Origin of the sequence: Thermus scotoductus DSM 8553 (assembly GCF_000381045.1) — a bacterium.
GTDB classification, from domain to species: Bacteria; Deinococcota; Deinococci; order Deinococcales; family Thermaceae; genus Thermus; species Thermus scotoductus.
Genome location: NZ_KB905730.1, coordinates 1 through 55,208, shown reverse-complemented (window position 1 = coordinate 55,208; position 55,208 = coordinate 1). Strand labels below are relative to the sequence as shown.

The following is a 55,208-nucleotide window of genomic DNA, read 5'->3' as shown; positions in this document are numbered from 1 at the left end:
GCAAGGAGCGCTGGGAACAGAAACCGGTTCATGCCCCTACTCTACACGCTGCAAAGTGGGGGTTTTCTTAACCTTGGCCTAAGGTTTCCGCCACCCGCTCTGCCAGCTTCTCCAGAAAGCCAAAGAACATGGGGCCGTAATGGGCCAGCTCGTCCCCATCCGTGGCCACCACCGGGAAGTCAAAGCCCCTCTCCCTGGCCAGGGCCCTCGCCTTCTCCAAGGGGTTCTTCCCCCAGGGCTTGGGCTCGTAGAGGAAGAGGTCCGGGGCTCTTTGCCTCACCTCCTCCAGGTCCGGGGCGAAGTAGGCCTGGGGCACATCCAGGAAGATGGGCTTAAGGCCCAGGTGCAAAAGGGCCTGGGCGATGTAGCTCCCCCGGCCCACGGTGATGGGCCCGCCCAGGTCCATCTCAAAGTAGACCCTAAGGGCGAAGCGGTCCTTAAGGGCGGCGTAGCGTTGGGCGAGCTCGTGGGCGAGGGCAGTAGCCCTTTCCTCCAGGTCCAAAAGGTGCCCAAGGGTGGATAGGTTCTCCAGGATCCCGTAGGGGCTTGTGGGCAGGGGGACGGCGTAGACGGGAAAACCTTCCTCCTTGAGCCTAAGGGCCTGTTCCCGTTGCACCCCGGTGGAAAGAAGCACCAGGTCCGGCTTTAGGCTCCGAAGAAGCTCGGTGCGGGTCTTGGTGTAAGAGGCCAGAACCGGCAAGGAAAGCACCTCCGCCGGGCGGTGGCAGAAGGCGCTCCGGCCCACCAGGCGGTCCCCAAGCCCCAGGGCGAAGAGGGCATCGGTGAGGTTGGGGGCCAGGCTTACAATGCGCTCAAATCGGTCGGGAAGCTCCACGGGGCCCAGGAGCTCGTGAAAGAGCTTCATCGCCTAAGGTCCAGGGAACGGGCGTGAGCCTCGAGGCCCTCAGCCCGGGCAAGAAGCGCCCCTTTCTGAGCCAGGTCCCTCACCGCATTCTCGCTTAGGCCCATCACGGGGATCACCTTCAAGAAGTCCCGCACCGCCAACCCCCCCTGGAAGCGGGCGGTGCCCGAGGTGGGCATCACGTGGCTGGGCCCGGCGATGTAGTCCCCCAAGGCCTCGGGGCTTCCCTCCCCCAGGAAGACTCCCCCGGCGTTTTGCACCTTTCCCAGCCAGGGCAGGGGATCCGCCAGGGCCAGGCAAAGGTGCTCCGGGGCGTAGAGGTTGGCGAGGGCAAAGGCCTCCTCGAGGTCCCGGGTAAGAACAAGCCCTCCCCTTTCCAAGGCCTTCCTGGCCACCTCGGCCCGGGGCAGGTCTTGGAGCTGCCGGGAAAGCTCCACCTCCACCCTCTCCAGGAGGGCCCGGTCGGGAGAGAGGAGCCAGGGCTCGGAGTCGGGGCCATGCTCCGCCTGGGCCAAGAGGTCAGCGGCGAGAAGCCTAGGAGAGGCGGAACCGTCGGCGATGATGAGGGTTTCCGTGGGTCCCGCCAGACCATCCAGCCCCACGGTGCCGAACACCTGCCGCTTGGCCGCCACCACGTAGGCGTTGCCCGGCCCCACGATCTTGTCCACCCGGGGAACCCGCTGGGTGCCGTAGGCCAGGGCGGCGATGGCCTGGGCCCCACCCATGGCGAAAAGCCGGTCCGCCCCTGCCACCCAGGCGGCAGCCAGCACCCCAGGGTGGACCCTTGGGGGACTGGCCACGATCACCTCCGCCACCCCGGCCACCTTGGCCGGCACCACGCTCATGAGGAGGCTGGAAAGAAGGGGGGCGCTCCCCCCGGGGACGTACACCCCCACCCGGGAAAGGGGGCGGACCATCTGGCCCAGAAGGCCGCTGGCATCCGCCTTCAAAAATCCCCCCTTGGCCTCTTCCCGATAGAAGGCCTCTATGCGCTCCTTGGCCGTCTCCAGGGCGTCCCTGAGTTCCTCGTCCAGATCCTCGTAGGCCTGACGCCAGGCCCTTTTGGGGATCTCCTCCACGGGGTGGCCGTCCAGATCCAGGCTGAAGCGGTCCAGGGCCGCATCCCCTTCCTCCCGTACCGCGGCCAGGATACCCCGCACGATTTCCTCCACCGTGGGGTCAAAGGAAAGGCCCCGACGGGCGAAGCGCTCCCGCACCTCCTCCGCGCGGTAAATCATGCCTCCACTATACCCAGCGGCGGCGCCTCTTGGGCTCCGCCTCCACGCCCTCTAAGACCGCCTCAAACACGTGGTCCCCCACCTGTTGGGCCATCCTCACGGGAACCCCCCCCTCCAGCTCCACCAGGGAGAGGCCCGGGCGGAGGCGGAGGTGACGGCGTACCCTGCCCTCCACCTCGAGGTCCGCAAGCCTCTCCACATACACCCGCCCTCCCGGCATGGCAAACCGGACCACCTCCCCGGGGGCCAAATCCAGCCGGGGCAGCGCCAGGATCAGGGAAAGAGGGTCATGGTAGGGGGAGAGAAGGGGAAAGGCCACGCTCTCCTTGCCCTGGGTGACCAGCACCACTCCTTCCTCCTCCAGCCTCTCCACGGTGAAGACCCGGCTCTCCCGCCCCTCCACCCGCTCGGCGAAGTACAGGGAGAAGCCCTCGGCGTCCGTTTCCGTCTGCCAGCGCTGGCGGGTCTTGGGCAGGGGCAGGTTCACCTCGGCGGTGAGGGTGGCCTTCATGCCTCCTTCCGGCTGAGGGCGAACCTCCAACCTTCCCTCCCCCGCCTCCTCCCCGGCGAAGAAGTAACGGTACACGTAAACGGCGGGGTGCACGGTCATGGCCTTAGCGTACCTTGATGACCAGGGGCGGACCCGGCACCTCCAGGAGGTAGTCCACGGGATCGCGGCCCGGTACCCGGATGCGCAGGCGGTAGACCCCCTCCTGGTCAAACTCCGCCTTACCTGGGGCCACGAGGAGGACCCTTCCGGGAACCATCTGGGAGCCCTGGGGCACCTCCAGGAGCACCACCTCCGCCCTTTCCGTGGGCGGCTCGGTGCGGAACTCCATCACGTAGCCCCCTCCGGAAGGGGAGGAAGGGCGAAGGAACAAAAGGGCCAGACCCAAAAGCACCACGGCGCCCAGAAGCCCCAAAAGCAAGGTCCGCCTTCTGGGCCGCGGAGGTTCCACCACGGTAAAGGGAGGCTCCTCGGGCTCCTCGATGCGGATGACCCGGGGCCGGCTTGGGGTCTTGCCCTCGGGGGGCGTGGTTTCCTTGGTTGGAGACACCTCCTGGCCATTTGAGGCTTCGGAAACCGGGTCTACGCTCAGCACCTTCCGCGAGGCGGAAGGGAGCCTGGGCTCCTCCTCGGGCTTGGAGGAGGCATCCTGGAGGGGCCGATCTTCCTGTCCAGGGGTCTCCGGGGTCAGGGCCTCGGTCTCCTGTACACCATGGGCATGGGCGGGCTCAGAGAAAAGAACCTCCAGGGGGTCCTCCTTGGCCTCAATCCTTTCCAAGGTTTCTCTTAAGGGAAACTCGGGATAGCGCTCCCCGGCCAAGGCTCGAGCCAAAGCGGCAAGGGCCTTCTCCGGCTCCCCGGAAAGCTCCTTAAGCCCCACCCCGGCCAGCCACACCCGCTTGCCCTTCACCAGGCAAAGCTCGGGGATGGGGGCATGGGACACCCCCTGGGCCTTCAAGGACGCCAGAATACGGGCCATCTCCCTTACCCAATGCTCCAGGCGCTCCAGATCCGCCACCCCCAGGTACTGGCTTAAGGGAACCGCCCCGATGGGCCACTCCAGCACCCAGGCCTCCGGCGTTTCCTCCAAAAAGGGAAGTACCCCCTCCCCCAAAGCCGGTACCCCCTGAGCCCCCTTGAGCACCATCACCGGCATCCCGGTGTGGGTATCCTGGCCTTCGTAAACGACCACGGAAGCAATCCGGACAAGAATGCGCCGCAGCCAATAGTTGCCCAAAACCTCCATCCCTACAAGTATAGCCACTTTAACCTGCGCCAGCCCTTGAGCCAAGCCATCACTCTCCCGAGGCACCAGCAATCCCGGGATAACCCACCCGGCCCTGGGCCCTGACAAGGGCCGCCCTTTACCTGGCTTTGCCCTCCCTCCCGGCTATATAATCTCCCAAAGGTAGGGCCCTTAGGCCGGAAAGGAGCGGGGATGGAGTTCAAGATCACGCTGACCACGGAGGAGATCGTTCGGGGCTTGAAGCATTACCGCCGCATCGCCAAGCAGGACGTTCTCCGGGCGCCGGAAACACCGAATCCGGAGGTCTTCCGCCGCCATGCGGAAGCCCGGCGCGAGGTCTACGCCAAGCTGGCCGAGGTGGCGGAGGCCGAGGGGCCGGAGGCCGTGGTGCGGTACGCCCTGGAGCTCTACAAATCCCTGCCCTTTGTCACCGGCACCCCGGAGGACCAGTACCCCGAGATCAAGGGCCAGGAAAACGCTTTAGAGAACTTCTTCCTCATGATTGGCTTGGACCCCAAGACCCGGCGGGAGGCCCGGAAGGCCCGGAAACCCCTGCAATGACCCTGGAACTATTACAAGCTCAGGCCAGGGCCTGCACCGCCTGCCGCCTGGCGGAAGGCCGCACCCAGGTGGTCTTCGGGGAAGGGAACCCTGACGCCCAGCTGATGATCGTGGGGGAAGGGCCGGGCGAGGAAGAGGACAAGACAGGGCGCCCTTTCGTGGGGAAAGCGGGGCAGCTTCTCAACCGGATCCTCGAGGCCGCCGGCATCCCCCGGGAATCCGTTTACATCACCAACATCGTCAAGTGCCGCCCCCCGGGAAACCGCGCCCCCCTTCCCGACGAGGCCAAGGTCTGCACGGACAAGTGGCTCCTCAAGCAGATCGAGCTCATCGCCCCCCAGATCATCGTCCCCTTGGGAGCGGTGGCAGCGGAGTTCTTCCTCGGGGAGAAGGTTTCCATCACCAAGGTGCGGGGACAGTGGTTTGAGTGGCACGGGATCCGGGTCTTTCCCATGTTCCACCCCGCCTACCTCCTGCGAAACCCGAGCCGTACCCCGGGAAGCCCCAAGCACCTCACCTGGCTGGACATCCAGGAGGTGAAGCGGGCCCTGGATGCCCTTCCCCCCAAGGAACGCCGCCAGGTGAAGACGGTGAGCCAGGAGCCCCTCTTCTAGGCCCGGCTCCAGGGGGTGTAGAGGACGGGCAAGGGGCTCACAAAGGGCTCGGCGTAGTCCACCCCCAGGTAGTTGCCGAAGTAGCGGCGCATGGCCTTCCTGGCCTCCACCCCCTTGGGCCCCACGGTCTCGCTCACCCCCTCCCCGGAAAACTGGCTCTTGTAGGCCAGAACCGCCTGCTCCCACTGATCTATGAAAGCGGAGATCTTCACCAGGAAGCTCGGGGTAAAGGGATGGTTTCCAGGGTAGAAGAAAAGCCGCTCCACCCGGTGGGGCTCCCCCTCTAGGGGGGCTTTCCTGAGGCCTGCCAGATGCACCGCCGCCACCGCCAGGCGGCTTGTCGCGGTGTGGTCGGGGTGGCGGTCGGCCTCGAGGGGAGCGAGGACGATGCGGGGCCTAAGCTGCCTCAAGGCCTGGGCAAGCTTAAGGCGTTGCTCCAGGACATCCCCAAGGCCCCCATCCGGCAGGCCCAGGTTGCCCCTATAGTCCAGACCCAGGATACGGCTTGCCTCCTCCACCTCCTTGGCCCTCTCCTCCGGCGTACCCTTGGAGCCCATCTCGCCCCGGGTGAGGTCCAAAATCCCCGTGCTGAGCCCCTCGGCCTTGGCCCGGGCCAGGGTTCCCCCGCATCCCAGCTCCCCGTCATCGGGATGAGGGGCAAGGACCAGGAGGTCAAGCACGGCCTCCCTCCTTTTCCCCCAGGCGCCTTTCCGTTCCCGCCTGGAGACGCTTCAAGTTTTCCCGGTGGGTCCAGAAGATGAGAAGGGCCATGAGGCCCACGGTGACCACCTCCCAAAGGGGGCGGGAAAGGGCCAGGGCCAAAACCATGGCCGCCACCCCCCCGGTCATGCTCCCCGCGGACACGTACCGGGTGAGGAGCATCACCGACACCCCGATGGGGAAGGTCCACAGGGCCAGGATGGGATCCAGAAAGAGGAGGGTGCCGAAGCTGGTGGCCACCCCCTTTCCCCCCCTAAACCCCAAAAACAGGGAGTAGTTGTGGCCCAGCACCGCCGCCAAAGCCACCCCGCCCAAAAGGGGTCCCTCTATCCCCACCGCCCGCGCGATCAAGACGGCCACCCCACCCTTGAAGACATCAAAGAAGGCCACCATCAAGGCGGGCCCAGGCCCCAAGGCCCTGAGGACATTGGTGGCCCCGATGTTGCCCGAACCCACCTTGCGGATGTCCACCCCGTAGGTTCTGGCCACCAGAACCCCGGCGGGAATGGAGCCGAAGAGGTAGGCCACCACCAGAGCCAGAAGCGCCGACCCCATAGGGGGGATTTTAACTGCTCGCCGAGGTGTAGCTCCTTAGGGCGAAGCGGAAAAACCCCCGGGCGAGGAGGAACAGGAAAAGAGCCAGGCCCGAGGCGAGAAGGGGAACCTCTCCCCTTCCTAGGGCGGCCTGGGCGGGCACGGTGGTGAGGAAGGCCACGGGTACCACGAAGGTGAAGAAAACCCGGTACAAGGCCGGGTAGGCCCCCACGGGAAACCGGCCCGCCTCCAGTAGCCCCCTAAGGACCTCGGTGACGTTGTAGATCTTCACGAACCAGATGCTGGTGGTGGCCAGGAGGAACCAGAGGCTATAGAGCATCAAGGCCCCCAGCACCCAGTACCCGGCGAAGGCCAGATAGTCCCAGGGTCCAAGCCCCAGGCGCATCCCTGCATAGAAAAGAAGGCCGAGCCCCAGGAGAAAATCCCCCAGGCCCCAAGGGGAAAAGACCCTCAAGGAAAGCCAGAACTGGGAATCCAAGGGCTTCAGAAGGACAAAGTCCAGGGTGCCCTGCTGCACGTGTTCCACGATCTTGTTGAGGTTTGGGGCCAAAAGGGTGCCCCCCAGGCCCTGAAGGAGGGTGAAGGCCGCCAGGACCAAAAGCGCCTCCTCCCAGGCCCACCCTCCGGGCCGGTACCCTCCTTGGTAGAGGAGCACCAGACCGAACAGGGCCCCAAGAAGGGTCAGGGCCGAGGAGAGAAGGCCCAGGAGGAAGTTGAGCCGGTACTCCATCTCCGCCGCCAGGCTGAGGCGAAGGAAAAGCAGGAAAACCCTCAGGTACCGCACAGGGAACATTAGACCACAGGGTAGACTATAGGGGTGTCGGCGGAACCCATCATCCTTGCCCAGGACCTCACCAAGCACTACCGGGTGGCCCTGAAGGAGGAAAGCCTCCTCGCCACCCTGCGCCACTTTCTCCTGCGCCATTACCGCACGGTGAAGGCGGTGGAAGGGGTGAGCTTTCAAATCGCAAGGGGCGAGGTGGTAGGCTTTCTGGGCCCCAACGGGGCGGGTAAGACCACCACCTTGAAGATGCTCACCGGCCTGATCCACCCCACCCGGGGTAAGGCGGTGGTGGCGGGACACATTCCCTGGCGGCGGGAAAAGGCCTTCTTGAAAAAGATCACCCTGGTGATGGGCAACAAGCAGCAGCTCATCTGGGACCTGCCCGCCCTGGACACCTTCCGCCTCAACGCCGCCATCTACGATATCCCCGAAGGGGAGTTCCGGAAGCGGGTTTCGGAGCTTTCGGAAATGCTTTCCCTAACGAATAAGCTCCACCAGCCCGTGCGCAAGCTCTCCCTGGGGGAAAGGATGAAGGCCGAGCTTCTGGCGGCCCTCCTCCACCGCCCGGAGGTGCTCTTTCTGGACGAGCCCACCCTGGGCCTGGACGTGAACGCCCAGGTGGCGGTGCGGGAGTTCATCCGGGAGTACAACCGGCGCTACGGGGCCACGGTTCTCCTCACCAGCCATTACATGGCGGACATCGCCGCCCTGGCGGAACGGGTCTTGGTGATCCACCAGGGAAGGCTCCTCTACGATGGACCCCTGGCAGGGCTTCTGGAACGCTTCGCCCCCTACCGGGAGGTGGGGCTCACCCTGGCCTACCCCCTGCCCAGGGAAGCCTTCCTGGCCTTCGGGGAGGTCAGAGACCTCGAGGGCCTAAAGGCCCGGCTTCTGGTGCCCCGGGAGAGGCTTACGGAAAGGGTGGCGGAGATCCTTAAAAGCCTTCCCGTGGAGGACCTAGAGGTGCGGGAGCCCCCTTTGGAAGAGGTCATCGCCCGGGTGTACAAGATCGCCCCTTCGGGGCTGAGCGAAACCCCCGCCCTGGAGGAGGCATGAGGAAAGCCAAAACCCTCCTCGCCGTCTACCTGGCCTACATGCTGGAGTACCGGGCGGAGCTCTTCCTCTGGGCCCTGGCCGGGGCCTTGCCCCTGATCCTCCTCGGGGTCTGGACCGAGGCAGCCAGGGGCGGGGAGTTTGCCCTGTCCCCGGGGGAGTTTGCCCGTTACTTCCTCATGGTCTTCCTGGTGCGCCAGGCCACGGTGGTCTGGGTGGTGTGGGAGTTTGAGCGGGATGTGGTGGAAGGGCGGCTTTCCTTCCGGCTCTTAAGGCCCCTGGACCCCTTTTTTGACCACCTGGCGGCCCACGTGGCCGAGCGCCTGGCCCGGTTGCCCTTCGTGGTGCTCCTCACCCTCCTCTTCTTCTGGCTCTTCCCCGAGGCCCGCTTTGTGCCTGAACCTGGCCCCTTCCTCCTGGGGTTCCTTTTCACCCTTTTGGCCTTTTTGCTCCGCTACCTGATGCAGTACACCACCGCCATGCTCACCTTCTTCACGGAGCGGGCGGTTTCGGTGGAAGAGGTCTTCTTCCTCCTCTACCTCTTCCTCTCCGGCACCATCGCCCCCCTCGAGGTCTTCCCCGAGCCCCTAAGGACCCTAGCCCTCCTCACCCCCTTCCCCTACCTGGTCTACCTGCCCGCAGCCCTTTTGGCCGGGCAAAAGGTGGATCTGTTCCCGGGGGTTTGGGTGATGCTCTTCTGGGGCGTAGCCTTTCTTCTCCTCTGGCGGCTCTTGTGGCGCATGGGGCTAAGGCACTACTCGGGCCAAGGAGCATAATGAGGGTATGGCCACCCGCTACCGCTTCCGCGTGGAGGAGTTTGAGCGGGCCTTCCGGGATGTGCCCCGGGTGGAGCTCCTAAGGGGAGAGGTCTACCAGATGAGCCCGATTGGACCCAAGCACTTTCTTGCGGCGATGCGCCTGGATCACAGCCTGAAGGAGGCCCTCCAAGGCAAGGCCTTGGTGGCGGTGCAGTCCCCCCTTCATCTTTCAGAGGATTCCGAGCCAGAACCCGATCTCCTGGTGCTTCAACCCCCCTTGGAACGCTACGAGGGCCGGCTCCCCCGCCCTGAGGATGTTCTTCTGCTCGTGGAGGTAGCCGACACCTCCTTGGAGTTTGACCGGGAGGTTAAGCTTCCCCTTTACGCCGAAGCAGGAATCCCCGAGGTATGGCTTGTGAACCTAAAGGAGAACCTCCTCGAGGTCTACCGGGAGCCCCGTGAGGGACGCTACCGGTCCATCCGCCTCCTCTCCCCCTCCGAGCCCGTAAGCCCCTTGGCCTTCCCCGAGATTAGCCTGCCTTGGGCGCCGTCTCCTTGAGGCTCGGGTAAAGGAGGGCGTAGGCGTAGCCATCGGTGAGGGCTTTCAGGGAGGCCTCGAGGATGTTCTCGCTGGCCCCCACGGTGCCGAAGCGCTCCTCCCCCCGCTTCATCTCGATCATCACCCGCACCCCGGAGTTGGTCCCCGACTCCTGGCCGGAGAGGATGCGCACCTTGTAGTCGGTGAGCTCCACATCGGAAAGCTCGGGGTAAAACTGGAGCACGGCCTTGCGGAAGGCCCTGTCCAGGGCGGAAACCGGCCCCGAGGGGCTTTCCGCTGCGGTGTGCTGCAGGCTTTCCCCCACCCGAACCCGCACCGTGGCCTCGGCCCAGGCGGTATCCAGGCCGCTTCCGTGGAGGAAGACGGAAAACCCCTCCACGCTGAAGGGCAGGCTCCCCCCCTTCAGGCGGTGGGCCAGGAGGTAGAAGCTGGCCTCCGCCCCCTCGAAGGCGTAGCCCTCGTACTCCAGGGCCTTGACCTCGTCCAACAAGCGCTTGGCCTCCTCCTTGGAAAGATCCACCCCCAGCTCCTGCAGCTTGGCCAGGAGGTTGGAACGGCCCGCCACATCGGACACCAGGAAGCGGCGGCTATTCCCCACCCACTCCGGAGGAATGTGCTCGTAGGTGCGGGGGTTCTTCAAGACCGCGGAGACGTGGACCCCCGCCTTGTGCGCGAAGGCTGACTCTCCCACGTAGGGAGCCCGGCGGTTGGGGGTCTGGTTGGCCCTCTCGTCCACGAAGTGGGAAAGCTCCTTAAGCCCCTTTAACCTTTCCGGTGGAATGGCGGGGATGCCGTACTTGAAGACCAAGGTGGGAAGGAAGCTGGTCAGGTTCAGGTTGCCGCAGCGCTCCCCGTAGCCGTTGATGGTGCCTTGGGCGTGGGTGGCCCCTGCCCGCACCGCCGCCAGGGCGTTGGCCACCGCCAGCTCGGCGTCGTTGTGGGGGTGGATGCCGATCCGCAGGTGGGGAAAGCGCTCCACCACCGCCTTGGTGATGGCGTAGACCTCCTCGGGCAGGGTGCCCCCGTTGGTGTCGCAAAGGACCAGGGTGTCCGCACCGCCTTGGGCCGCCGCCTCCAGGGTGGCCAGGGCGTAGCCGGGGTCCTCCTTGTACCCGTCAAAGAAGTGCTCGGCGTCGTAGACCACCCGCTTCCCCCGCCGGACGAAGAAGGCCACGGTGTCCTGGATCATGCGGAGGTTTTCCTCCAAAGTGGTTTCCAGAGCCTCGAGGACATGCAGGGTCCAGCTCTTGCCGAAGAGGACCACCACCGGGGTTTCCGCCTCCAACAGGGCCAGAACCGAAGGGTCCTCCTCCGGCAAAAGCCCCTTCCTACGGGTGGCCCCGAAGGCGGAAAGCTTGGCCTCCCCCAGGTCCACCCCCTTCATGCGCTGGAAAAACTCGGCGTCCTTGGGATTGGACCCCGGCCAACCTCCCTCGATGAGGTGTACGCCGAAGGCCGCCAGGCGTTTGGCGATGGCCACCTTATCGTCCACGGAAAGGCTGATGCCTTCCCCCTGTGTCCCGTCCCTGAGGGTGGTGTCTAAGATCTCCACCATCTCTTCATCCCCTTGGGCAGCCTTATGCCCTTCCTCGCTAAACCGAGCCCCCCTTCCTGGAACCCCCACCCTGGGGTGACCAGGGTGGGGTGGGACTAGACTCCCCGCTGGACCTCCTCGATGGAGGGTGGATGGCGGGTGGCACGGCCGCTCGCCAGCTTGCCGGCGGCGTCCAGGAAGGCCAGGGCCGAGGCCTCAATGATGTCGGGGGATACCCCCACCCCCACCGCCTGGAGCTCCCCCAGGCGGAGCCTCACCGTCACCTGGCCCAGGGCCTCGGTGGAACCCGTGATGGCCTCCACCCGGTAGAGCTCCAGCTCGGGCCTGAGGCCAATGGCGTCCTGAATGGCCTTGTACACGGCATCCACGGGCCCATCCCCGGTGTGCGTGGCCACCCTTTCCCCATCCGGGGTCCTCACCTTCACCGTGGCCGTGGGCAGAAGTCCCGAGCCCGAGAAGAACTGCACGTGCTCTAGGGCGAAGAACTGGGAAGCGGGCTCCCGTTCGCTTTCCACCAGGGCCTGAAGCTCCTCGGCAGACAAAGGTCCCTTCTTCTCGGCGATCTCCTTGAAGCGGGAGAAGAGCACCTTAAGCTGCTCCTCGGAGAGGTCCAGGTATCCCAGGTCCTCGAGGGCCTTCTTGAAGGCAGCCCTTCCCGAGTGCTTGCCCAGCACGATCACGGCGGGGCGCCTGCCGATGAGCTCGGCGTCCATGATCTCGTAGGTGGAGCGGTGCTTTAAGACCCCATCCTGGTGGATCCCCGACTCGTGGGCGAAGGCGTTATCCCCCACGATGGCCTTGTTGGGGGGCAGGGGCATGCCGGTGTAGCGCTCCACCAGGCGGGAAACCCGGTAGATCTCCCGGGTGTTGATCTGGGTCTTGGCCTTGTACCAGTCCCGGCGCACGTAAAGGGCCATGACCACCTCCTCCAAGGAGGTGTTGCCCGCCCGCTCCCCGATGCCGTTGATGGTGCACTCCACCTGCCCCGCCCCGTTCTCTATGCCCGCCAGGGCGTTGGCGGTGGCCAGGCCCAGGTCGTCGTGGGTGTGGGTGGAGATGATCACATCCCTACCCCGCACCACCTCGTCCCGGATGCGCCGTATCAGGGCCCCATACTCCCCGGGCGTACCGTACCCAGTGGTGTCGGGAATGTTGATGGTGGTGGCCCCGGCCTCAATGGCCACCTCGTAGAGGCGCTTCACGAAGTCCCAGTCCGCCCGCATCACGTCCTGGGCGGAAAACTCCACGTCGTCCACGTACCTCCTGGCGTAGCGGACCATCTTGTCCGCCATCTCCAAGACCTCCTCCTCGGTTTTCTTCAGCATGTACTCGAGGTGGATCTTGGAAGCCGAGGTGAAGACGTGGATACGGGGTTTTTCCGCCTTCTCCAGGGCCTTGGCCGCCTGGTCGATGTCCAGGGTGTGGGTGCGGGCCAAGGCGGCGATGATGGGGCCCCTTACCTCCTCAGCGATCCGGCTTACCGCCTCAAACTCCAAGGGCCCGGATACGGGGAAGCCCGCCTCGATGATGTCCACGTTGAGTCGGGCCAAGGCGTGGGCGATCTCCAGCTTCTGGTCCAGGGAAAGGGCTACCCCTGGGCTCTGCTCCCCATCCCTAAGCGTGGTGTCAAAGATGCGGATGTGCCTTTCCATCTTCTCCCTCCCTAAAACGCACTAGGCCCCCCAGATTGGGGGGCCCTTGGTACCCACCTAGCCTACCTCCTCCAATACCCTTGCCCGCAGGAAGGGCATCATGGCCCGAAGCCTCGCCCCCACCTCCTCGATGGGGTGCTCCTTCCAGCGCTTGCGGTTCGCCTCTAAGACCGGCTGGCCCACCTGGTTTTCCAGCATCCACTCCCGGGCGAACTCCCCGGACTGGATCTGCCGGAGGATCTCCCGCATGCGCTTCTTGGTTTCCTCCACCGGCACCGAAACCTCGCCCCGGGTGTAATCCCCGTACTCGGCGGTATTGGAGATGGAGTAGCGCATCCCGGCGAAGCCCGCCTCGTAGATGAGGTCCACAATGAGCTTCACCTCGTGCACGGTTTCAAAGTAGGCCATTTCCGGAGGGTAGCCCGCCTCCACCAGGGTTTCAAACCCCGCCTGGATGAGCCGGGTAAGCCCCCCGCACAGCACCGCCTGCTCCCCGAAGAGGTCGGTTTCCGTCTCGTCCTTGAAGGTGGTGGGGATGACCCCAGCCCGGGCCGCCCCTATGGCCTTGGCGTAGGCCAAGGCGGTGGGGAAGGCCGAACCCGAAGCATCCTGGTGCACGGCCACCAGAGCCGGCACCCCACTTCCCTTCACGTACTCGCTCCGCACCAGGTGGCCAGGGCCCTTGGGGGCCACCATCCAGACGTCCAGATCCCTCCTGGGCTTGATCTGGCCGAAGTGGATGTTGAAGCCGTGGGCGAAGGCTAGGGCCGCTCCCTCCTTAAGGTTGGGCTCGATCTCCTCCCGGTAAACCCGGCCCTGGGTCTCGTCGGGAAGGAGGACCATGACGATGTCCGCCTCCCGTACCGCCTCGGCCACGGGAAGGACCCTGAGGCCCATAGCCTCCGCCTTGGCGGCGCTTTTAGACCCCGGCCTAAGGCCCACCCGCACATCCACCCCCGAGTCCTTGAGGTTAAGGGCATGGGCGTGCCCCTGGGAGCCAAAGCCCAAGACCGCCACCTTCTTGCCTTGGATGAAGCCTAGGTCCGCGTCGTGCTCGTAGTAGATCTTCATACCGCCTCCCGTTTTTCCCTGACCTTAAGGGTGCGCTCCCCTCGGCTCATGGCCACCGCTCCGGTGCGCATGACCTCGAGGATCCCATAAGGCCTAAGGGCCTCGATGAAGGAGTCTATCTTCTTGGAGTCCCCGGTGAGCTCCAGGATCAGGCTCTTCTGGGCCACATCCACCACCCGAGCCCGGAAGGCTTCCTGGATGTCCTTCACCGCCAATCTTTCCTCCACCCCAGCCACGTGGACCTTCACCAGGCAAAGCTCCCGCTCCACATGGGGCTCGGAGTGGTCGGTCACCTTCAAAACCTCGATCAGGCGGTTTAGCTGTTTTTCCACCTGCTCCAGGGTGTGGTCGTCCCCCGAGACCACTAGGCTGATGCGGGAAAGCCCCGGCACATGGGTGGTCCCCACCGCCAGGCTCTCCAGGTTGAAGCCCCGGCGGGCGAAAAGGCCCGTGATGCGGCTCAAGACCCGGGGGTGGTCCTGCACCAACACAGAGATCACGTGCCTCACGCCTCCACCTCCTCCTTGTCCGCGGGGTGCTCGAGGATCATGTCCTCCGCCGCTCCCCCGGCCGGAATCATGGGGAAGACCCCTTCCTCGTGGTAGACCTTAAACTCGGCCACCACGGGCCCATCGGCGGAAAGCACGGCCTCCACCCCTTCCATCAGATCCTCCTTGCGCTCCACCCTGACCCCCTTGATGCCGTAGGCCTCCGCCAGGCGGGCGAAGTCGGGGTTGGAGTCAGCCAGGTACACCTCGGAGTAGCGCTTGGCGTGGAAGAGGTCCTGCCACTGCCGCACCATGCCCAAGTAGCCGTTGTTGAGGATCACCACCTTCACGTCCAGCTTGTACTTGACCACGGTGGCCAGCTCCTGAAGGGTCATCTGGAAGGAGCCATCCCCGTCGAAGTCGATGACCAGTTCCTCCGGCCGGGCCACCTTGGCCCCGATGGCGAAGGGAAGACCCACCCCCATGGTGCCCAAGCCCCCGGAGGTGATGAAGCTCCTCGGCCGGGTCACGGCGAAGAACTGGGCGGCGAACATCTGGTGCTGCCCCACCCCGGTGGTGACGATGGCATGCCCCCCCGTGGCCTCGGCGAAGGCCTTGATGACCTCCTGGCTTTGCAGGTAAGGCTTAGGCTTCCAGCGCAAGGGATAACGGGTGCGCCACTCCTCCAGCTCCCGCCACCAGGAGGCAAGCCTCAAGGGCTTAGCCCCTTTCAGCATCTCCCGAAGCACGGAGCGGGCATCCCCCACGATGGGAATGTGGGTGCGCACCAGCTTCCCGATCTCCGCCGGGTCGATGTCCACGTGGATGATGGTGTGGGCATGGGGAGCAAAGCGGGAAACCTTCCCCGTGACCCGGTCGTCAAAGCGGAGGCCGATGGCCAGGATCACATCCGCATGGTGGATGGCCCGGTTGGCGGCCACGGTGCCGTGCATTCCCGGCATCCCCAGCCACAGGGGATGGTTCCCGGGGAAGGCCCCCAGGCCCATGAGGGTGGTGATCACGGGGATTCCCGTCCGCTCGGCAAAGGCCAGAAGCTCCCCGTGGGCGTGCTGGGCCCCACCCCCCACCATCAGGATCGGCCTCTCCGCCTTCTCCAGGGCATCCAGGGCCCGTTCGATCTGCTTGGGGTGGCCCTTGGTGGTGGGTTTGTACCCGGGAAGGTCCAGCTCCACGTCAAAGGTGCCGGTGAACTCGGAAAGCTGCACATCCTTGGGCAGATCGATCAGCACCGGCCCCGGCCTCCCGCTGGAGGCGATGTGGAAGGCCTCCCTCACCACCCGGGGGATGTCGTTCACCTCCTGCACCAGGTAGTTGTGCTTGGTGATGGGCATGGTCACCCCGGTGACGTCCGCCTCCTGGAAGGCGTCGGTACCGATGAGGGCCCGGGGGACGTTCCCGGTGATGGCCACCACCGGGGTGGAGTCCATGTAGGCATCCGCCAGGCCGGTCACCAGGTTCAAGGCCCCGGGACCGCTGGTGGCCATCACCACCCCCACCCTGCCGGAAGCCCGGGCGTAGGCGGTGGCGGCGTGGACTCCCCCTTGCTCGTGCCGCACCAGGATGTGGCGGATGGGACTGTCATACAGGGCGTCGTAGGTGGGCATGATGGCCCCACCCGGGTGGCCGAAGATGACCTCCACCCCTTCCCGCTCCAGCGCCTTCAAAAGTGCCTCCGCTCCCTTCATCTCCCCCTCCTAAACCAAAACCCCCCGGGTTCTCCGGGGGGTTTTGGATGCGCCCTAAAACGCTACACCCTACCCCCCGCTGGCCCTACGATTAGGACCAGGCCTAGGGATAGGATGAGGCCAAAGCGCATCTTGGGTTTTATCCTAGCGTCCCTTGTGAAGGGTGTCAAGAGCCCAGGCGGCGGGCGATGGCGGCTATGGCCACCCGTGCGTGCTCCCGGCCGTTTTCGATAAATACCGTGCGGGTGTCCGGCCCAAAGGCACTGGAGCCGATGGCGAAAAGCCCCTTGCGCGAGGTTTCCCATTCCGGGGAAAGCCAGGGTTTCTCCCCCTCGTAGCGCACCCTGGCCCCCCTAAGGAGATGGTCTTCCGCCCGGTAGCCGATCTGGACCAGGACGAAGTCAGCCTCCAAGAACTCCTCCCCTTGGGGTCTTTCCAGGACGAGGCCCTCCGGGGTAATGGCCTTTACCCTGGCCTCCATCACCGCCAGAATGCTTCCCTCCTTCACCCGGTTCTCAAAGTCGGGAAGAAGCCAGTACTTCACGCTGGGGCGCACCCACTTGCCCCGGTGGACCAAGGCCACCTGGGCCCCGCCCCGGTACAGGTCCAAGGCCACCTCCACCGCCGAGTTGCTTCCCCCCACCACCGCCACCTTCCTGCCGAAGAAGGGAGCTGCCTCCTCGTAGCGGTAAAACACGTGAGGCAAGTCCTCTCCCGGCACCCCCAGGCGGTTAGGGTTTCCGAAGTAACCCGTGGCCACCACCACGTACCGGGCAGGGAAGGCCTTCTCCCCAAACCGGTCCCGGGCCAAGACCTTAAAGGCTCCCTCCTCCCCTTCCACACCCACCGCCTCCGTATAGGTGAGGACCCGAAGGCCCTCGCGTTCCGCCACCTTCTGGTAGTAAAGGAGCGCCTCGAGGCGGGTGGGCTTGGGCCCCTGGGACACCAGGGGATGGCCCCCAATCTCGATGTTTTTGGACTCGGAGAAGAAGACCATCTGCCGGGGAAAGCGGTAGATGGTTTCCGCCACCGTGCCCCTTTCCAGGATCAGGTGGGAAAGGCCCTGGCGCTTGGCCTCTATCCCCGCAGCCAGGCCCACCGGACCGGCACCCACCACGAGCACGTCCACCATGACCCCCAGTCTACAGGGCCACGTAAACTCTTTCCCATGGAGTGGCTCACCAACCCCGAGGTTTGGATCGCCCTTGTCACCCTCACCGTACTGGAAGTGGTTTTAGGCATAGACAACGTGATCTTCATCAGCATCCTGGCCTCCAAGCTCCCCAAGGAACAGCAGGACCGGGCCCGGGTTATAGGCCTTTCCCTGGCCGCCCTCACCCGCATCCTCTTTCTCCTCTCCATCGCCTGGATCATGGCCTTGAAAAAGCCCCTCTTTGCCGTCTTGGGCCACGAGGTCACGGGCAAGGACCTGGTCCTCATCGCCGGAGGGCTTTTCCTCATCTACAAATCGGTGAAGGAAATCCACGAGAAGCTGGAAGGGGAGCCGGGCCACGCCCTCAAGAGGGTCGCTCCCTCCTTCGCCTCGGTGATTGGGCAGGTGCTTCTTCTGGATATCGTCTTTTCCATAGATTCCGTCATCACCGCCGTGGGCCTCACCCGCTTCGTACCCGTCATGGTGGCGGCCATCCTGATCTCCGTGGCCATTATGCTTCTCGCCTCCAAGGGGATCTACGCCTTCGTGAACCGGCACCCCACGGTGAAGATGCTGGCCCTTTCCTTTCTCCTTTTGGTGGGCTTCACCCTGGTGGCCGAGGGCACGGGGGTGCACATCCCCAAGGGGTACATCTACTTCGCCATGGGCTTCTCCGTGCTGGTGGAGTGGCTAAACCTTCGTGCGGGGCTTAGGGGGAAACCCGTCAAGCTCCACGAGCCCTACGAGGAGGAGGCGTAAAATCGGGCTGGAGGTGCGGTATGGAATACCGGATCGAACGGGACACCATGGGCGAGGTCAAGGTACCGGCGGACCGCTACTGGGGTGCCCAGACCCAGCGTTCCCTCGAGCACTTTAAGATCGGCGCCTGGCGCTTCCGGATGCCCTTGGAGGTGATCCGCGCCTACGGCATGCTGAAGAAAGCGGCGGCCAGAGCCAACCTGGAGCTGGGTGAGCTTCCAGAGGAAATCGCCCGGGCCATCATCCAGGCGGCGGAAGAGGTCATCGCCGGGAAGCTGGACGACCACTTCCCCCTGGTGGTCTTCCAGACGGGAAGCGGCACCCAGACCAACATGAACGTGAACGAGGTCATCGCCAACCGGGCCTCGGAGCTTCTGGGGAAGCCCCTGGGCTCCAAGTACGTTCACCCCAACGACCACGTGAACCGGGGCCAGAGCAGCAACGACACCTTCCCCACCGCCATGTACGTGGCCGTGGCTTTGGCTCTCCGCCAAAGGCTTTACCCGGCGGCAGAGGCCCTCATCGCCACCTTTGAGGAAAAGGCCAAGGCCTTTGACGGCATCGTGAAGGTGGGGCGCACCCACCTGATGGACGCCGTGCCCATTACCCTGGGACAGGAGGTGGGAAGCTGGGCGGCTCAGCTTAAGAACACCCTGGCCATGGTCAAGGAGGCGGAAAAAGGGCTTCATAACCTGGCCATCGGGGGCACCGCGGTGGGGACGGGCCTGAACGCCCACCCCCGTTTCGGGGAGCTGGTGGCCAAGTACCTGGCGGAGGAGACGGGCCTTCCCTTCCGGGTGGCGGAGAACCGCTTCGTCGCCTTGGCCGCCCACGATGAGCTGGTCTTCGCCATGGGGGCCCTCCGGACCCTGGCCGGGGCCCTGATGAAAATCGGCAACGACATCCGCTGGCTGGCCTCCGGGCCCTATGGGGGCATCGGGGAGATCTTCATCCCCGCCAACGAACCCGGGTCCTCCATCATGCCCGGCAAGGTGAACCCTACCCAGGTGGAGGCCCTCACCATGGTGGTGGTGCGGGTCTTCGGCAACGACCACACCGTGGCCTTCGCCGGAAGCCAGGGCAACTTCCAGCTCAACGTGTACAAGCCGGTGATGGTGGATGCGGCCCTCGAGTCCATCAAGCTCCTGGCCGACGCCATGGAGTCCTTCAACGAGAACCTGGCCAAGGGGATAGAGCCCAACCTGGAGCGGATAGAGGAACACCTCCAGAAAAACCCCATGCTGGCCACCGCCTTAAACAAGGCCATCGGCTACGACAAGGCGGCGGAGATCGTGAAGAAGGCCATCAAGGAGAAGAAGACCCTGAAGCAAGCTGCCCTGGAGCTGGGCTACCTCACGGAGGAGGAGTTTGACCGCATCGTGGTGCCCATAAGGCTGGCCAAGCCCCACGAGGGCTAGGGCATTGTGAGCAAACCCACTCCCCTTGGGGGTGGGTCTTTTATAGTGAAATGGGAGGTGCAGTATGCCGTATCCGTTCAAACTTCCGGAACTGGGTTACCCCTACGAGGCCCTCGAGCCCCACATCGACGCCAAGACCATGGAGATCCACCACCAGAAGCACCACGGGGCCTACGTGAACAACCTGAACGCCGCCCTGGAGAAGTACCCCTACCTGCACGGGGCGGAGGTGGAGGTGCTCCTGCGCCACCTGGCCGCCCTGCCCGCGGACATCCAGACCGCGGTGCGCAACAACGGGGGTGGGCACCTGAACCATAGCCTCTTCTGGGAGCTCCTAACCCCCGGGGGAGCCAAGGAGCCGGTGGGGGAACTTAAGAAGGCCATCGACGAGCAGCTTGGGGGCTTCGCCGCCCTGAAGGAGAAGCTCACCCAGGCGGCCATGGCCCGCTTCGGCTCCGGCTGGGCTTGGCTGGTCAAGGATCCCTTCGGCAAGCTCCACGTCATCTCCACCCCCAACCAGGACAACCCCGTCATGGAGGGGTTCACCCCCATCGTGGGCATCGACGTGTGGGAGCACGCCTACTACCTCAAGTACCAAAACCGCCGGGCCGACTACCTCCAGGCCATCTGGAACGTGCTGAACTGGGACAAGGCAGAGGCCTTCTTCCGGAAGGGCTAAGGGAAATCCTCTATAGTCCCCCACCCGGACCCCTCGGGTGGGGGTTTGTCTTCTCCCCCGGTTCCGCCGTCCGCCCAGGGCTACCTGGTGGGTGAGCCTCTGGAAAAGCTCCTCTTCAAAGCCAACCTTGCTATCGGCCAGGGAACCAACAACGGGATTATCCTTGGAGTCCCGCAGGGAAGGCTCCCCCAAGAAGGGGGGGCAGGGTTCCCTCCAAGGACCTCACCGCCAAGGGAATCCTCCACGCTCCCTTGTCCCGCACCCCCGCCGGATTGGAAATAGCCCGGACCTCCACCCCCGGGATGCCCAGGGCCAGGCACGCTCGAGCAAAGGCAGCTCCCTCCATGCTCTCCACCTGGGCCCCCCAGCGCGAGGCCAAAGCCTCCGCCTCCCCCGGGTTTTCCGAAACCCGGTCCCGGGTGAGCCCCACCACCACCTGGAGGTCCAACACCCGGGCCAACGCCCGGGTAAGGCTGGAATCCAGAGGAAACCGGTTGTAGTAGGCCTTCCCCGCCACCTCCAAGGCGGGAAAGCCCAAGGGCTTAAGGCCCTCCTGGGTACCCAGGTCCGCCTCCACCTCCTCCCCCACCAGGACCACATCCCCAGGAAGGAGGCTCGAGCCCGGGTAGGCCCCGGCGATGCCGAAAAGCAAAGCCTTCTCCGCCGGGTTCCGGCTGGCCCAGGCGGCCAGGGTAAGGGCCATGTTCACCTTGCCCACGCCGGTTTCCAGCCAGACAAAGCCCTCTCCCCTAAGCCCCTTTCTCCCCAGGAAGGAGAAGGGTTCGCCCCGGAGGAAGGAGGCCTCGAGGGCCGTGGGGGAGAGGAGGAGCCACATCACTCCACCACCTTAAACCCCAAGGCCTCCGCCCGCTCCACGAAAAACTGGATGTTCTCCGCCTTCACCTCGCCCCCCAGGCTCTTGCGATCGAAGGCCTCCTCTGCCGCCAGGATCATGGTCTCCGCCAGGCAGGCGGGCACCTGGTCGGGGGCACCGAAGTGCAGGTCCAAGGTGGCCCGCGCCCTCCCGGGAAGCCGCACCACCCCCCCGGGGATGACCCTGACCCCCGGCACCTCCCTCACCGAGGGGTGCACGTCGGGGGGCACCCCCTCGTCGTAGATCCAGGCCCCTGGCTTCACGTGTTCAGGGTAGATCACCGGGTTCGGATCGCTGGTGGCGGTGAAGACCAGGTCCGCCTCCCGGATGGCGGCCACCTCGGTGGTCACCGCGATCTCGGGGGCTTGCCCCTTGCGCTCCAGGTTCTTGCGCAGGCTGTCCGCCGCCTTTTCCAGCCTTTCCCTATCCCTTCCCACCAGGATGAGCCGCCCCACCAAGGGAGCGATCTGCCGGGCAATGCCGAAGGCCACCACCCCGTTCGCCCCCACCACCGCCGCCGTGGTCTTCTTAAGGTCCTTCCCACTTTGGGCAAAGTGGGCCAGGATGCTGGGGATGGCCGCCTTCACCGTGCCGGCGGTGTAGGCCCCCCCGTTCGTCACCTCTATATCCGGCACCGCCTCCTGTACCCTCTTGCCCTTCTCCCCCACCACGCTCCAAAAGGCCCCTAAGCCTACCACCGTGGCCCCAAGCTCCTTGGCGAGCCTGGCCCCTTGGACGGCCCGCCTTACCGCCAGCTCCGGCTTGGCCTTGATCTGGTGGGGTAGCAGGGGAGCGGAGATGAGGTGGCACAAAACCTCCCGGCCATCCGCCGTCCTCACCCCCCTCACCTCCCCCACCTTCATGGGACGGAAAAGCTCCGCCAGGCGCTCTATCCAGGCCTGTTTCAAAAGCCCCAGGCGCACCAGGGGCCGGGCCCAGCGGAAACGGGGGCTTTGCCAGAAATCCTCCACCGTGAGGGGATGGATGAGAAAGGCGCAAACCACCTGCCTTTCCGAGGGCAGGGGCAGGGGACTACCCAGCCTGGGCTCGGTGCCTTCCAGGATACGGCCCAGGTTCTCCTTGTAGCGCCAAAGGGCCAGGAGAAAAAGCAAGCCCCCAAGGACCTTGGCTCCAAGGGGAAACCCACCGAAAAGGAGGACGCCAAAGAGGCCCAGGGGAAGCCCCAGGGCCCCCAAGGAGGCATAGCCCGTGAGGGCGTAAAGGGCAAGGCCCAAGGCCACGGGGACCATGCCCCAGGCTGGCTCCAGGGGTAGCCCCGCCAGCACCCCCAAAAGAACCCCCGCCCCCTTGGCCCGAAGGGGCCAGGGATCCCGGAAGAAGAGGGGATAAAGGTGGCCCAGGTAGACCGCCACCCCCAGGGCCAAAAGCTCCTCCACGCCAAGCCCCAAGCCTCTCCCCAGGGCCAGGGGCAAGTACCCCTTGGCGAAGTCCAGGAGGAAGGCCAAAAGGGTAAGGCCCGGCCCAAGCCGCCTCAAGGCCGTTTCCAAACCCAGGGTGTAGGGGCTTGCCGTGCGCAGGTCCACGCCCCGCCGCCTGGCCAGCCAGTACCCCAAGGGCAAGGCGCCCAGGGCATAGGAAAGGGGCAAGAGGACGAACATCATCGCAGGTAGTTTAGCCCGACCACCGCCCCACCGGTAAGGAGGAGAACGATAAGCCCAGCAGCCAGCACCCCCAGGGAGATGGCCAGGAGGGCGTAGCGCCCTTTTAGACCCAAGACCACCGCCAGCACCGCCCCGCTCCAGGCCCCGGTGCCCGGCAAGGGCACGGCCACGAAGAGGAAAAGGCCCAGGGCCCCCAGGCGCTGCACCTGCTCCTCCCCCTTGAGGCGCACCCGGGCCTCGAGGGCCGCCCAGAGCTTGGCCAGGAAGGGCACCCGGGTCAGAAGCGCCACCGCCCAAGGCAAAAGGAAGAGGGCCACCGGGGCCACCAGCAGGTTGCCCAGGAGGGCCAAAAGGAAAACCTCTCCTGGGGAAAGCCCCAGGGCCACCCCCAGGGGAATGGCTCCCCTCAGCTCCACCACCGGCAGGGCGGCCACCAGGATCACGTAGAGTTCAGGAGGCATGCTCACAAAAGGAAACCCGCCGCCAGATCGGGACGGGATCCGGACGGCGGGTCACGGGAAACAATGCCTTAGGCGCGGGCTGCCTTGGCCTTCTCCACCAGCTCGGCAAAGGCCTGGGGCTCCCGCACCGCCAAATCGGCCAGCACCTTGCGGTCCAGCTCCACCCCCGCCTTCTTCAGGCCGTGGATAAAGCTGGAGTAGTTCAGGCCGTGCTGGCGGCAGGCGGCATTGATGCGCACGATCCAGAGCTTGCGGAAATCCCGCTTCTTGCGCTTGCGGTGGGCATAAGCGTAGTTGCCCGCAGCGAAAAGGGTCTCCCGGGCCTTGCGGACGCTCTTGGAGCGGAGGCCCCAGTACCCCTTCGCCAGCTTGAGGATCTTCTTGTGCTTCCTGCGGCGAACGACACCGGTTTTGGCGCGCGGCATCCTCTACCTCCTCACTCGTAGGGCAACAGGAGCTTGATCCGCTCCGCCTCGGCCTTGGCCAGGACAAACTTCCGCCCCTTCTGACGGATGGTCTTCCCCGACTTGTGCCAGTTGAGGTGCCGCTTTCCGGTCTTCATGGCCATCACCTTGCCCGAAGCGGTCACCTTCACCCGCTTCTTGGCGCCCTTGTGGGTCTTCATCTTCGGCATACCCTTCCTCCAAGCCCTGGGAAGCGCCCCAAACGGGGTCTTGCGGGCTCCCCAAAGCCCTCACACTATACCAAAGGGCAACGGAAAGGTCTAGGCTTACGCCATTTAGCCCCCATGGGGCTGACCTAGGCTTATGCCATTTAGCCCCCATGGGGCTGACCTAGGCTTACGCCATCTAGCCCTTACGGGGCTGGCCTAGGCGGATACCTTGGCCGGGGCCAGGAGCATGTTCATATCCCGGCCCAAAAGCTCGGGCTTCATCTCCACCACGGCCAGGCCCTTCAGGTCCTCGGCCACCCGCTCGAGAAGCCTCTCCCCCAGCTCGGGATGGGACATCTCCCGTCCGCGGAACATGATGGTGACCTTGACCTTGTGGCCTTCGGCCAGAAAGCGCTTGATATGGTTCAGCTTGGTCTGATAGTCGTGGTCGTCGATTTTGACCCGGAACTTGATGGACTTCACCTCGGTGCGCTTGGCCTTCTTGCGGGCCTCCTTCTCCGCCACCTGCTGCTCGTAGCGCCACTTGGAGTAGTCCATGATGCGGGCCACGGGAGGATCGGCGGTGGGGCCCACCAGCACCAGGTCCAGGTCCTGCTCCTGGGCCAGGCGCAAGGCATCCCGGGTGTCCATGATGCCCAGCTGCTGCCCATCGGCCCCGATCACCCGCACCTGCCGTGCTCGAATGCGTTCGTTAACCAGATACTCCTTTATCTACACCACCTCCTAGCCCGCGGGCTCTCCCTGCATGGCTTGCGGGCTAAGGGGAGTGTAGCAGGAAAACCCCCGCCCCTACAATGGGGGCATGGTTCAGGTGGAGAGAGGTCGGATCTATCGGGTTTTCCTCAACGACCCAGAGCGACGTAACCCCCTTTCCCCGGAGATGGTGGAGGGGCTTTTGCAGGCCCTCGAGGAAGCGGAGAAGGATCCCAAGGCCCGGGTCCTGGTCCTTTCGGGGCGGGGAAGCGCTTTCAGCGCCGGGGCTGACCTAGCCTTTTTGGAGAAGGTGACGGAGCTTGGGGCCGAGGAGAACTACCGCCACTCCCTTTCCCTCATGCGCCTCTTCCACCGCCTCTACACCTTCCCCAAGCCCACGGTGGCCGCGGTGAACGGGCCGGCGGTGGCGGGCGGGGCGGGTCTGGCCACCGCCTGCGACCTATTGGTCATGGACCAGGAGGCCAAGCTGGGCTACACCGAGGTGAAGATCGGCTTTGTGGCCGCTTTGGTCTCGGTGATCCTGGTGCGGGCCGTGGGGGAAAAGGTGGCCAAGGACCTCCTCCTCACGGGCCGCCTGGTGGGGGCGGAGGAGGCCAAGGCGTTGGGCCTGGCCAACCGGATCGCCAGGCCCGGTAAAGCCCTGGAGGAAGCCCTGGCTCTTGCGGAGGAGTTGGCCAAGAACGCCCCCACCTCCTTGCGCCTCACCAAGGAGCTTCTCCTGGCCCTGCCGGGGATGGGCCTCGAGGATGGCTTCCGCCTGGCGGCCTTGGCCAACGCTTGGGTCCGGGAAACCGGGGACCTTAAAGAGGGCATCCGGGCCTTCTTCGAGAAACGGTCGCCTAGGTTTTGAAAAGCATAGCCTTGGGGCCTTAGGAAGGTTCGGAGCAGCTGGCAAGGGCTATACTCCCCTTATGGGCCTCGTTCCCCCTTGCTTCATCACCGAAATCGTGGAAAAGGACCTGCGGGAAGGGAAGTACAAAAAGCTCCTTACCCGCTTTCCTCCGGAGCCCAACGGCTATTTGCACATCGGCCATGCCCGGAGCATCGTGCTGAACTTCGGCCTGGCCCTGGACTATGGAGGCGAGTGCAATCTGCGCTACGACGACACCAACCCGGAAACGGAAAAGGAGGAGTACGCCCGGGCCATAGAGGAGGACGTGCGCTGGCTGGGCTTTACCCCGGACAGGGTCCTCTACGCCTCCGACTACTTTGAGACCATGTACCAGTGCGCCCTGGTCCTCATCCAGGAGGGCAAAGCCTATGTGGACGACCTCTCGGAAAAGGAGATGAGCGAGCTCAGGGCCCAGGGAAAGCCAAGCCCCTACCGGAACCGGAGTGTGGAGGAAAACCTGGAACTCTTTGAAAGGATGCGCCGGGGGGAGTTCCCCACGGGGAGCCGGGTCCTAAGGGCCAAGATCGACCCGGCCCACCCCAACTTCAAGCTGCGGGACCCCGTGCTCTACCGCATCGTGCACGCCCCCCACTACCATGCGGGGGACCGCTGGGTGATCTATCCTCTCTACGACTACGCCCATCCCCTGGAAGACTTCATCGAAGGCGTCAGCCACTCCCTTTGCACCCTGGAGTTCGAGAACAACCGGGCCATCTACGACTGGGTGATCGAGAACCTGAAGGGGAAGTGCGGCCTTCCCCTTTCCCCCAGGCCCTACCAGTACGAGTTTGCCCGCCTGGACCTCACCCACACGGTGCTCTCCAAGCGGAAGCTCATCAAGCTGGTAGAGGGGGGCTTCGTCTCTGGCTGGGACGACCCCAGGCTTCCCACCCTAAGGGCCCTAAGGCGGCGGGGGGTGCGCCCCGAGGCCATCAGGGAGTTCGTGCGGCGCACCGGCATCTCCCGCAACGAGGCCCGCATCGAGATGGAGCTCTTTGAGGAGGTGGTGCGGGACGATCTGAACCCCATTGCCCCCAGGGTCTTGGGGGTTTTGGAACCCTTAAGGGTGGTCCTCACCAACTACCAGGGGGAGGAGTGGGTGGATGCCCCTTACTGGCCCCGGGACATCGGCAAGGAAGGGGCAAGGCCTCTACCCTTCTCCCAGGAGATTTACATAGAGCGGTCCGACTTCAGCCTCAATCCCCCCAAGGGCTGGAAGCGCCTCGCCCCGGGGCAAAGGGTGCGCCTGCGGCACGCCTACGTGATGGAGCTGGAAGACGTGGTGGAGGAAAACGGCGAGGTAAAGCTTCTGAAGGCCCGCATCGTTCCCGGCACCCTGGGGGCCAACCCCGAGGACGGCATCAAGCCCAAAGGGGTCATCCACTGGGTTTCCGCCCGGCACGCCCTGCCCGTGGAGTTCAGGCTTTATGACAGGCTTTTCCTGACCGAGGACCCCGAGGAGGGTGGGGATTTCCTGAAGAACCTGAACCCAAGGGCCCTCGAGGTCAAGCAGGGCTTCATCGAACCCAGCGTGGCCCAGGATCCTCCGGACACCCGCTACCAGCTGGAGAGGCTGGGCTACTTCTGGCAGGACCCGGTGGACTCCCGCCCAGGGCGGCTGGTGATGAACCGCATCGTGCCCCTAAAGGAGGGCTACCGGCCCTCCTAGGGGAAGCCAGGGTGAAGCGAGATAACGCTGGCGCAAGCCAGGCTGGGGCAGTCTTAAAGCCCTACGCTCACCCCCAGGGCCCCTCCTATCCCGAAACTGCGACTGGGGGCCAGGTAGTAGACGGGATGAAGCTCCAGGTACACCCCCAGGAGGGGCAAGGGCAGGTTCAGCCAGGTGCCCAAGACCGCCCGTAGGCCCGCATGGCCCCGGGCATCCTGGGGCAGGGTAAGGGCCGGCCCCGTGCCATAAAACCCCCCAAGGCCCAGGTAGAAATCGGTGAGGGGAAGCTTAAGAAGCAGGTCCACCCCACCTCCCATAGCCTCGAGGCCCACACCTCCGTACACCCGCCCATCCAGCAGGAGGGGCACCAGGGGGAAGCGCAACCCCCCCTGCACTCCAAAGGGGCTTCCCCCACTCACCTCAGCCCGCTGGGCCAGACCCAAGGCCAAAACCACCACAATCGCCGCAAGCCACCTACGCATGCCGAACCTCCTCCAAAAGCACTTCCACCCGGGCCATGCGAGCCCGGTGGGCCCCGGGTTCGTAATCCACCAGGACCCCATCCACCTTGAGCATCCCCAGGGCCCTGAGGAAGGCCTCCTTCAAGGCCCGGGTCTCTAGGGCGCTCACCCGCATCCCTAGCTCAGGATGCCGGGCCAGGAAGCCCTGGGCCAGGGCCTCGGAGGTCCAGATGCCGGAAAGCCTCTGCCCCAAGACCTCCAAAACCAGGTGCTCCCCAGGCTCCCCCTCCAGGATGTACCAGGGCCCCGAGAGATCCATCCCCCGGCATAATACCCCTCGTGAGGCTGGACCGCTACCTGGTGGAAAGGGGCCTGGCGGAAAGCCGGGAGAAGGCCCAGAGGCTCATCCAATCCGGCCAGGTCAAGGTGGCCGGACAGGTGGTGACCAAGCCCGCCCACAGGGTACCGGATGGAGCCCGGGTGGAACTCCTCTCGCCGGAACGGTACGTGAGCCGGGGAGCCTACAAACTGCTGGGGGCCCTCGAGGCCTTTGCCGTGAAGGTGGAGGGCAAGGTGGCCGCGGACCTAGGGGCCAGCACCGGAGGCTTTACCCAGGTCCTCATGGAAAGGGGGGTCCAAAGGGTTTACGCGGTGGACGTGGGGAAGGGGCAACTCCACCCCCGCCTAAAAGGGGATCCCCGGGTGGTGAGCCTCGAGGAGCAGGATGTCCGCACCCTGGCCTTGCCCGAACCCGTGGACCTGGTGGTCATGGACGTCTCCTTCATCTCCTCCACCCTGCTTCTACCCAAGGTGCGGGAGATCCTCAAACCAGGGGGTGAGGCCCTAATCCTGGTCAAGCCCCAGTTTGAGCTGGGGCCTGGGGTGCACAAGGGGGTGGTGCGGGACGAGGCCCTGCGGCAAAAGGCCCTGGCCCGGGTACGGGAAAAAGCCTTGGAGCTCGGCTTTCAGGTCCTGGGGGAAACGGAAAGCCCCTTGCCAGGCAAGGAGGGGAACCGGGAGTTCTGGCTTTGGCTTGGATTCATCCTAGAAGAAGACCGAGGCTTAAAGCCCTGACCGGCCCCAAGGGCCACCCCGCATCCCAAAGCGGGCGGAGGTTAAAATCCAGAATATGGATATTCAGACCCTTGAGAACTGGCTATGGGATGCCGCCTGCGCTATCCGGGGCCCAGTGGATGCTCCCAAGTTCAAGGACTACATCCTGCCGCTCATTTTCCTCAAGCGGCTCTCGGATGTGTTTGAGGACGAGGTGGCGCGTAGGGCGCAAGTGCTTGGCGGTGAAAAGGTTGTCCTCGACCTGCTGGAACAGGAGCGCCAGAGGGGCCAGGTAACGCTGGTGCGCTTCTTCATCCCCAAGAATGCCCGCTGGCAGGCCATTCGCCGGCAGACCACGGGGCTAGGGCAGTATCTCACGGACGCGGTGCGTGCCGTGGCCCGGGAAAACCCCTCCCTGGCCGGCGTGATTGACATGGTGGATTTCAACGCCACCGCCGCCGGCCAGCGCATCATCTCCGATGAGCACCTGAAATCGCTGATTGATGTGCTCTCGCGTCATCGGCTGGGGCTTGAAGACGTGGAGCCCGACATCCTGGGCCGCGCCTACGAGTACCTTTTGCGCAAGTTTGCCGAGGGGCAGGGGCAGTCGGCCGGCGAATTCTACACGCCGCGCGAGGTGGCCATCCTCATGGCGCGCCTATTGGAGCCTGAGCCTGGCATGACGGTCTATGACCCCGCCTGCGGCTCAGGGGGCCTTCTCATCAAGTGCCACCTGCGCCTATTGGAGTGCTTTGGAACCATGGAAAATGGGCACCTAAGGCTGCCCAACCAGATCAAGCCCCTGCGGCTTTTCGGCCAGGAAATCAACCCGGCCACCTTTGCCATGGCCCGCATGAACGCCGTGATCCACGACATGGAGGCCGAGATTCGCCTGGGCGACACCATGCGCAACCCCGCCTTTCGCGATGCGGCCGGCCGCCTGATGACCTTTGACCTGGTCACCGCCAACCCCATGTGGAACCAGAACTTCTCCACAGATCTCTACGAAAACGATCCCTACGACCGGTTTCGCTTTGGCATTCCGCCCTCTTCCAGTGCGGATTGGGGCTGGCTGCAGCATATGTTAGCTTCCTTGAGTGAAACGGGCCGCATGGCCGTGGTGTTGGACACCGGCGCGGTGAGCCGGGGCAGCGGCAACCAAGGCTCTAACCGTGAGCGGGACATTCGCAAGGCCTTCGTGGAGCGGGACCTGATCGAGGCGGTCATCCTGCTGCCGGAAAACCTGTTTTACAACACCACCGCGCCGGGCATCATCATTGTGATCAACCGCCGAAAGCGCCACCCGGGGGAAATCCTGCTCATCAACGCCAGCCAGCAGTTCGCCAAGGGACGCCCCAAAAACTACCTGACGGAGGAACACATTAAGACCATCGCCAATCTCTATCACAACTGGGAAGCACGGGAGGGACTATCTGCCATCATCACAAAAGACGAGGCTGCCCGCAACGATTACAACCTATCGCCAAGCCGCTACGTGAGCGTAAACGGCAGCGAAGAGACCTTGCCCCTGGAGGAGGCGCTGGTGCGGCTGGAAGAAGCGGAGGAAGAGCGCGCCCAAGCCGAGGAGAACTTGCGCGAGGTGCTGCGGGTTTTGCTTTCCCTTGGGTGGAGGTGAGAGGGGATGAAGATAGAAGCAATTCCCGCTGAGGCCACGAGGTTCAAAGAGACCGAACTGGGACCTTTGCCCGAGGAGTGGAGGGTGGTGAGGTTGGGGGAGGTTTTGACACCTGTCTATAAGAAGTTGCGTGAAACTTTGGTAGAGGACGATGAAGTCTACCGTCTTTTGACCGTAAGACTTTATGCCAAAGGGATCACGCTGCGTTCAGAAGAAAAAGGCAATCGGATCAAAACTAAGAAACTGTACTGTACGAAGTCTGGTGACTTCGTATTTTCAAAAATAGACGCTCGTAATGGAGCATGGGGATTTGTCACAGATGAGTTGGAAGGTGGGCTTGTTAGCGGCGATTTTCCTATCTTGACACTTGAACGTCATAAAGCAGACCAGTCCTTTATAGAGCTGCAATTAGCCCAACCTACCGTCTGGGAACCGCTGAGAAATATCGCGGTTGGAACAACAAATAGAAGGCGGTTGCATACATTTCAGCTTCTTCAGGTGGCAGTTGCTCTCCCGCCCCTCGCCGAGCAGCGCGCTATCGCCTATGTTCTGCGGACGGTGCAGGAGGCCAAGGAGGCCACCGAGCGCGTCATCGCCGCGCTGCGGGAACTGAAGAAGAGCCTAATGCGGCATCTCTTCACCTACGGCCCTGTGCCCGTGGACGCCATTGAGCGCGTGGAATTGAAGGAGACCGAAATCGGCCCCCTCCCCGCCCACTGGCGGGTGGTGAGGTTGGGGGAGGTGGCTTCGATCGGCCCGGCTCGCGTTGCTCGAGAACATCATGAATATATTCCTTTTATTCCAATGTCGCTTATTCCAGAAAATGGAACTACTATTTCTCGTTGGGAATTGAGATTGCCTCGAGAAGTGCGTAGTGGGGTACTTATCTTGGAATGTGATTTCCTTTTGTCAAAAATTACGCCATGTCTTGAAAATGGAAAACAGGGGGTTGTAAGAAACCTTCCGGGTGGCTGGGGATACGCAACAACCGAGGTCTTTCCTATTCGTCCTAATAGCGCACTAATAACAGAATTTTTAGCTTTGTATCTTTTACAACCAGATGTTCGACAAAGCCTTGCTTCCAAGATGGAAGGGACAACTGGAAGACGACGGCTTCCGAAAGCAGTTGTCCAATCCCTGCAAATCCCTCTCCCCCCTCTCCCCGAACAGCAGGAAATTGCCCGCATGCTGCAGGCCGTGGACGCCCGCATCGAGGCCGAGGAGAAGAAGAAAGCCGCGCTGGAGGCGCTCTTCAAAACTCTGCTTCACCACCTGATGACGGCCAAGATCCGGCTGCCCGAGGAATTCGTGGCGCGATTCGCGGAGGCGACGCCATGACCCGATACGACCCCCGACGCCACCATCGCCGTTCCATCCGGTTGAAGGGATACGATTACACCCAACCGGGCGCGTATTTCGTCACCATCTGCGCCCACGAGCGCGCCCCTCTGTTCGGCGACGTGGTGGACGGGGAAATGCGGTTGAACGAAATGGGGGAAATCGTGCGCGCGGAATGGTTCAAAACGGTCCAATTGCGGCCGTACGTGGTGTTGCATGAAGACGAATTCGTGGTCATGCCCAACCACATCCACGGCATCATTTGGATCGTGGACGATGTAGGGGCGACGCGGCGCGTCGCCCCTACCAAAACCAACCCACCCGCCGGCCCCGCGCCGGGTTCTATTGGTGCCATTGTGGGTGCATTCAAATCCGCGGTCACGCGGCGCATCAACCAACGGCGCGGCACACCCGGCGTGCGGGTATGGCAACGCAATTATTACGAACACATCATTCGCCACGAACGGGCCTTGAACGCCATCCGGCGCTACATCGCCGAAAACCCCCTGCGCTGGCACCTGGACCGCTACAACCCTCACGCCACCGGCACCGATCCCCAGGCGCAGGAGATCTGGCAAATGATGAAGGAGAATGCCCGAACGGTAGGGCGACGCGCCCCCACAGGAGGCCAGTCATGAGCCTCGGTAGTGAGCGCAAGGCGGTACAAGAGCCCCTCATCCGTTATGCAGAAGAAGCCGGCTGGGAGTATCTGCCTTCGGAGGAGGCCCGGAGGCTCCGCGGTGGGGAAAATAGCCCTATCCTGCGGGCCGTGTTCGTCGAGCAGATTCAGCGCCTCAACCCGGGCGTGGTGGACTCGGTGGTCAAGGCGGAGGAGGTCCTGAGCCGTTTGGTCCGCGTGCGCCCCAACATCGAGGGGAACCTGGAGGCTTGGGAGTACCTCAAGGGGCTCAAGACCGTCTTTGTGGAGGCCGAGCGCCGTGAGCGGAACGTCCGCCTGCTCGACGCTGCGAACATAGAGGCCAATCGCTTCCACGTCACCGACGAGTTCACCTTCACCAACGGGACCCACACCATCCGCCCGGATGTGGTCTTCCTGGTCAACGGGATCCCCGTGATCGTGCTCGAGACCAAGGCGGCCACCCGTGGGGAGGGCATCGCCGAGGCCTTTGACCAAATCCGCCGCTACCACCAGGAAGCCCCCGACTTGATGGCCCAGGCGCAGCTTTTTGCTCTCACGCACCTGGTGCAGTTCTTCTACGGCGCCACCTGGTCGCTTTCCCGTAAAACCCTCTTCAACTGGAAGGAGGAAAGCGGCGCCGGGGATTTTGAGACCCTGGTCAAGTCCTTTGTAGCGCCCCGCCGCGTGCTGCGGGTCCTCACCGACTACATCCTTTTTGCCCGCAAAGATGGCGAACTCAGCAAAGTCATCCTGCGGCCGCACCAGATGCGCGCCGTGGAGCGCGTCCTTGCGCGCGCCCACGACCCCCAAAAGAGGCGCGGGCTCGTCTGGCACACGCAAGGCTCTGGCAAGACCTACACCATGCTCACCATCGCCCGCCTGCTCATCGAAGACCCGCGGTTTGAAAACCCCACCGTGCTCCTCATCGTGGACCGCAACGAACTGGAACAACAACTCTTCCAGAACCTGGAGGCAATCGGTTTTGGACATGTTCACCTGGCAAATTCCAAGCGTCACCTGCGTGATTTGCTCAAAGCCGACACGCGCGGGCTCATCGTCTCGATGATCCACAAATTTGACGACATGCCGGCCAACCTGAACCCTCGGCGCAACATCTTCGTGCTGGTGGACGAGGCGCACCGTTCCACCGGCGGGGATTTGGGCAACTACCTGATGGGCGCCCTGCCCCACGCCACCTTCATCGGCTTCACCGGCACGCCCATTGACCGCACCGCGCACGGCAAAGGCACCTTCAAAACCTTCGGCACCGACGACCCGCAAGGCTATTTGGATAAGTACTCCATCCGCGAATCCATTGAGGACGGCACCACCGTCCCCCTGCACTATCAACTTGCTCCCAACGACCTCATCGTCGACCGCGAGGCCATGGAAAGGGAATTTTGGGCAGCCGCGGAACTGGAGGGCGTGGCCGACGTGGAGGAAATTAACCGCGTCCTGGACCGCGCCGTAACCCTGACCAACATGCTCAAGAACCCGGAAAGGGTGGACAAGATCGCCCGCTTCGTGGCCGAGCACTTCAAGAGCTATGTGCAGCCCATGGGTTACAAGGCCTTCCTCGTGGCCGTTGACCGCGAGGCCTGCGTCCTTTACAAAGAAGCCCTCGACCGTTACCTCCCGCCCGAATGGAGCGCCGTCGTCATCAGCACCGGGCACAACGACCCCCCACATCTCAAGCGTTACCACTTAAGCGAGGAGGAGGAAACCCGCCTGCGCAAAGCCTTCCGCAAGCCGGGCGAGAACCCGCAAATCTTCATCGTCACCGAAAAGCTCCTCACCGGCTACGACGCCCCTATCCTATACTGCATGTACCTGGACAAGCCCTTGCGCGACCACGTCCTACTGCAAGCCATCGCCCGCGTGAACCGCCCCTACGAGAGCGAGGACGGCCAGCGCAAGACGACGGGCTTGATCCTGGACTTTGTGGGTATTTTTGATAATCTGGAACGGGCGCTGGCGTTTGATTCCAAAGACGTGAGCGGCGTGGTGGAGGGTATTGAGGTCCTGCGGGAGCGCTTTGCGGAATTGATGAGGCAAGGACGGGCGGCATATCTCACCCCGGACAGGGCCTCGGTGGCGTATGATGACAAACTGGCCGAAGAAGTATTGCTGCGCTTCCGCGATAAAAAACTGCGCGAAGGCTTCTACCGTTACTTCCGCCAACTGGAAGAACTCTACGAAATTCTCTCGCCCGACCCCTTTTTGCGCCCTTACCTGGAGGATTACCAGCGCCTCTTGGAGATGTACCGCCTGCTACGCGCCGCTTACGAGCCGCACGTTCCGGTGGACAAATCCTTCCTGCGCAAGACCGCGCAAATCGTCCAGCAACACAGCCACACCAGTGCCGTTCGTGAACCCCAAGAGACTTACGAACTGGGACCGGAGGCCTTGCTGACCCTGCTCGCTGAGGAAAAACGCGCAACGGTCAAAGTTTTCAACCTGCTCAAAGAACTGCACCGCCTGGTGGAAGAAAAGGGGCGTGCCGCGCCATACCTGCTTTCCATCGGCGAGCGGGCCGAGGAGATCCGCCGCCGCTTCGAGGAACAGCAAATTGAGTCACAGCAAGCCCTCCGCGAACTGGAAGAGTTGGTGCGGCAACTGAACGCTGCCCATGCCGAGCGCGAGTCCAGCCCGCTCTCCCAGCAAGCCTTCGCCGTGGAGTGGTGGCTGCGCACCCACGGGGTGGATGCCTCGCAGGCGATGCAGGTAGCCAATGACATGGAAGCCGCCTTCGCCGAATTCCCTCACTGGACGCATAGCGCTAAACAAGAAGGCGACCTGCGCGCCCGCCTCTACAAAAGTCTGATGGGAATCGGCGTGAAAGAAGTTGTTGCTTGGACTGATGCCATCCTGAACTTCCTAAGGAGGGCAGCGGAATGAAAAAGGCCGCCACCCCCAAATGGCAGCCGTTGGAACAAACCGTACCTGTTGACGTGTTCCGCACCGAGGTCGAAGCATGGGCAAAGCGGTTGGGGGTAAGTCCGCGTGAGATTCACATCCGCCCCATGAAGCGCAAATGGGCGAGCTGCTCCTCGCGCGGCAGGCTGACCTTCTCCACCGAACTCTTAAACCAGCCCGCCGAGTTTCGCCGGGAGGTTATTGTGCACGAGCTTTTGCACCTGAAGATCCCCAACCACGGCCGGCTTTTCAAAGCCTTGCTCAAGGCCTACCTCGAGCTGGGGAAAGACCCTGAGGTCGAGCCCTCCCCCAGGGAGGCAAAGCCCCTCTAGTCCTCGAGCTCAGGGCCCTTTAAGCCACTCCTCGGCGATCTGCACGGCGTTTAGGGCAGCCCCCTTGAGGAGCTGGTCCCCCACCACGAAGAAGTCCAGGCCGTTCTCAAAGGCGAGGCTCTTCCGAATCCGCCCCACCTCCACGTTCCACTTGCCGCTGGCGGTGAGGGGCATGGGGTAGCGCCTGGCCAGGGGCTCGTCCACCACCTCTACCCCTTTGGCCTGGGCCAGGACCTCCCGGGCCGCCTCCGGGGAGACGGGCCTTTCAAACTCCACGCTCACCGCCTCGGCATGGGCCCTAAGGGTGGGCACCCGCACCGCGGTGGCGCTGATCCTTAGGGAATCGTCCCCAAAGATCTTGTGGGTCTCCCACACCACCTTCATCTCCTCCCGGGTATAGCCGTTTTCCTGGAAGGTATCTATGTGAGGGATGACGTTGAAGGGCAAAGGGTGGGCGAAGACCTCGGCCACCGGGCTTTCCCCGTGCAGGTAGCGGTGGGTTTCCCTTAATAGCTCCTCCATCCCCTTGGCCCCGGCCCCGCTGGCCGCCTGGTAGGTGGCCACGATGACCCGCTTCGCCCGAAAGGCCCGGTGCAGGGGCCAAAGGGCCATGACCAGGATGGCCGTGGTGCAGTTGGGGTTGGCAATGATGCCCTGGTGTTGGAAGATTCGCTCCCGGTTCACCTCTGGCACCACCAGGGGCACATGGGGCTCGTAGCGCCAGGCGCTGGAGTTGTCGATCACCAAGGCTCCCCCTTGGGCCCAAACGGGGGCCAGGGCCTTGGAAAGGGACCCTCCGGCGCTGGCCAGCACCAGGTCCACGGGCAGAGGCCCCTCGGGAAGGGGCTCCACCGGAATGGCCTCCCCCCGGAAGACCATGGTCTTGCCCGCAGAGCGGGGGGAAGCGTACAGCCTAAGCTCACTCAAGGGAAAGTTCCGGGCCTCGAGGACCTTGAGGATCTCCTGCCCCACGGCTCCCGTGGCCCCCACCACGGCCACCCTCATCCTCTCTCCTCCTTGCTGGCCACCCAGAAGCCCACCATGGTTTCGCCTCCCAGACCTTCTTCACCCAAAGGGCTACCCCAGCACCTTGGCCCGCAGAAGGGCTGGACCCCGCAGGGGAAGGACCTCGTCCTCCTTTAGATCCAGCAAAGCCAAGGTGTTTCCCTCATGGTCCACAAACTCGACCATGTAGCCACCCTTGGGATAGACCAGGACCACCGCACCCACATCCCCCGCCTCGAGGCCCACTTCCCTGTGGTCGCGCTTAAGAACCACCAGATCGTGCTCGCGGATCATTTCTCCCTCCACGGGTAAGCGGTCACCAAGCGAAAGGTATCCTCTCCCTCCCCACGATACCAAACGCTTTGCAGGAGAACCGGACCCGTGGGGCAGACCAAAGGGCCCCTTGGGACCAAGACCTCCCCTACCACCTGAGCTTCTCCCGCAAAAACCCCTCCAGCTCCTCCACGTGAAGTCGGATCTGCTCCATGGTGTCCCGGTCCCGCACGGTGACCGTGTCCTTGAGCCGGGTGGTCCCATCCTTGCTCTGCCCGATGGTGTCGTAGTCCACGGTGATGGCGAAGGGGGTGCCCACCTCGTCGTGGCGGCGGTAGGCTTTGCCGATGTTGCCGGTGTCCTCGTAGAGGATCCGGCCCAACCCCAGGGCCTGGAGCCGGGCCTTCAAACGCTTGGCGTACTCGGTGATCTCCGGGCGGTTCCTGACCAGGGGGATGACCGCCACCTTGATGGGGGCGAGCTGGGGCTTAAGCTTTAGGACGATGCGTTCCTCCCCATTCGGAAGCTCCTCCCGGGTGAAGGCCTCCGACAGGAGGGCCAAGACCCCCCGGTCCACCCCGGCCGAGGGCTCGATCACGTAGGGGACAAACCACTTGCCGGTATCGGGGTCCCGGTAAGCCAGGCGGGCGGTGGAGTGCTCGTTTTTAAGCACCCGGGCAGTGATGCCAAGCTCCTCCTGGTCCTTGGTGTGGCTCCCCAGGTCAAAGTCCGTGCGGTTGGCGATCCCCTCCAGCTCCTCGAGGCCATGGGGAAAGCGGTAGAGGATGTCCACCGTGGCCTTGGCGTAGTGGGCCAGCTCCTCGGGGGGCTGCTCGTAGGGGACCAGGTTATCTCGGCTTAAGCCCATCTCCTGCCACCACCGAAGCCTCTCCTCCACCCAGTAACGGTGCCAGTACTCGTCCTCCCCCGGGCGGACGAAGTACTCGATCTCCATCTGCTCAAACTCCCGCACCCGGAAGATGAAATTCCTGGGGGTGATCTCGTTGCGGAAGGCCTTGCCGATCTGGGCGATGCCGAAGGGAAGCTTCCGGCTCGTGCTGTCCAGGACGTTCTTGAAGTTCACGAAGATGCCCTGGGCGGTCTCCGGGCGCAAGTAGGCCAGGGAAGCCTCGTCCTCCACCGGGCCCACGTAGGTCTTGAACATCATGTTGAAGTAACGGGGTGGGGTCCAGTCCCCGGGCTCAGCGGTGGCGGGATCCAGCACCCCGGCTGCGGTCATGGCCCCCCCAGCCCTTTCCGGGGCCTGCATCATGGCCTGGACCAGGGCATGAAGGTTATCCTCCTCCACCTCCATGGCCCGGTAGAGCCTCCTGAGCACCTCTTCCGGCTGGTCTTTGAGGAGGTGGTCCAGGCGGTAGCGCTTCTTGGTGATGCGGTTATCCACCATGGGATCGGCAAAGGTGGCCTCGTGGCCGGAATAGTACAGGACCAAGCGGTGGGTGAGGACGCTAGCATCCAACCCCTCCATGTCGTCCCGCTCGTAGACGTTCCTCCGCCACCAGGCCTGCTTCAGGTTGTTCTTGAGCTCCACCCCCAAAGGACCGTAGTCGTAGGTCCCCTGGAGGCCCCCGTAGATCTCGGAGCCCTGAAAGATAAACCCCCTGCGTTTGCAAAGCGCCACCAGTTCATCAAGGGTGCTCGCTGGCATCGTTCCTCCCAAAGGGGGCCTAGGCCCCCGGTTACAGGGCATATTACCGGAAGGAGGGGCCAAGGCACCACGGGAACCCATGGTGAGCCCAGGCGCAAACCCCCGCCCATGCCCGGCTTACGCTAGAATAGGTGACGAGGGGAGCATGAACAGGTACGACGATCGCGCCAGGCTGGTTTTCCACTACGCAAGGGAGGAGGGGAGCCGCTTAGGCCACTCCATGATCGGCCCAGAGCACCTCCTCCTGGGCCTGATGCGCGAGGGGGGTACAGCGGCCCGCATCCTCCAGGAGTACGGGGCAAGCCTCGAGGCCATGCGCCGCATGGTGGAGGAGCTGGTGGGCCGCGGCGAGGGGAGCCGCACCGGAGAACCCCCTGCCATTACGCCCAGGGCCAGGCGGGTCATGGAGCTGGCCAGCGCCGAGGCCCGCAACATGGGGGCCCCGGTGATCGGCACCGAGCACATCCTCCTGGGCATCATCCGAGAGGGGGACGGGATCGCCTACCGCATCCTCTCCCACTTCGCCAAGGACGTGGACGCCATTCGCTGGCGTATCCTCTCCATGGCCGAGGGCCGGGAGCGGGAAAAGCCGGTGAACACGCCCTTCCTGGACGAGTACGGCCGTGACCTCACCAAGGAGGCCCGGGAGGGCAAGCTGGATCCCGTCATCGGCCGGCAGGAGGAGATCAACCGGGTGATCCAGATCCTGGCCCGGCGCTCCAAGAACAACCCCGTGCTCATCGGGGACCCGGGAGTGGGCAAGACGGCCATCGTGGAGGGGTTGGCCCAGGCCATCGTGGAAGGCCGGGTGCCCCCCATCCTCAAGGGTGCCCGGGTGGTGGCCATTGACCTCGCCGGGGTGGTGGCGGGCACCAAGTACCGGGGGGAGTTTGAGGAGCGCCTGCGCCAGATCATCGAGGAGCTCAAAAACGCCAAGGTCATCGCCTTCATTGACGAGCTTCACACCCTGATCGGGGCCGGGGGGGCCGAGGGTACCCTGGATGCCGCCAACATCCTGAAACCCGCCCTGGCCCGAGGGGAGATCCAGGTGATCGGGGCCACCACCACCGGGGAGTACCACCGCTACATAGAGAAGGACGCGGCCCTGGAGCGGCGCTTCCAGCCGGTGATCGTCCTGGAGCCCTCCCCGGAGGAAACCTTGGAGATCCTCAAAGGCCTCCGTCCCCGCTACGAGGCCCACCACGGGGTCATCATCCCCGACGAGGTCCTGGAGCTTTCCGTCAAGATCGGCATCCGTTCCCTCCCAGGGCGCAACTTCCCCGACAAGGCCATTGACCTCATTGACGAGGCGGCCTCGAGGGTCCGCCTGAACGCCTCCCTGGGCCTCCCCGTGGCCGAGGAGGAGGACGGGACCCCCGTGGTGACCCGGGAGGACATCGAGGCGGTGGTGGACTCCTGGGGTGGGATCTACGTGGACGACAAGGACGACGAGAAGCTCATGCGCCTCGAGGAGGAGCTTAGAAAGCGGGTGGTGGGCCAGGAGGAGGCCATCCGCGCTCTGGCCAGCGCCCTTAGGCGGGCCCGGGTGGGTCTGGGAGGCCGGACCCGGGTGGCAGCCAGCTTCCTCTTCGTGGGCCAAAGCGGGGTGGGCAAGACCCAGCTGGCCAAGGCCCTGGCCGAGGTGCTCTTCGGCTCCGAGCGGGCCCTCATCCGCTTTGACATGTCCGAGTTCCAGGAGCCCCACTCCGTTTCCAAGCTGATCGGGGCCCCTCCCGGCTACGTGGGCTACGAGCAGGGGGGCCGGCTCACGGAGGCGGTGCGCCGCCAGCCCTTCAGCGTGGTGCTCCTGGACGAGATTGAGAAGGCCCACCCCGACATCTACAACACCTTTCTCCAGGTCCTGGACGAGGGGCGCCTCACCGACGGCATGGGGCGGACCGTGGACTTCCGCCGAGTCATCCTCATCATGACCTCCAACACCGGCTACAACGTGGGCCCGGCCATCGGCTTCACCAGCAAGGAAGTGGACACGGAATCCCCCCTCAAGTCCCTCTTTACCCCCGAGTTCCTGGACCGCCTGGACGAGGTGATCCGCTTCCGCCCCCTCACGGAGGAGGAGCTGGTGCAGGTGGCCCGGATGATGCTGGACGACATCCAGAAGGAGCTGCAATCCCGGGACATCACCGTGCGCTTTGCCCCCGAGGTGGCCCGGTTCGTGGTGGAGCAGGCCCCCAAGACGGGGAGCGCCCGGGCCATCCGGAGCATCATCCGGGAACGCATCGAAGATCCCCTCTCCCTGGCCCTCCTCAAAAAACCCACCGGCCACCTCTACGTGAACGTGGAGGATGGGCACCTGGCCTTCCACGAGGTGGAGGGCGAGGAGCTTTTGGTCTAGATGTTCCCAGGAATCCCAAGGCCCTGCCTCCTCCCCTCGAGGGGGCCGTTTTTTCTCGGGCCCCTCGAGGCCTGAACCCATGGCCAAGACCTCCTATACCTGCGTGGAATGCGGTTACCGCACCCCCAAGCCCCTGGGGCGCTGCCCGGCCTGCGGTGCCTGGGAGAGCTTCCAGGAGGTAGCCCCCTCCCCCCGTGCCCCATCCCGCCAAGCCCACCTGGAAGCCCCCTCGCCGATTTCCCTCTCCCAGGTGAACGAGGCCGAGGAGAAGCGCTTCTCCTCTGGTCTTTCCGAGGTGGACCGGGTCTTGGGCGGGGGGTTCGTGCCGGGGGAGGTGGTCCTCCTGGGGGGAGAACCCGGGGTGGGCAAGAGCACCCTCCTTCTGGAGCTGGCCAAGCACCTCACCAGGAAGGTCTACTACCTGGCCGGAGAGGAATCCCCGGCCCAGATCAAGCTGAGGGCGAGGAGGCTTGGGGTAAAAGAGCTCCTTCTCCTAAAGGAAACCCGCCTGGAACCCCTTCTTTCCCTCCTGGAGCGGGATCCTCCTGAGGTGCTTTTCGTGGATTCCATACAGACGATTGAGGCAGGGGGAAGCCCAGGTAGCCTGGTGGCGGTGCGGGAGGCCACCCACGCCTTCGTGCGCCTGGCCAAGGAGGGGGGCATCACCACCCTTTTGGTGGGCCACGTGACCAAGGAGGGGGTGGTGGCCGGGCCCAAGAGCATAGAGCATGCGGTGGACGCCACCCTCTACCTGGAAAGCGCCGGGGTCTACCGGGTCTTGCGCAGCGCCAAGAACCGCTTCGGCCCCGTGGGGGAGCTCGGGGTCTTCCGCATGGAGGAGGAGGGCCTGGTGGAGGTGCAGAATCCCTCGGAGGCCTTCCTTCTGGAAAGGCCCCTCGGGGTTCCGGGAAGCGCCATCGCCCTGGCCCTGGCGGGAGAAAGAGCCCTGGCCCTCGAGGTCCAAGCCCTGGCCGCCAGAACCCCCTTCCCCGCCCCCAGGAGGGTGGTCCAGGGCCTGGACGCCAGGCGGGTGGACATGGTCCTGGCGGTCCTGGAAAGGCGGCTTGGCCTTCCCCTAGGGAACCTGGACATCTACGTGAACCTGGCAGGAGGGCTTAAGGTGCAGGACCCGGGCCTGGATCTGGCGGTGGCCTTGGCGGTGTATTCTGCGGTGGTGGGCAAGGCCCTGCCCTCGGACCTGGCGGTGCTGGGGGAGGTAGGTCTTTTGGGCGAGGTGAGGAGCGTCATGGGATTGGAAAGGCGGCTTAGGGAAGGGGAGCGGGCGGGGTTTTCCCGCTTTGTGCATCCGGGGAACACCCGCTCCTTGGGGAAAGCGGTGGAGCAGTACCTGGAATGAGCCCTCGCCTCCTTCTCTATCTACTTTTCGCCTTCCTGGGCTACCAGCTGGCGGCGGCCCTGGAGGGCCTGGGCCTCCTTTCCCACTCGGCCGGCCTCCTTTCCCTCAACCGCCTGTATTTGACCCTGGCCGGCCTGCTGACCGGGGTTCTCCTGGCCCCAAGACTCGAAAGCCTCTGGGAAAGACGGCTTGGGCGCCTCAGGGAGCTTCCCCCGGAAGTGCCCGTGGCCCTGACCCTAGGGGCCACGCTGGGCCTCCTCTTTACGGTTCTGGTAACCAGCCTCCTTTCCCAGATCCCAGGGTTTTCCCCTTACCATAGCCTCCTCCTGGCCCTCTTTCTGGTGGGGCTTTTCTCCTACCTGGCCCTGGGCTACAAGGACTACCTGCGCCTTCCCCAAACCCCCCGCCGCCCCCAAGGGGGCAAGGTGCTGGACACCAGCGTCCTGGTGGACGGCAGGGTAGCGGAGGTGGCGGCCACGGGGTTCCTGGAAGGCCCTCTTTACGTGCCCCACTTTGTCCTCAAAGAGCTCCAGCACTTCGCCGACAGCCCCGACCCCCTCAAGCGGGCCAAGGGCAGGCGGGGCCTGGAAACCCTGGAGAGGCTTAAGGAGCTTGTGGTCCTCGAGGTCCTGGAGGAAGCCCCCAAGGGGGAAAGCGTGGACGAGAAGCTCCTCTTCCTGGCCCGGGACCTAACAGCCGCCCTGGTAACCAACGACCTGGCCCTTTTGCAAATGGCCAGGATCTACGGGGTTAAGGCCCTTTCCGTCCAGGCCCTGGCCCAGGCCCTCCGTCCCCAGCTCAAGGTGGGGGACACCCTGAAGCTTCTCATCCTCAAGGAAGGCAAGGAGCCCCACCAGGGGGTGGGCTACCTGGAGGATGGCTCCATGGTGGTGGTGGATGGGGGGATCCGCTACCGGGGCCAGGAGGTGGAGGTGGTCATCACCCAGGCCATCCAGACCCAGGTGGGCCGCCTCTTCTTCGCCCAGCCTGCCGCCGAAGCGCAAAGCTAATGGCCGAAAGCCCGGTAGCTTATAATGCCTAACGGCCTTGGCCGGCCAAGGAGGTGGAAAGCTTGAACCTGCACGAGTATCAAGCCAAGGAGATCCTGGCCCGTTATGGGGTACCGGTGCCGCCCGGCAAGGTGGCCTACACCCCGGACGAGGCCAAAAGGATCGCGGAGGAGCTGGGCAAGCGGGTGGTGATCAAGGCCCAGGTGCACGTGGGCGGGAGAGGTAAGGCCGGGGGCGTGAAGCTGGCGGACACCCCCCAGGAAGCCTACGAGAAGGCCCAGGCCATCCTGGGGATGAACATCAAGGGCCTCACGGTGAAGAAGGTCCTGGTGGCCGAGGCGGTGGACATCGCCAAGGAGTACTACGCCGGCCTCATCCTGGACCGCGCCCAAAAACGGGTGGTCCTCATGCTCTCCAAGGAAGGGGGGGTGGACATCGAGGAGGTGGCGGCGGAGCGCCCGGAGGCCATCCACAAGTTCTGGATCGACCCCCACAAGGGCTTTCGGGCTTTTGAGGCCCGGGAGATGGTGAAACAAGCGGGCCTCGAGGGCAACCTCAACAAGCTGGCCCAGGTGCTGGTGGCCCTCTACCAGGCCTACGAGGGCGTGGATGCCTCCATCGCCGAGATCAACCCCCTGGTGGTCACCACCGAGGGCCAGATCGTGGCCGCCGACGCCAAGATCGTCCTGGACGATAACGCCCTCTTCCGGCACCCCGAGCTGATGGAGCTCAGGGAGATCGAGGCCGAGCATCCCCTGGAGGTGGAGGCCAGCAACTACGGCTTCGCCTACGTGAAGCTTCAGGGGAACATCGGCATCATCGGCAACGGGGCCGGCCTGGTCATGTACACCCTGGACCTGGTGAACCGGGTGGGGGGTAAGCCCGCCAACTTCCTGGACATCGGGGGCGGGGCCAAGGCGGAGGTGGTCTATAACGCCCTCAAGGTGGTCCTTAAGGACCCCGACGTGAAGGGGGTGTTCATCAACATCTTCGGCGGCATCACCCGCGCGGACGAGGTGGCCAAGGGGGTGATCCGGGCCCTGGAGGAGGGGCTTCTCACCAAGCCCGTGGTCATGCGGGTGGCGGGAACCGCCGAGGAAGAGGCCAAAAAGCTTCTGGAAGGCAAGCCCATCTACATGTACCCCACGTCCCTCGAGGCGGCCAAGGCCATCGTGGCCATGGTGGGAGGTGCGGCGTGATCCTGATCAACCGTGAAACCCGCGTCCTGGTCCAGGGCATCACCGGCCGGGAGGGGCAGTTCCACACCCGGCAGATGCTGGAATACGGCACCAAGGTGGTGGCCGGCGTGACCCCGGGCAAAGGGGGTAGCGAGGTCCTGGGTCTTCCCGTGTACGACACGGTAAAGGAAGCCGTGGCCCACCATGCTATTGACGCTTCCATCATCTTCGTGCCGGCGCCTGCCGCAGCGGATGCGGCCCTCGAGGCGGCCCACGCCGGCATCCCCCTCATCGTCCTCATCACCGAGGGCATCCCCACCCTGGACATGGTGAAGGCGGTGGAGGAGATCAAGGCCCTGGGAAGCCGCCTCATCGGGGGCAACTGCCCGGGCATCATCAGCGCCGAGGAGAGCAAGATCGGCATCATGCCCGGCCACGTGTTCAAGCGGGGGAAGGTGGGGCTCATAAGCCGCTCCGGCACCCTCACCTACGAGGCCGCCGCCGCCCTTTCCCAGGCGGGCCTGGGCACCACCACCACGGTGGGCATTGGAGGCGACCCGGTGATCGGCACCACCTTTAAGGACCTCCTCCCCCTCTTCAACCAGGACCCCGAGACCGAGGCCGTGGTCCTCATCGGGGAGATCGGGGGATCCGACGAGGAGGAGGCCGCAGCCTGGATCAAGGAGAACATGAAAAAGCCCGTGGTGGGCTTCATCGGCGGCCGTAGCGCCCCGAAGGGCAAGCGCATGGGCCACGCCGGAGCCATCATCATGGGGAACGTGGGCACCCCGGAGTCCAAGCTGAAGGCCTTCGCCGAGGCAGGTATCCCCGTGGCCGACACCATCGACGAAATCGTGGACCTGGTGAAGAAGGCCTTGGGCTAAAAGCCCTTAAGCCTCCCACCCTGGCCGAGCCAGGGTGGGGTGTTTTTACACCCTGCCCGTGGCCTCGGCCATCCAGCGAAGCCGTTCCCCGTGCTCGGGCAGGAGCTGGCCGGGCCTAAGCCGCCAAGCCCAGTTGCCCGAGGGGCGCCCAGGGTAGTTCATCCGGGCCTCGCTTCCCAACGCCAACACATCCTGCACGGGGTAGACGGCCAGCCTGGCCACCGACTTCATCCCCAGGTGCATGAGGGCCCAAGGCACCTCCTCCTCCCTGTGAAAACCGAGGCCCCACTCCGCCAGGTAACGCTCCATAAAAGCCCTTTCGTGCGGGCTGGCGGTGCGGTACCAGCCCAAGGTGGTGTCGTTGTCGTGGGTGCCGGTGTAGACCACCACCCGGCCGTGGGAGGGGTAGTTGTGGGGCAGGAAGGGGTTTTCCATCCCCCCGTCAAAGGCGAACTGCAGGACCTTCATCCCCGGAAGGCCAAACCGGTCCCTCAGGGCCTCCACCTCGGGGGTGATCACCCCCAGGTCCTCCGCCAGGATGGGCACCCGGCCAAAGGTTTCCTGAATCTTCTGAAAGAGCTTCTCCCCCGGGGCCTTCACCCAGCGTCCCTCCACTGCCGTGGGGCAGGAGGCAGGGATCTCCCAGTAGGCTTCAAAGCCCCGGAAGTGGTCGATGCGCACCAGGTGGAAAAGCTCCAAGGCCTTCCTCAGGCGCTCTATCCAGAAGGAGAACCCCTCCCTTTCCAGCACCTCCCAGCGGTACAGGGGATTCCCCCAGCGCTGGCCCGTTTCCGAAAAGTAATCCGGCGGCACCCCCGCCACCACCGTGGGCCTTCCCTCCTCATCCAGGTGGAACCACTCGGGGTGGGCCCAGACCTCCGCGGAGTCCTCGGCCACGAAGATGGGCATGTCGCCGATCAAGGAGAGGCCCAAGGCCTCCGCCGCCTCCCTCAAGGCCTGCCACTGCCGGAAGAAAAACCACTGGGTCCAGGCATGGAAGGCCACCTCCTCGGCAAGCCTGGCCTCGGCTTCCCGCAAAGCCTTTTCCTCCCTGAAGCGGAGGGGCATGGGCCAGCGGTTCCAGGGAAGGCCTCCGTGGTGGGCCTTCAAGGCCATGAAGAGGGCGTAGTCATCCAACCAGCTCCTTTCCCGGTCCCAAAAGGCCTGAAAGGCCTCCTTTTCCTCCCGGCTAGCCCGCTCCTGGAAACCCCGGAAGGCTTCCCTAAGCGCCGGCCACTTCCAGGCGTAGAGCCAGCCGTAATCCACCCGGCCCTCGGGAAAACCGGGGTCCTCGAGGCGGAGGTACCCCGCCTCCGCCAGAGGGCGGAGGTCGATGAGGTAGGGGTTCCCGGCAAAGGCGCTGAAGGACTGGTAGGGGGAGTCTCCGTATCCTGTGGGCCCTAAGGGCAAAACCTGCCAGTAGCGGGCCCCAGACTCCCCCAGGAATCGGAGGAAGGCAAAAGCCTCCTCCCCAAGAACGCCAACCCCATAGGGTCCGGGAAGGCTGGTGGGGTGCAGAAGCAGGCCATAGGCGCGCGGAAGCTCCATGGTCCCAGTTTACCCCAGGTTTGGAAACCCTTCCAGAGGCTGACAGAGCCTAAGCGGTTTGGGTCCACCAGGGAATCGGGCAAGCCAAAGCCTAGCCCACCTTGTTCCCCTTCTCGTCGTAGGTGTAAAACCCTCGGCCGGTCTTGCGGCCCAGAAGCCCCGCCTGCACCATGCGGCGGAGAAGAGGAGAAGGCCGGTACTTGTCGTCGCCAAAGCCCCGGTGCAACACCTCCATGATGGCCAAGCAGGTGTCCAAGCCGATAAGGTCAGCCAGCTCCAAGGGACCCATAGGGTGGTTCATCCCCAGGCGCATGACCCCGTCGATGGCCTCCTTGGTGGCCACCCCTTCCCTCAGGGCCTCGATGGCCTCGTTGATCATGGGCATGAGGAGGCGGTTGGAGACGAAGCCGGGGTAGTCCTGCACCTCGAGGGGGGTCTTCCCCATCCGCCTCGCCACCTCCACCACCACATCCCGGGTTTCCTCGGAGGTAAGCTCCCCCCGGATCACCTCCACCAGCTGCATGAGGGGCACGGGGTTAAAGAAGTGCATGCCGATGAAGCGCTCCGGCCTACCCGAGTAGCGGGCCAAGGCGGTGATGGGAATGGAAGAGGTGTTGCTGGCGAGAATCGCCTCGGGCTTCACCAGGCTTCCCAGGCGCTCAAAGAGGCGGCGTTTTTCCCCCTCGTCCTCCACGATGGCCTCCACGATCAGGTCCGCCTCCGCCAGGTCCCCCAGGACCACGGTGGTGCGGATCCGCCCTAAGGTGGCCTCGAGGTCCTGCGGGGCAATCCGCCCCTTCTCCACGAACCTGCCTAGGGAACGCTGGATGGCCTTCAGGCCCCTTTCCAGGAAGCTTTCGGCCACGTCCACCAGCACCACCTCAAAACCCGCCTGGGCCGCCACCTGGGCAATCCCGCTTCCCATCTGCCCTGCGCCCACCACGCCGATTTTCCTTACCTCCATAACGGCACCTCGGGGGCTATTTTACGCCCTTAAGGTTCACCAAAAGGACGCCCGCCAGGGCCAGGGTCCCGCCCACCAGGGATAAGGGGGAAGGCACCTCGCCCAGCCAAAGGTAGGCGACGAGGATGGCCAGGACTGGGGAAAGGTACAAAAAGCTGGACAAACGGGAGGCCGGGGTACGGGAAAGGGCATAGGTCCAGGTGAGGTAGGCCAAGGCGCCAGGGAAAATCCCCAAATAGAGGGTGCTGAGAAGGGCCGGGCGAGGCGCGGCGAGAAGGGCCTCCCCCAGGCCGGGAAAGAAGACGAAAAGGGGCAGCGTACCTAACACCATGGTGTAGACCGTCATCTCCCGGCTACCGTAACGGGCAAAAAGGGGCTTTTGCAGAACGAAGTAGAACGAGGTGGAAAGGGCGGAAAGCAGGATCAAAAAAGCCCCCGGGCTCAAAGACACCCCACCCCCCTCGCCAAAGGCGATGAACAAGGAACCCATGAAGGCCAGGGCAAATCCCAGAAGCCCCATGGGCTTAAGCCGCTCTCCCAGGAGGAAATAGGAGAGAAGTGCGGTAAACACCGGCCCCGTGGCGATGAGGAGGCTTGCCGCCCCGGCGCTCACCGTTAGCTCCCCGTAAACCAAGGCGGTGTGGTACACGGTGATGCCCAAAAACCCCAGGAGGAAAAGCCGGGGAAGGTCCTCCCTCCTGGGTGGACGGAGGCCCTGAAAACGGGCATAGAGGAGGAGAAGGGCGCTGGCCACCAAAAAGCGCAGGAGGACCAGGTGGCCTGGACTCAGGCCCTCTAACCCCGCGCGGATGCCCGCAAAGGCGCTGGCCCAGAAGAGGATGGTGAGGAAGGCGGCTGCCAGGGCCTTAGGTTCCATAAGGACCCACCAAATAGTAGAGGCCCTGGTGCAAAAAACCCCTCTCCAAAAGGGCGCTCACCTCCTTAGCCCCCACCTGGCTCACCCGCTCCTTGACCGCGGAAAGGGAAAGGTAGCGCCCCGTGTAAAGGTATTCCATCCCCAGGTGGAACAGCCTCCCCATGGGGGTTTCCCCCGCAAACACCAAGGCCGTGGCCAGGGGCGTCTTGGCCCTCTCCACCTCCTCCTCCCGCACGCCCTCGCGGGCGATTCGGCCAAGCTCCTCTTGAAGGACGGCCAGCACCGCCTCCTTGTTCGTCGGGTCCGCCTGCACGTAAGCGTGGAAGAAGCCTGCCCGGTCCGCCTCCTCGTGGCCGAAGGAGGCCACCTCGGCAAGGCCTCTGTCCACCAGGGCGAAGTGGAGCCTTCCCGAACCCTCCTCTCCCAACAGATGGGCCAGGACCTGGGCGGCAAAGCGTTCCTCCTCCTGGTAGCTTACCCCGGGGAAAAGGCCCACTAAGTAGAGGGCCTGGGCCTTCTCGTAGGGGTGCTCCTCCACTCCTTGGGCTGGGTTTAAAGGTGGGTAGGTCCTTCCGGCCTCCCCGAGGGGCCAGGCCTCGGTAAGCTGCTCCGCCTGGGCTACGAGGGCCTCAAAGTCCACCCTTCCCGTGGCGGCCAGCACCATGTTCTTGGGCAGGTAGCGCCTTTCGTGGTAGGCGGCCATGGCCTCCCGCGTCAGGGCGGTGATGCTCTCCACGGTGCCCAAGACGCTATTTCCCAAGGGGTGCCCCTGGAAAAAGCGGGCACGGGCCCAGTCGTAAGCCATGAAGCCCGGCCGGTCCTGGTAGCGGGCGATCTCCTCGAGGATCACCTTCTTCTCGGTGTCAAAATCCTCCTGGCGCAAAGCGGGGCGCATGAGCCTGGAAAAGAGTTCCAGAAGAGGAAAGGCGAACTCCGGCAACACGGCCCCGTAGAAGACCGTGGCCTCCTCGGAGGTGAAGGCGTTGTACTGGGCCCCCAGGCGGTCAAAGGCCAGGTTCACCTCCCAGGCGCTCATCCCTTCCGGACCCTTGAAGACCATGTGCTCCAGGAAATGGCTTACCCCGCTCTCCTCCTTCGCCTCGTCCCGGGCCCCGGTCTTGACGAAGTAGCCCAGGGCCACGCTTCGGGCCCCAGGAACCACCTCAGCGATGACCCTTAGGCCGTTTTTCAGCTCAGCCTCACGAAACATCGTCCACCTCGCCCAAAAGCCCCACCCAGGGGTTGCGGTAAGGATGCTCCCGCAAGAAGGCGTTCACCGCCCTTAGGTCCGTGGCCTCTATGGCCCCCTCGATCTCGGAAAGGGGCCGGATCCGCCCCAGCATGTAGAGGTCCCGGGCCATGGAACCTGCCCGGCTACGGATGGATTCATCCGCCATCACCAAGGCGGTCTTCAGCCCCACCTTGGCCCGGGAAAGCTCCTCCTCCGTGACGCCCTCCGCCAGGCGCTCCATCTCGGCCAGCATGACCCTTAGGGTTTCCCGGGCCCGCTCCTTGGTGGTGCCCCCGTAGGCCATGAGGAGGCCCTGGCCCTTAACCCCGGCGGGGAAGGCGCTCACCGCATAGACCAGGCCCCTTTTCTCCCGCACCTCGGTGAAAAGGCGGCTGCTCATACCTCCCGAAAGCACCTCCAAGGCCAGCCTGGCCGCGTAAAACCGGGGGTCCTCGGGGCCCACATCGGGATAGGCCAGGCCGATCTGCACCTGGGCCGTGGGTCGCTTGAGGGTAAAGGAATGGGGCTCCGAAAGAAGGGGGGTTGGGTAAAAGGCCTCCTCCCCCTCCCAGGCCAAAAGGGGCTCCACCGCCCCAAGAAGCCTCTCCCAGGAAATGCCTCCCGCCACCGCCAGGATGGCCCCCTTAGGGGTGTAGCGGCGCCGATAGTCCTCCCGCACCGCCTCAGGGGTAGCCCGCTTCAAGCTTTCCTCCTCCCCCAAGGGGTCCCGGCCGTGGGGGGAGAGGAAGACCCTTTTCCGGAGCTCAGAGAAAAGCTTCCGGGAAGGCTGGTCCTCCTGGGAGAGGAGGGCCTGCAGGGCCACGCTTCTCACCGCTTCAAAGCCCTCCTCGGGAAGCCGGGGATTCAGGAGAAGAAGGGCATAGAGCCGGAAAACCTCCTCCAGCACCTCCGGCAAAAAGGCGGCGGCAAAAAGGGTGTACTCCAGCCCCGCCCCGCTTTGCCGCCTGACCCCCAGGGAGTCCAGGGCCTGGGCCAGGCCCCGGGCATCCAGCTCCCCAGCCCCCTTCCATAACCAGCCCTCAAGGAGGGTACTGGCCCCCAGAAGCCCCTCAGGCTCGTTCACCGCCCCGGCGGGCACCAGTAGCTGGAAGGCCACCCCGGGGTAGTCCCGCTCCTCGAGGGCCAGAACAAGCCCATTCGGTAGTCGCTCCACGCGGCTCACAGGCCTAAGGGTATCATGAAGGGCGTGAGGGAAGGGGAACTTCGGGAACGGCTCCTCAGGCCCCTATTGCGGGAGCTAAAGGACGGAGCCAGGGACCAGGTGGTGGTGGGGGGCTTGGAAAACCTCATCCAGAACCTGGCCAAACCCTTCCCCAGGCTCCAGAGCCTCTTCCAGGGGTATGGGGGAAAAACCCCGGAGGAACGAAAGGAGATCCTCTTGGAGGCCATCCGCTTCCTTAAAGACGGCCTGACGGCCCCTCCCCCCAGGGCACAGGCGGCCTCCCTCCCTTCCCCATCCCGCCGCCTTACCCCCCAGGACCCCGCCCACCTCCTGGTTCCCCCGCAAAGCCGGAAAAAGCTTGCGGAACTTTCCCTCCACACGGTGCGGGACCTCCTCCACTACTATCCCCGCCGCTACGAGGACCGCAGGACCCTCCCCGGGGTACGCTTCCTGGAGGACGGCCAGAAGGCCACCCTCTCCGTGAAGGTCCTGAGCAAGGAGCTGGTGAAGACCCCCAAGAAGGGGATGCAGCTGGTGCAGGTGCGGGCCCAGGACGCCTGGGGATTCCGCATCACCCTGGTCTGGTTCAACCAGACCTGGGTCCTTTCCCAGATCCAAGAGGGGGAGACCCTCATCGTCACGGGAAGGGTACAGAGGCGAAACGGGGTGCAGCTTTACGTGGAGCACTTTGAGAACGAGGGCACCGAGTCCCTCTCCACGGGCCGGATCGTGCCCATCTACCCTGCCAAGGAGGGCATCGGACAGGCCTTTTTGCGCCGCACCGCCCACCGGGCCCTGGAAACGGCCCTCCCCCTCCCCGACCCCCTGGAGCCTTACCGGGAGGAGCACCGCCTTCTTCCCTACTCCGAGGCCCTTCGCCAGATCCACTTCCCCGAGGACGAGGAGGCCCTCAAGAAGGCCCTCCTCCGCCTTAAGTTTGACGAGTACGTGCTCTTGGAGCTAAAAGCCCTCTTGGACGCCGGGGGGCTGGTCCTGGGCCGAAGCTTTAAGGTGGAGGAAACCTGGACGGAAACCTTCAAGAAAACCCTTCCCTTCCCCCTGACCCGGGCCCAGGAAAGGGTTATGGCGGAGATCGCCCAGGACATGCAAAGCCCCAGGCAGATGGCCCGCCTCCTCCAGGGGGACGTGGGCTCGGGTAAAACCGTGGTGGCCGCCTACGCCCTCTACCTCGCCGCCCTGAACGGGGCCCAGGGAGCCCTTATGGCTCCCACGGAGATCCTGGCCAAGCAGCACTATCAGAACCTCAGCCGCTACCTCTTCCCCCTGGGGGTGCGGGTGGAGCTCCTTCTGGGCTCCATGACCCCCAAGGAGCGGGAGGGGGTTATCGAGAGGCTTCTTTCCGGGGAGGCCCAGGTGGCGGTGGGCACCCACGCCCTGATCCAGGAGGGGGTAGGGTTCAAGGACCTGGGCCTGGCGGTGGTGGACGAGGAGCACCGCTTCGGCGTGTTGCAGCGGCGGGCCCTCCTGAAGCTGGCCAAGGTTCCCCCCGATGTGCTGGTGATGTCCGCCACCCCCATCCCCCGCTCCCTGGCCCTGACCCTTTACGGGGACCTCGAGGTCAGCATCCTGGACGAGATGCCCCCGGGCCGCAAGCCCGTGAAGACCAAGGTCCTTCCCCACCGCCTCCGCCTCCAGGCCTACGCCTTCGCCCGGGAGGAGGTGAGAAAGGGGCACCAGGTCTTCGTGGTAGCCCCGGCCATCGAGGAATCCGAGGAGCTGGACCTAAAGGCGGCCACCGCCCTCTACGAGGAGCTAAAGGGCCTGCTCCCCGAGGTGCGCATGGCCCTTCTCCACGGCAGGATGCCCGCACGGGAAAAGGATAGCGTCATGGAGGCTTTCCGAAAGGGGGAATTCGACCTCCTGGTGTCCACCACCGTGGTGGAGGTGGGGGTGGATATCCCCAGGGCCAGCCTCATCATCGTGGAAAACGCCGAGCGCTTCGGTCTGGCCCAGCTCCACCAGCTTAGGGGCCGGGTGGGGCGAGGGGGGCTCGAAAGCTACGCCATCCTCATCGCCGGGGAAGCCAGCCAGAAGACCCTAAAGCGCCTTAAGGTCCTGGAGGAATCGGGAGACGGCTTCTACATCGCCGAGATGGACCTGAAGCTAAGGGGTCCTGGGGAACTCAGGGGCACCCGGCAGTCCGGCTACCCAGAGCTGAAGCTCGGGGACCTCTCCCAGGACACCGAGGTCATCGAGCAAGCCCGGGCCCTGGCCAAGCGCATCCTGGAGATGGACCCCGACCTTTCCCTGCCCCAGCACCAGGCTCTTAAGGAGGAACTCCGGGCCCAGGCGGAGCGCATCGGCTTCCGGGAGGTTATCTAGAAGGATGCCTGAGGAAGGAAACGGACTTTTGGAAACGACCCAGGGGAGGTGGGAAGCACCGGGATGAGGGCCCTGCCCCATCCCCATATCCCCGCCTTCGCCTCTGAAGGAGGGGTTCTGCGGGCCGAAGGCCTCCGAAGCTACCTTCTTGAGCTGCGGGAGGCCTACACCACCTACGCCCCGGTACCCTCCGTGACCCTTTACGTGCTCTCCGAGGGGGACTGGCGGGCCCTGGTGCCCTACCCCTACGGCCTGGCCTTCCAGCGAAGCGAGGGGGGAAGGCTTTCCCTCTTTGCTCCCCTCACCTACCCCGAAAGGCTCCTCCACCGTTTCCGGGAGGTCCTGCTTCCCCTAGGGCCTCCTCCCATGGAAATCCCTGCCTTCTTGGACCTGAACCTGGGCCACGAGTACGCCCACGCCCTGCAGGTGGCCTGGCGCCTGAGGACAGGGGCAAGGTGGCTGGACGAGTTCTTCGCCAACTACCTCTTCCTCTTGGGCTTGGCCAAGGCCAGGCCGGACCTAGCGGAATCCCTCCTGGCCTTTAGCCGCTACCTAAGCCGCCTGGAACCGGAAAGGCGAAGCCTTTCCGCCTACGAGAGGAGGCGGGGGGACCTGAAAAGCGCCCTCTGGTTCCAGGCCCAGTTCACGCTGAAGTCCCGGGAAATCCTGGAGAGGAAGGGGGACGGCCTCCTCCTGGCCTTCCTCGAGGCCGCCCCCCTGGACCGGAAGAAAGGGCACCGGCTTCTACTGGAGCTTTACCCGGAACTCAAGGCCTGGTTTGCTGCCTTCGGGCTTAAGGGCGCACCCGAGGCGCCGCCTTCCCCTCCGCCAGGGCCCTAAGCCACTCCAGGAAGGAAACCTCTCCCACCTTCAAGGTGTAAAGCTCCGGCCTTGGCAGGATGCAGTGCTGGCCACCCGGGGCCAGGTAGAAGGTGTAGTTTTCCGCCTGGGCCGGGGCCAGGACTGCCCTCATGGCGCCTTCCGCCCACTCCCGGGCCGTGGCCTCCGAAGGAGTCCGCTCCCCCTTCATGAGGCCGTAGAAGAAGATCTGGGTGCCGTCCAAAAGGGTGGTGTACTGGGCGATGCGCGCCTGGGGGAAGGCCTTGGCCAGGGCCAGGTAGATCTCCGCCACCTCCGGGTTCTGGGAGAGGCCAGGAACCTCCGGCAGGCGCGAGTTCCAGACGGTAAAGCCCGGGAAGTCCCGGGTGCGCACCCCCACCCCAGCATCCCCGCAGACCGCCACCTTTGCGTTTTTGTAGGTGGAAAGCACCTTATCCGCCCAGAATACCGCCCCGTAAGCCCCGGCGGAGCAGCCGGTCACGAAGACCTTTTCCGGGTCCGTGTGGTTGCGGAAAACGTACTCCAAGGCCGCCAGGGCGTTCCTGGCTCCCTGGTGGTGGACCTTGAAGCCCCCGTAGTCCACCGTGGCCCGGCCCACGTGGAGATCCCCCGTGCAGTAGGGCACGAAGACATGGGTCCAGCCGTAGAAGGGGTTGGCCACGCTCAGGCGGTTGTAGATGCCCTGGGCCAGAAGAAGCTCCTGCACATCCACCCGCTTGCGGTAGGTCTGGCTTTGCGGGCCGCAGGTGGCGGCATTCCAGCAGGCCCCACCCCCCTGGAAGTCGATGACCACCTTTTTGGGATCCCCCGGGCTCACGTAGAACCGGTAGGGGGAACCGTCAGAGCATACGCCACCTGGAACCTCCACTGCCTTCCAAACGGCCTCGAGGCCCTGGGCCAGGGCCAAACCCAGGAGCAAAAGCAAGGCTAGAAACCGCCGCATTGTTCACCTCCGTCCGCAGTGTATAAGGAGTCTTGAACCAAGCCAAGAAAGGGCAGCCTTCCCGGCTGCCTCGGTCGTGTAAGGAATTATGTGTAGGGGTTTGTGTATAAAAGGGGGGTACCAGGATTAGGAAGGAGGTACCCCGTGGACCAGGATACCTTGCAGGTGATGCTAAGGGAAGCGGTGAGGCAGACGGTGACCGAGGTCTTGCAGATTCTCCTGGACGCCGACCGGGAAGCCTTCTTGCGCCAGCACGGGGGACGCAAGAACGGCTACTACCCCCGCAAGCTGGAGACCGCCTTTGGCCAGGTGAAGCTGGCCATCCCCCGGGATCGGGAAGGGAAATACTATCCCAGCCTCCTTCAA

At 64.3% G+C, this 55,208-nt stretch carries 54 protein-coding genes; 24 read left to right on the top strand and 30 right to left on the bottom strand.

The window, feature by feature from the left end; all coding sequences use genetic code 11:
* Positions 1–67: 67 nt before the first annotated feature.
* Genes F604_RS0101100 through F604_RS0101085 form a run of 4 tightly spaced genes read right to left on the bottom strand, consistent with a single transcriptional unit; the run spans position 68 to position 3,854 of the window.
* The gene (locus tag F604_RS0101100; protein ID WP_019550068.1) at positions 68–865 is read right to left on the bottom strand and encodes an ABC transporter substrate-binding protein; all 798 of its coding nucleotides are present in this window, start codon (positions 863–865) and stop codon (positions 68–70) included.
* Positions 862–2,100, bottom strand: a complete 1,239-nt coding sequence (hisD, locus tag F604_RS0101095) for a histidinol dehydrogenase (protein WP_019550067.1) — start codon at positions 2,098–2,100, stop codon at positions 862–864. The genes F604_RS0101100 and hisD overlap by 4 nt, the downstream gene beginning before the upstream one ends.
* 7 nt (positions 2,101–2,107) lie before the next feature.
* Positions 2,108–2,710 (bottom strand): DUF3108 domain-containing protein, encoded by a 603-nt coding sequence (locus F604_RS0101090; protein WP_019550066.1) that lies wholly within the window; start codon positions 2,708–2,710, stop codon positions 2,108–2,110.
* Between the two features lie 4 nt (positions 2,711–2,714).
* Entirely contained in the window at positions 2,715–3,854 is a 1,140-nt protein-coding gene (locus F604_RS0101085) for a hypothetical protein (RefSeq protein ID WP_019550065.1), read from the bottom strand.
* 192 nt (positions 3,855–4,046) lie between these two features.
* On the opposite strand from F604_RS0101085, the gene F604_RS0101080 reads away from it, so the two are divergent.
* Both F604_RS0101080 and F604_RS0101075 read left to right on the top strand, forming a co-directional pair.
* Positions 4,047–4,415 carry a hypothetical protein gene (locus tag F604_RS0101080; RefSeq protein WP_019550064.1) on the top strand — a complete coding sequence of 123 codons (369 nt, stop codon included), beginning with the start codon at positions 4,047–4,049 and terminating at the stop codon, positions 4,413–4,415.
* The gene (locus F604_RS0101075) at positions 4,412–5,029 is read left to right on the top strand and encodes a uracil-DNA glycosylase (RefSeq protein WP_019550063.1); all 618 of its coding nucleotides are present in this window, start codon (positions 4,412–4,414) and stop codon (positions 5,027–5,029) included. Before F604_RS0101080 ends, F604_RS0101075 begins: the two co-directional genes overlap by 4 nt.
* Here the strand turns inward: F604_RS0101075 and bshB1 are convergent.
* The 3 genes from bshB1 to F604_RS0101060 are packed head-to-tail and all read right to left on the bottom strand — an operon-like array spanning position 5,026 to position 7,097.
* The gene (bshB1, locus tag F604_RS0101070) at positions 5,026–5,709 is read right to left on the bottom strand and encodes a bacillithiol biosynthesis deacetylase BshB1 (RefSeq protein ID WP_019550062.1); all 684 of its coding nucleotides are present in this window, start codon (positions 5,707–5,709) and stop codon (positions 5,026–5,028) included. The genes F604_RS0101075 and bshB1 overlap by 4 nt on opposite strands.
* Positions 5,702–6,304 (bottom strand): glycerol-3-phosphate 1-O-acyltransferase PlsY, encoded by a 603-nt coding sequence (gene plsY, locus F604_RS0101065; protein ID WP_019550061.1) that lies wholly within the window; start codon positions 6,302–6,304, stop codon positions 5,702–5,704. Before plsY ends, bshB1 begins: the two co-directional genes overlap by 8 nt.
* Before the next feature lie 10 nt (positions 6,305–6,314).
* Positions 6,315–7,097 carry an ABC transporter permease gene (locus tag F604_RS0101060; RefSeq protein ID WP_019550060.1) on the bottom strand — a complete coding sequence of 261 codons (783 nt, stop codon included), beginning with the start codon at positions 7,095–7,097 and terminating at the stop codon, positions 6,315–6,317.
* A 24-nt stretch (positions 7,098–7,121) separates the two neighbouring features.
* Here F604_RS0101060 and F604_RS0101055 point away from each other — a divergent pair, with 24 nt between their 5' ends.
* The 3 genes from F604_RS0101055 to F604_RS0101045 are packed head-to-tail and all read left to right on the top strand — an operon-like array spanning position 7,122 to position 9,458.
* Positions 7,122–8,144 (top strand): ABC transporter ATP-binding protein, encoded by a 1,023-nt coding sequence (locus tag F604_RS0101055; RefSeq protein ID WP_019550059.1) that lies wholly within the window; start codon positions 7,122–7,124, stop codon positions 8,142–8,144.
* A complete protein-coding gene (locus tag F604_RS0101050) occupies positions 8,141–8,917 on the top strand; it encodes an ABC transporter permease (protein WP_019550058.1) in 777 nt (258 codons plus the stop codon). Before F604_RS0101055 ends, F604_RS0101050 begins: the two co-directional genes overlap by 4 nt.
* A 7-nt stretch (positions 8,918–8,924) precedes the next feature.
* Positions 8,925–9,458, top strand: coding sequence for a Uma2 family endonuclease (locus tag F604_RS0101045; protein ID WP_019550057.1), 534 nt, complete (start codon positions 8,925–8,927; stop codon positions 9,456–9,458).
* Here F604_RS0101045 and cimA read toward each other — a convergent pair.
* The 6 genes from cimA to F604_RS0101015 all read right to left on the bottom strand — a co-directional run bounded on the left by cimA (position 9,430) and on the right by F604_RS0101015 (position 17,062).
* Positions 9,430–11,013: a citramalate synthase gene (gene cimA / locus F604_RS0101040; protein ID WP_026328896.1), complete on the bottom strand. Its 1,584-nt coding sequence runs from the start codon at positions 11,011–11,013 to the stop codon at positions 9,430–9,432. The two genes, F604_RS0101045 and cimA, sit on opposite strands and share 29 nt — an antisense overlap.
* Before the next feature lie 95 nt (positions 11,014–11,108).
* The gene (locus F604_RS0101035) at positions 11,109–12,665 is read right to left on the bottom strand and encodes a 2-isopropylmalate synthase (RefSeq protein WP_019550055.1); all 1,557 of its coding nucleotides are present in this window, start codon (positions 12,663–12,665) and stop codon (positions 11,109–11,111) included.
* Between the two features lie 57 nt (positions 12,666–12,722).
* Complete coding sequence (gene ilvC / locus F604_RS0101030; RefSeq protein WP_019550054.1) at positions 12,723–13,736, bottom strand: ketol-acid reductoisomerase; 1,014 nt, start codon at positions 13,734–13,736, stop codon at positions 12,723–12,725.
* Positions 13,733–14,245: an acetolactate synthase small subunit gene (gene ilvN, locus F604_RS0101025; protein WP_019550053.1), complete on the bottom strand. Its 513-nt coding sequence runs from the start codon at positions 14,243–14,245 to the stop codon at positions 13,733–13,735. Before ilvN ends, ilvC begins: the two co-directional genes overlap by 4 nt.
* Positions 14,242–15,930, bottom strand: a complete 1,689-nt coding sequence (ilvB, locus tag F604_RS0101020; RefSeq protein ID WP_019550052.1) for a biosynthetic-type acetolactate synthase large subunit — start codon at positions 15,928–15,930, stop codon at positions 14,242–14,244. Before ilvB ends, ilvN begins: the two co-directional genes overlap by 4 nt.
* Before the next feature lie 166 nt (positions 15,931–16,096).
* Positions 16,097–17,062: a YpdA family putative bacillithiol disulfide reductase gene (locus F604_RS0101015; RefSeq protein WP_019550051.1), complete on the bottom strand. Its 966-nt coding sequence runs from the start codon at positions 17,060–17,062 to the stop codon at positions 16,097–16,099.
* 36 nt (positions 17,063–17,098) lie between these two features.
* Between F604_RS0101015 and F604_RS0101010 the strand changes: the two genes are divergently transcribed.
* From F604_RS0101010 to F604_RS0101000, 3 genes are all read left to right on the top strand, one after another.
* Positions 17,099–17,842 (top strand): TerC family protein, encoded by a 744-nt coding sequence (locus tag F604_RS0101010; protein ID WP_019550050.1) that lies wholly within the window; start codon positions 17,099–17,101, stop codon positions 17,840–17,842.
* Positions 17,843–17,862: 20 nt separating this feature from the next.
* Positions 17,863–19,260 (top strand): class II fumarate hydratase, encoded by a 1,398-nt coding sequence (gene fumC, locus F604_RS0101005; RefSeq protein WP_019550049.1) that lies wholly within the window; start codon positions 17,863–17,865, stop codon positions 19,258–19,260.
* 64 nt (positions 19,261–19,324) lie between these two features.
* On the top strand, positions 19,325–19,939 hold the full coding sequence (locus F604_RS0101000) for a superoxide dismutase (protein ID WP_019550048.1): 615 nt from the start codon (positions 19,325–19,327) through the stop codon (positions 19,937–19,939).
* Between the two features lie 157 nt (positions 19,940–20,096).
* On the opposite strand, the gene mqnB is transcribed toward F604_RS0101000, so the two are convergent.
* From mqnB to infC, 6 genes are all read right to left on the bottom strand, one after another.
* Positions 20,097–20,774 (bottom strand): futalosine hydrolase, encoded by a 678-nt coding sequence (mqnB, locus tag F604_RS0100995; RefSeq protein WP_019550047.1) that lies wholly within the window; start codon positions 20,772–20,774, stop codon positions 20,097–20,099.
* Positions 20,774–22,435, bottom strand: a complete 1,662-nt coding sequence (locus tag F604_RS0100990; RefSeq protein ID WP_026328895.1) for a glycerol-3-phosphate acyltransferase — start codon at positions 22,433–22,435, stop codon at positions 20,774–20,776. Before F604_RS0100990 ends, mqnB begins: the two co-directional genes overlap by 1 nt.
* On the bottom strand, positions 22,432–22,896 hold the full coding sequence (locus F604_RS0100985; RefSeq protein WP_019550045.1) for a COG2426 family protein: 465 nt from the start codon (positions 22,894–22,896) through the stop codon (positions 22,432–22,434). Before F604_RS0100985 ends, F604_RS0100990 begins: the two co-directional genes overlap by 4 nt.
* A gap of 68 nt (positions 22,897–22,964) precedes the next feature.
* Positions 22,965–23,321: a 50S ribosomal protein L20 gene (rplT, locus tag F604_RS0100980; RefSeq protein WP_015716736.1), complete on the bottom strand. Its 357-nt coding sequence runs from the start codon at positions 23,319–23,321 to the stop codon at positions 22,965–22,967.
* A gap of 11 nt (positions 23,322–23,332) precedes the next feature.
* The gene (rpmI, locus tag F604_RS0100975) at positions 23,333–23,530 is read right to left on the bottom strand and encodes a 50S ribosomal protein L35 (protein WP_019550044.1); all 198 of its coding nucleotides are present in this window, start codon (positions 23,528–23,530) and stop codon (positions 23,333–23,335) included.
* 195 nt (positions 23,531–23,725) lie between these two features.
* On the bottom strand, positions 23,726–24,241 hold the full coding sequence (gene infC, locus F604_RS0100970; protein ID WP_026328894.1) for a translation initiation factor IF-3: 516 nt from the start codon (positions 24,239–24,241) through the stop codon (positions 23,726–23,728).
* Positions 24,242–24,332: 91 nt separating this feature from the next.
* Here infC and F604_RS0100965 point away from each other — a divergent pair, with 91 nt between their 5' ends.
* Positions 24,333–25,094 (top strand): enoyl-CoA hydratase/isomerase family protein, encoded by a 762-nt coding sequence (locus F604_RS0100965; protein WP_019550042.1) that lies wholly within the window; start codon positions 24,333–24,335, stop codon positions 25,092–25,094.
* 61 nt (positions 25,095–25,155) lie between these two features.
* Positions 25,156–26,805: a glutamine--tRNA ligase/YqeY domain fusion protein gene (locus F604_RS0100960; protein ID WP_019550041.1), complete on the top strand. Its 1,650-nt coding sequence runs from the start codon at positions 25,156–25,158 to the stop codon at positions 26,803–26,805.
* Positions 26,806–26,858: 53 nt separating this feature from the next.
* On the opposite strand, the gene F604_RS0100955 is transcribed toward F604_RS0100960, so the two are convergent.
* Complete coding sequence (locus F604_RS0100955; protein WP_019550040.1) at positions 26,859–27,287, bottom strand: hypothetical protein; 429 nt, start codon at positions 27,285–27,287, stop codon at positions 26,859–26,861.
* The gene (locus F604_RS0100950; protein ID WP_015716729.1) at positions 27,280–27,585 is read right to left on the bottom strand and encodes a DUF3234 domain-containing protein; all 306 of its coding nucleotides are present in this window, start codon (positions 27,583–27,585) and stop codon (positions 27,280–27,282) included. The genes F604_RS0100955 and F604_RS0100950 overlap by 8 nt, the downstream gene beginning before the upstream one ends.
* Positions 27,586–27,605: 20 nt before the next feature.
* Here F604_RS0100950 and F604_RS0100945 point away from each other — a divergent pair, with 20 nt between their 5' ends.
* The 6 genes from F604_RS0100945 to F604_RS0100915 are packed head-to-tail and all read left to right on the top strand — an operon-like array spanning position 27,606 to position 35,181.
* On the top strand, positions 27,606–28,340 hold the full coding sequence (locus F604_RS0100945; RefSeq protein WP_019550039.1) for a TlyA family RNA methyltransferase: 735 nt from the start codon (positions 27,606–27,608) through the stop codon (positions 28,338–28,340).
* A 55-nt stretch (positions 28,341–28,395) separates the two neighbouring features.
* The gene (locus F604_RS0100940) at positions 28,396–29,955 is read left to right on the top strand and encodes a type I restriction-modification system subunit M (RefSeq protein WP_019550038.1); all 1,560 of its coding nucleotides are present in this window, start codon (positions 28,396–28,398) and stop codon (positions 29,953–29,955) included.
* 6 nt (positions 29,956–29,961) lie between these two features.
* On the top strand, positions 29,962–31,293 hold the full coding sequence (locus tag F604_RS11735) for a restriction endonuclease subunit S (RefSeq protein WP_051080476.1): 1,332 nt from the start codon (positions 29,962–29,964) through the stop codon (positions 31,291–31,293).
* Positions 31,290–31,931 (top strand): transposase, encoded by a 642-nt coding sequence (locus F604_RS0100925; RefSeq protein ID WP_019550035.1) that lies wholly within the window; start codon positions 31,290–31,292, stop codon positions 31,929–31,931. The genes F604_RS11735 and F604_RS0100925 overlap by 4 nt, the downstream gene beginning before the upstream one ends.
* On the top strand, positions 31,928–34,831 hold the full coding sequence (locus tag F604_RS0100920; RefSeq protein ID WP_019550034.1) for a type I restriction endonuclease subunit R: 2,904 nt from the start codon (positions 31,928–31,930) through the stop codon (positions 34,829–34,831). The genes F604_RS0100925 and F604_RS0100920 overlap by 4 nt, the downstream gene beginning before the upstream one ends.
* Positions 34,828–35,181: a M48 metallopeptidase family protein gene (locus tag F604_RS0100915; protein WP_019550033.1), complete on the top strand. Its 354-nt coding sequence runs from the start codon at positions 34,828–34,830 to the stop codon at positions 35,179–35,181. The genes F604_RS0100920 and F604_RS0100915 overlap by 4 nt, the downstream gene beginning before the upstream one ends.
* A 9-nt stretch (positions 35,182–35,190) precedes the next feature.
* Here the strand turns inward: F604_RS0100915 and F604_RS0100910 are convergent, their stop codons facing one another.
* The 3 genes from F604_RS0100910 to F604_RS0100900 all read right to left on the bottom strand — a co-directional run bounded on the left by F604_RS0100910 (position 35,191) and on the right by F604_RS0100900 (position 38,128).
* Positions 35,191–36,186, bottom strand: coding sequence for an aspartate-semialdehyde dehydrogenase (locus tag F604_RS0100910; RefSeq protein ID WP_019550032.1), 996 nt, complete (start codon positions 36,184–36,186; stop codon positions 35,191–35,193).
* Between the two features lie 72 nt (positions 36,187–36,258).
* The gene (locus tag F604_RS0100905) at positions 36,259–36,480 is read right to left on the bottom strand and encodes a DUF4926 domain-containing protein (RefSeq protein WP_019550031.1); all 222 of its coding nucleotides are present in this window, start codon (positions 36,478–36,480) and stop codon (positions 36,259–36,261) included.
* A 127-nt stretch (positions 36,481–36,607) separates the two neighbouring features.
* Positions 36,608–38,128, bottom strand: a complete 1,521-nt coding sequence (locus tag F604_RS0100900) for a glycine--tRNA ligase (RefSeq protein ID WP_019550030.1) — start codon at positions 38,126–38,128, stop codon at positions 36,608–36,610.
* Positions 38,129–38,273: 145 nt separating this feature from the next.
* On the opposite strand from F604_RS0100900, the gene F604_RS0100895 reads away from it, so the two are divergent.
* From F604_RS0100895 to sucD, 5 genes are all read left to right on the top strand, one after another.
* Positions 38,274–40,484: an ATP-dependent Clp protease ATP-binding subunit gene (locus tag F604_RS0100895; RefSeq protein WP_026328893.1), complete on the top strand. Its 2,211-nt coding sequence runs from the start codon at positions 38,274–38,276 to the stop codon at positions 40,482–40,484.
* 79 nt (positions 40,485–40,563) lie between these two features.
* Complete coding sequence (radA, locus tag F604_RS0100890; RefSeq protein WP_019550028.1) at positions 40,564–41,841, top strand: DNA repair protein RadA; 1,278 nt, start codon at positions 40,564–40,566, stop codon at positions 41,839–41,841.
* On the top strand, positions 41,838–42,851 hold the full coding sequence (locus tag F604_RS0100885; protein ID WP_019550027.1) for a PIN/TRAM domain-containing protein: 1,014 nt from the start codon (positions 41,838–41,840) through the stop codon (positions 42,849–42,851). The genes radA and F604_RS0100885 overlap by 4 nt, the downstream gene beginning before the upstream one ends.
* 62 nt (positions 42,852–42,913) lie before the next feature.
* Complete coding sequence (gene sucC / locus F604_RS0100880; protein WP_026328892.1) at positions 42,914–44,050, top strand: ADP-forming succinate--CoA ligase subunit beta; 1,137 nt, start codon at positions 42,914–42,916, stop codon at positions 44,048–44,050.
* Positions 44,047–44,913 (top strand): succinate--CoA ligase subunit alpha, encoded by an 867-nt coding sequence (gene sucD, locus F604_RS0100875; RefSeq protein WP_019550025.1) that lies wholly within the window; start codon positions 44,047–44,049, stop codon positions 44,911–44,913. Before sucC ends, sucD begins: the two co-directional genes overlap by 4 nt.
* A gap of 45 nt (positions 44,914–44,958) precedes the next feature.
* Here the strand turns inward: sucD and malQ are convergent, their stop codons facing one another.
* From malQ to F604_RS0100850, 5 genes are all read right to left on the bottom strand, one after another.
* Positions 44,959–46,461: a 4-alpha-glucanotransferase gene (malQ, locus tag F604_RS0100870; protein ID WP_019550024.1), complete on the bottom strand. Its 1,503-nt coding sequence runs from the start codon at positions 46,459–46,461 to the stop codon at positions 44,959–44,961.
* 91 nt (positions 46,462–46,552) lie between these two features.
* Positions 46,553–47,425, bottom strand: a complete 873-nt coding sequence (locus F604_RS0100865; RefSeq protein ID WP_015716710.1) for a 3-hydroxybutyryl-CoA dehydrogenase — start codon at positions 47,423–47,425, stop codon at positions 46,553–46,555.
* A 16-nt stretch (positions 47,426–47,441) separates the two neighbouring features.
* Positions 47,442–48,302 (bottom strand): DMT family transporter, encoded by an 861-nt coding sequence (locus tag F604_RS0100860; RefSeq protein ID WP_019550023.1) that lies wholly within the window; start codon positions 48,300–48,302, stop codon positions 47,442–47,444.
* Positions 48,292–49,512 carry a M16 family metallopeptidase gene (locus F604_RS0100855; protein ID WP_019550022.1) on the bottom strand — a complete coding sequence of 407 codons (1,221 nt, stop codon included), beginning with the start codon at positions 49,510–49,512 and terminating at the stop codon, positions 48,292–48,294. The genes F604_RS0100860 and F604_RS0100855 overlap by 11 nt, the downstream gene beginning before the upstream one ends.
* The gene (locus F604_RS0100850) at positions 49,502–50,716 is read right to left on the bottom strand and encodes a M16 family metallopeptidase (protein ID WP_019550021.1); all 1,215 of its coding nucleotides are present in this window, start codon (positions 50,714–50,716) and stop codon (positions 49,502–49,504) included. Before F604_RS0100850 ends, F604_RS0100855 begins: the two co-directional genes overlap by 11 nt.
* Before the next feature lie 15 nt (positions 50,717–50,731).
* Here F604_RS0100850 and recG point away from each other — a divergent pair, with 15 nt between their 5' ends.
* Together recG and F604_RS0100840 are read left to right on the top strand one after the other, a co-directional pair.
* Positions 50,732–53,059, top strand: coding sequence for an ATP-dependent DNA helicase RecG (gene recG / locus F604_RS0100845; protein WP_019550020.1), 2,328 nt, complete (start codon positions 50,732–50,734; stop codon positions 53,057–53,059).
* A gap of 63 nt (positions 53,060–53,122) precedes the next feature.
* Positions 53,123–53,899, top strand: coding sequence for a hypothetical protein (locus F604_RS0100840; RefSeq protein WP_019550019.1), 777 nt, complete (start codon positions 53,123–53,125; stop codon positions 53,897–53,899).
* Here the strand turns inward: F604_RS0100840 and F604_RS0100835 are convergent.
* Complete coding sequence (locus tag F604_RS0100835) at positions 53,853–54,842, bottom strand: pectin acetylesterase-family hydrolase (protein ID WP_019550018.1); 990 nt, start codon at positions 54,840–54,842, stop codon at positions 53,853–53,855. The genes F604_RS0100840 and F604_RS0100835 overlap by 47 nt on opposite strands.
* Positions 54,843–54,944: 102 nt before the next feature.
* Here F604_RS0100835 and F604_RS0100830 point away from each other — a divergent pair.
* Positions 54,945–55,208 (top strand): transposase (locus tag F604_RS0100830; RefSeq protein ID WP_026328891.1); only part of this gene is annotated, 264 nt, incomplete at its 3' end.

Bases quoted from the DNA above. Each gene is read 5' to 3' on its own strand.
- F604_RS0100865 (WP_015716710.1), bottom strand. From the start codon at position 47,425: ATGGAGGTAAGGAAAATCGGCGTGGTGGGCGCAGGGCAGATGGGAAGC.
- F604_RS0100940 (WP_019550038.1), top strand. From the start codon at position 28,396: ATGGATATTCAGACCCTTGAGAACTGGCTATGGGATGCCGCCTGCGCT.
- ilvC (WP_019550054.1), bottom strand. From the start codon at position 13,736: ATGAAGATCTACTACGAGCACGACGCGGACCTAGGCTTCATCCAAGGC.
- F604_RS0100895 (WP_026328893.1), top strand. From the start codon at position 38,274: ATGAACAGGTACGACGATCGCGCCAGGCTGGTTTTCCACTACGCAAGG.
- F604_RS0101085 (WP_019550065.1), bottom strand. From the start codon at position 3,854: ATGGAGGTTTTGGGCAACTATTGGCTGCGGCGCATTCTTGTCCGGATT.
- plsY (WP_019550061.1), bottom strand. From the start codon at position 6,304: ATGGGGTCGGCGCTTCTGGCTCTGGTGGTGGCCTACCTCTTCGGCTCC.
- F604_RS0101015 (WP_019550051.1), bottom strand. From the start codon at position 17,062: ATGGTGGACGTGCTCGTGGTGGGTGCCGGTCCGGTGGGCCTGGCTGCG.
- F604_RS0100885 (WP_019550027.1), top strand. From the start codon at position 41,838: ATGAGCCCTCGCCTCCTTCTCTATCTACTTTTCGCCTTCCTGGGCTAC.
- F604_RS0101010 (WP_019550050.1), top strand. From the start codon at position 17,099: ATGGAGTGGCTCACCAACCCCGAGGTTTGGATCGCCCTTGTCACCCTC.
- F604_RS0101060 (WP_019550060.1), bottom strand. From the start codon at position 7,097: ATGTTCCCTGTGCGGTACCTGAGGGTTTTCCTGCTTTTCCTTCGCCTC.
- F604_RS0100835 (WP_019550018.1), bottom strand. From the start codon at position 54,842: ATGCGGCGGTTTCTAGCCTTGCTTTTGCTCCTGGGTTTGGCCCTGGCC.
- F604_RS0101035 (WP_019550055.1), bottom strand. From the start codon at position 12,665: ATGGAAAGGCACATCCGCATCTTTGACACCACGCTTAGGGATGGGGAG.
- F604_RS0100965 (WP_019550042.1), top strand. From the start codon at position 24,333: ATGGTTCAGGTGGAGAGAGGTCGGATCTATCGGGTTTTCCTCAACGAC.
- F604_RS0100915 (WP_019550033.1), top strand. From the start codon at position 34,828: ATGAAAAAGGCCGCCACCCCCAAATGGCAGCCGTTGGAACAAACCGTA.
- rplT (WP_015716736.1), bottom strand. From the start codon at position 23,321: ATGCCGCGCGCCAAAACCGGTGTCGTTCGCCGCAGGAAGCACAAGAAG.
- F604_RS0100900 (WP_019550030.1), bottom strand. From the start codon at position 38,128: ATGCCAGCGAGCACCCTTGATGAACTGGTGGCGCTTTGCAAACGCAGG.
- F604_RS0100925 (WP_019550035.1), top strand. From the start codon at position 31,290: ATGACCCGATACGACCCCCGACGCCACCATCGCCGTTCCATCCGGTTG.
- ilvB (WP_019550052.1), bottom strand. From the start codon at position 15,930: ATGAAGGGAGCGGAGGCACTTTTGAAGGCGCTGGAGCGGGAAGGGGTG.
- F604_RS0101000 (WP_019550048.1), top strand. From the start codon at position 19,325: ATGCCGTATCCGTTCAAACTTCCGGAACTGGGTTACCCCTACGAGGCC.
- fumC (WP_019550049.1), top strand. From the start codon at position 17,863: ATGGAATACCGGATCGAACGGGACACCATGGGCGAGGTCAAGGTACCG.
- F604_RS0101045 (WP_019550057.1), top strand. From the start codon at position 8,925: ATGGCCACCCGCTACCGCTTCCGCGTGGAGGAGTTTGAGCGGGCCTTC.
- rpmI (WP_019550044.1), bottom strand. From the start codon at position 23,530: ATGCCGAAGATGAAGACCCACAAGGGCGCCAAGAAGCGGGTGAAGGTG.
- radA (WP_019550028.1), top strand. From the start codon at position 40,564: ATGGCCAAGACCTCCTATACCTGCGTGGAATGCGGTTACCGCACCCCC.
- F604_RS0101090 (WP_019550066.1), bottom strand. From the start codon at position 2,710: ATGACCGTGCACCCCGCCGTTTACGTGTACCGTTACTTCTTCGCCGGG.
- F604_RS0101050 (WP_019550058.1), top strand. From the start codon at position 8,141: ATGAGGAAAGCCAAAACCCTCCTCGCCGTCTACCTGGCCTACATGCTG.
- malQ (WP_019550024.1), bottom strand. From the start codon at position 46,461: ATGGAGCTTCCGCGCGCCTATGGCCTGCTTCTGCACCCCACCAGCCTT.
- cimA (WP_026328896.1), bottom strand. From the start codon at position 11,013: ATGGTGGAGATCTTAGACACCACCCTCAGGGACGGGACACAGGGGGAA.
- F604_RS0100960 (WP_019550041.1), top strand. From the start codon at position 25,156: ATGGGCCTCGTTCCCCCTTGCTTCATCACCGAAATCGTGGAAAAGGAC.
- F604_RS0100860 (WP_019550023.1), bottom strand. From the start codon at position 48,302: ATGGAACCTAAGGCCCTGGCAGCCGCCTTCCTCACCATCCTCTTCTGG.
- F604_RS11735 (WP_051080476.1), top strand. From the start codon at position 29,962: ATGAAGATAGAAGCAATTCCCGCTGAGGCCACGAGGTTCAAAGAGACC.
- F604_RS0100990 (WP_026328895.1), bottom strand. From the start codon at position 22,435: ATGATGTTCGTCCTCTTGCCCCTTTCCTATGCCCTGGGCGCCTTGCCC.
- recG (WP_019550020.1), top strand. From the start codon at position 50,732: ATGAAGGGCGTGAGGGAAGGGGAACTTCGGGAACGGCTCCTCAGGCCC.
- F604_RS0100905 (WP_019550031.1), bottom strand. From the start codon at position 36,480: ATGATCCGCGAGCACGATCTGGTGGTTCTTAAGCGCGACCACAGGGAA.
- F604_RS0101100 (WP_019550068.1), bottom strand. From the start codon at position 865: ATGAAGCTCTTTCACGAGCTCCTGGGCCCCGTGGAGCTTCCCGACCGA.
- F604_RS0100855 (WP_019550022.1), bottom strand. From the start codon at position 49,512: ATGTTTCGTGAGGCTGAGCTGAAAAACGGCCTAAGGGTCATCGCTGAG.
- F604_RS0100985 (WP_019550045.1), bottom strand. From the start codon at position 22,896: ATGCCTCCTGAACTCTACGTGATCCTGGTGGCCGCCCTGCCGGTGGTG.
- F604_RS0100950 (WP_015716729.1), bottom strand. From the start codon at position 27,585: ATGGATCTCTCGGGGCCCTGGTACATCCTGGAGGGGGAGCCTGGGGAG.
- F604_RS0100920 (WP_019550034.1), top strand. From the start codon at position 31,928: ATGAGCCTCGGTAGTGAGCGCAAGGCGGTACAAGAGCCCCTCATCCGT.
- F604_RS0101080 (WP_019550064.1), top strand. From the start codon at position 4,047: ATGGAGTTCAAGATCACGCTGACCACGGAGGAGATCGTTCGGGGCTTG.
- hisD (WP_019550067.1), bottom strand. From the start codon at position 2,100: ATGATTTACCGCGCGGAGGAGGTGCGGGAGCGCTTCGCCCGTCGGGGC.
- mqnB (WP_019550047.1), bottom strand. From the start codon at position 20,774: ATGTGGCTCCTCCTCTCCCCCACGGCCCTCGAGGCCTCCTTCCTCCGG.
- F604_RS0100955 (WP_019550040.1), bottom strand. From the start codon at position 27,287: ATGCGTAGGTGGCTTGCGGCGATTGTGGTGGTTTTGGCCTTGGGTCTG.
- F604_RS0100840 (WP_019550019.1), top strand. From the start codon at position 53,123: ATGAGGGCCCTGCCCCATCCCCATATCCCCGCCTTCGCCTCTGAAGGA.
- F604_RS0100910 (WP_019550032.1), bottom strand. From the start codon at position 36,186: ATGAGGGTGGCCGTGGTGGGGGCCACGGGAGCCGTGGGGCAGGAGATC.
- F604_RS0101075 (WP_019550063.1), top strand. From the start codon at position 4,412: ATGACCCTGGAACTATTACAAGCTCAGGCCAGGGCCTGCACCGCCTGC.